The sequence below is a fragment of the Terriglobales bacterium genome (assembly GCA_035651995.1).
In the GTDB taxonomy this organism is placed as follows: Bacteria; Acidobacteriota; Terriglobia; order Terriglobales; family Acidobacteriaceae; genus DASRER01.
In genome coordinates this window covers 1-57671 of record DASRER010000028.1, presented here as the reverse complement: position 1 = coordinate 57671, position 57671 = coordinate 1, and the positions used below count along the sequence as shown (strand labels likewise).

Sequence of the window (57671 nt, the reverse complement as noted above, 5' to 3'; positions counted from 1 at the left end):
TCCAGGCGGTAGATTGATATGCGTCGTCGGCGACGTTTGCTTGTCCCGCCGTCGAAATGGGGGCCGTCATACCGTCGTTCCGCTGCACGCGTCAATTCAAGAGCGGTGCCGACGGATCGGCTTTGATAACTTGGCCCCGATCATTTGGCACAAAATCGCCAATGCGGCATTCGAGGTCGAGAATGGCGGAGCAGGGTTTCTGGGCAAGCCGTACGAGCCAAATGCCGTGATCAAGAACGACATCGAGTACATCATCATGGAGCGCAAACCCGGCGGCTATCGCAGTCCTTCAATCGAGACGCGACTCCTGAGCCTGATCCCCGCGGAACGACACCAGGTGTGGTTTCAGCAGATTTGGTCCGACCTGCCGGGCGCGTCCACGAAGGACCATCCTGCCCCGTTCCCGTTAGAACTTGCGGAACGGTTGATAAGGATGTTCAGCTTCGTTGGAGATACCGTGCTGGATCCCTTTATGGGCACAGCGACCACCAACCTGGCGGCGTCCAATTGGGGCAGAAACAGCATCGGTATTGAAGTTGATCCCGAGTATTTTTCCCGCGCATGCGTTCGGGTGGTGCCCCGCCAGGAAGGACTCTTCAAAATCTCGTCCGTTACGACCCACCGATGAACCTGGAAAGAGGACTATCGAAGGCCGTCGCCCACTACGGGAAAACCAGGTCGTTTCAGGCGGCGAACCAGGGCAAGGGAGGGAACCAGGATTATAAGGAGCGGGCCTCCGTCACCGGCGGCAAGCAGATGGACGGGTTTACTCACGTGCTTTGCGACGTCATCGAACAGGCCGGCCTTCACCGAACCGAGATTTTTCGAGGCAAGTCGATCGGAGAGATTCCAGGCTTTTACCGCCCGACAAAGAACTGGGACACCATCATCGTGGCTGATGGCAAACTCGTGGCGCTGATCGAGTTGAAGTCGCAGATGGGTCCATCGTTCGGAAACAATTTCAACAATCGTGTTGAAGAAGCACTTGGGAATGCGACGGACGTGTGGAAGGCGTATGCGGAGAAGACGTTCGCTAGCTCACCGCGTCCATGGCTTGGATATCTCATGCTGTTGGAGGACTGTCCAGAGTCCCGTGGTGTCAAGAAGGTTTGCGAGCCTCACTTTCCGGTACGCCCTGAATTCCGGGATGAACGATACGCGCCCGGCAATCATCTTGCGGTCTCGTACGCGAAACGTTACGAGCTCTTCTGCCGCAAGATGATGCTCGATCGCTTGTACGACTCAGCATGCCTGATTCTGAGCCCACGCTCGCAGGGTATGCGAGGCAGATTTTCCGAGCCTGCAACAGACCTGACATTCAAGGCATTTGCAGCGTCGTTGGCTGGCAAGGCGGCCGAGCACGTTGCAAAGCGCGAATTCAAATAGCGTCCTTTCAGCGCGCCTTGGGGGTTCCTACCGCATCCAATTCAGTGTGTTACGCTAAATCGAGGCGGAGGTGTGCTCCGCTCTCCCCGCAGTGAGGACCCCCTGAGTTGAACCTTCTAGCCAAAGTTTTTGGCACCAAGAACGAGCGCGAGGTAAAGCGGCTGATGCCGCTGGTGGAGCGCATCAATGCGCTCGAGCCGCGGATGGCCGCGCTCTCCGATGCCGACCTGCGCGCCAAAACCGACGAGTTCCGCGCGCGCATTGCCGGGAAAACCAAGCCCTTCGACGAGCAACTGGCGCGGCTGGCGGCCGATCCTGAGACCGACGCCGATGCCGCCAAGCCGGTGGAAGACGAGCGCGAGGCGGCGCTGAAGGAGGCGCTCGAAGAGCTGCTGCCGGAGGCGTTCGCCGTGGTCCGCGAGGCGGGCAAGCGCGTCCTCAATATGCGGCACTTCGACGTGCAGTTGATCGGCGGCATGGTGCTGCACTCGGGCAAGATTGCTGAAATGAAGACCGGCGAAGGCAAAACGCTGGTCGCCACCCTGCCGGTGTATCTGAATGCGCTGAGCGGGCGCGGCGTGCACGTGGTCACCGTCAACGATTACCTGGCCAAGCGCGATGCCGAGTGGATGGGCCGGCTGTATCGCTTCCTTGGGCTGACGGTGGGCGTGATCGTGCACGAACTGGACGACGCCGAGCGCCGCGAAGCCTACGCCGCCGACGTCACCTACGGAACCAATAACGAGTTCGGTTTCGACTACCTGCGCGACAACATGAAGTTCGACCTGAATGACTGTGTGCAGCGCGGGCACAACTTCGCCATCGTGGACGAAGTGGACTCGATCCTCATCGACGAGGCCAGGACGCCGCTCATCATCAGCGGCGCGAGCGAGGAATCCACCGACAAGTACTACCGCGTCGACCGCATCATCCCCAAGCTGGAAAAGGGCGAGGAGCGGGACACCGCGCCCGGCGAGCCGAAAATCCTGACCGGCGACTTCGTGGTCGATGAGAAGCACCGCACCATCACCGTCACCGACGAGGGCTGGGAAAAAGTTGAGCAGCTCCTCGGCATCGGGAACATCGCCGATCCGGAAAACTGGGACCTGAAGCACCACGTGGAAACCGCGGTGAAGGCGCACGCGCTTTACCGGCGTGATGTGGAGTACGTGGTGAAGGACGGCGAAGTCATCATTGTGGATGAGTTCACCGGGCGCCTGATGCCGGGGCGTCGCTGGTCCGACGGGTTGCACCAGGCGATTGAAGCCAAGGAAGGCGTGAAGATCGAGCGCGAGAACCAGACGCTGGCCACGATTACCTTCCAGAATTACTTCCGCATGTACAGGAAGCTGGCCGGCATGACCGGTACGGCGGAGACGGAAGCGCCTGAGTTCGAGAAGATCTACAAGCTGGAAGTTATCGTTATCCCCACGAACAAGCCGCTGCTGCGGAAAGAGAATCCCGACATCGTCTATCGCACCGAAAAAGAAAAATTCGGCGCGGTGGCCGACGAGATCCAGCGTCTGAACGAGACCGGCCAGCCGGTGCTGGTGGGCACCACGTCCATCGAAAAGTCCGAGAGGCTGTCAGAACTGCTGAAGCGCAAGGGCATCAAGCACGTGGTGCTGAACGCCAAGTATCACGAGCGCGAAGCCGAGATCGTGGCCCAGGCAGGGCGCAAGGGCATGGTGACCATCGCCACCAACATGGCCGGCCGCGGCACGGATATTTTGCTCGGCGGGAACGCCGAGTTCATGGCCAAGCAGGAGTGCTTCAAGAAGGGCGTGCTGCGTCCGGTGCAGACGGCGGCGGGCAAGCTGGCGGGCAGGAAGTCGGGCGAGGAGACCACTCTTCTTTATTACCAGGGCACCGAGTATGAAGCGCCGGCGGCGCAGTGGCAGGAAATTTATGCGCGCTACGAACGCGAGACGCGGCGCGAGCACGACGAAGTAGTCAGCGTGGGCGGGCTGCACATCCTGGGCACCGAGCGGCACGAGGCCCGGCGCATCGACAACCAGCTCCGCGGACGCGCGGGCCGCCAGGGCGATCCCGGATCGTCGCGCTTCTATCTCTCGCTGGAAGACGACCTGATGCGCATCTTCGCCAGGGAGTGGGTGTCAAACCTGCTCCAGCGGCTGGGGATGGAAGAGGGCGTGCCCATCGAGTCGCGCATGATTACGCGGCGCATCGAGGCGGCGCAGAAGGCGGTCGAGGCGCAGAACTTCGAGGCCCGCAAACACCTGCTCGAGTATGACGACGTGATGAACAAGCAGCGCGAGGCGGTTTACGGCCTGCGCCGCCAGTTGCTCGAGGGAGTGGACCAGAAGGAATTGATCGTCGAGGACTACGTCGCCGGCATCCTGGGCGAGCTGATGGATGAGTACGCGCCGGCCAACGTTCACGCCGAGCAGTGGGACCTGGACGGCCTGAAGAACCAGGTGTTCACGCGGTTCGGCGTGGACCTGGGCGCCGAGGGCGTGCTCTCGCAGCGCCTCAACCGGCAGGAGCTGGGCGACGCGGCCTTTGCCAAGCTGAAGGAGCGTTACGACGCCAAGGAAAAGCTGATCGGCGCCGACGCCATGCGCTATCACGAGCGCATGATCATGCTGAGCGTGCTCGACGCGCAGTGGAAGGACCACCTGCTCTCCATGGACCACCTGAAGGAGGGCATCGGGCTGCGCGGCTACGGGCAGCACGATCCGCTGGTGGAGTACAAGCGTGAGTCGTTCGAGATGTTCGAGGCGATGCTGCAGCGCTTCCAGGAAGACACGGTGCGCTATCTCTACCTGATGCAGGTGGTGGAGAGCGGCCGTCCGGCGCCGGCGCCGGCATCGGCGGGCGGGCCGCAAGGCGCAGCGCGGGCGCAGGCGGCCCCGGGCGCCGACGGCCACGGCCGCATGCCGGCAACCTCGATGGACGACGTGCTCGAAGAATTCCAGCGCAAGAAGCGCCGCGAACTGGAGCAGGCGCGCATGGCCGGCGCCGGCGACATGCAGCCCGTCCAGCAGGTGCGCCGCGCAGGCGACAAGGTGGGGCGGAACGATCCTTGTCCTTGCGGGTCGGGGAAGAAATATAAGAAGTGCTGCGGAGCGTAACCGCAGTTTCCAGTTTCAAGTTTTCAGTTTCAAGTTCGCGTGCGCACGGCGGCGGCTGAGAAGCCTTGGGCTGCGTCGGTGCGCGAACCGGTGCGGGGTCCTTCGAGTGCTTCGCTCAGGATGACTCATTGAGGCCGTGCCCAGGCGCCGCACCGCGAGGCGCGCCGCAACGTTCATCGATTTTCTTTGGCGCCAGTGGCCGCGAATGTCATTTCGGTCGCGCCGCTGCCGGAGCGGCGTTTCCAGTCTGCGAAAAGCTCGGCGTAGGACGAGGTGAGGTAGCCGTCCTGGCTGATGCCCAGCCGCGACGCGGTGCGGTCGAGCCAGTCGGGCGGGCCCTCGATCTCGGCGAAGTCGCCGATGGGCGTGTGGTCGAGGACGACGTGGCCGGTCGAATCGGCCCACTCGCTGCGGAACTTCTCGTAGCGGAACACGGGCTCAAGTCCCAGCGCCAGCAGGATTCGCTCGGTGGCTTGGCCATCGGCCACGCGGGTTTCCGTTTCCACGCGCGATTTGTGGCGGGCGCCGGGATTGCCCGGGCCCTTGTGGGTGAGCGTCCACTGGTCGCCGTAGCGGCGCAGGCGCAGCAGTTCGCCGCGACCGCGCAGCGGGTGTCCGGGAAAATCGTAGAGCGTGTTCACCTCGTGCGTGCGCGGGGTCTTGAGCTGGAAACCGGCGGAGGCGAGCCGCTGCTCGAAAGCGGCGAGGTCGGCGAGGCGGACCTTGATTTCGTTTTCCGCGGGCACGTGGCGAGTATAGCGGGACGGTAGGACCCCACGTTAGCGGCGCAAAAAGCGCGCCGGAAAGGATGGGGCGCCCGAGTCCGTGGTGAGATGCCGGCGGGCGAGGGCGCCCGCCGTTACATCGCGAGAAGCCCTATTTCTTTGTCGCGAGCACCAGCAGCGAATTGCCGAATGGAATCGGCAGGGCGCGGCTGAGGGGCTGCTCCATGCGGCTGACGGCATAGAGCAGCTGATTGATGGGCGCTGGCGGAACGCGCGGGACGGCGGGTCCGGCGCGCGTGATCGCTTCCACGGCGCGCGTGACGAGCTTGGCGGGGAACATCCAGTGGTAGTAGTAGCGCGCCAGCTTTACGTCGAAGCCGGCATCGGTCACCAGCGGCAGCAGGGTTGAGCGGCGATAGCGGGTGACGTGGTGATTGAGCACGTCGTGCTGCGTCCAGAGCAGGCGGAAGGCCGGAACGGTGATCAGCAGAACGCCGCCGGGCGCGAGTAACGTGGCGGCGTGGCGCAGCGCTGCGGCGGGCTCGGGCAGGTGCTCCAGCACGTCGAGCATGAGCAGCGCGGAATACGGTTGTGCTGGGCGGAAGGCGGAATCGAGTCCGCCGACGTGGATGCGGGCGCGATGAGGCCCGGTCGGATCGAGAAGCGCGGCTTCGGGCTCGAGGCCCTCGACGTCGCCGAACTTGAGCAGCTCGTCGAAGAGCAGCCCATCGCCGCAGCCGACGTCGAGGATGCGTTGCCGGCCGTTGGGCGCCAGATTTTCCGCGAGCACGCCCAGCACGGCTTTTTCGCGGGCGCGCCACCACCAGTGCCGCTGGTAGAGATCGCGGTAGCGTTCGCCGTAGCGCGGGTCCACGGCTAGTGGCGCGAGCGCTCAGGGAGCGCCGCGGCGGCACGGGCATCAGCAGTGCGCGGCGCGCCGATGACCTGTTGCACGATATAAAGCGGGCGCGCTTTCGTTTCCTCGTAAATCCTTCCGACGTACTCACCGATCACGCCGAGGAAAAGCAGGTTGACGCCGGAGAGAAACGTGATGAGCAGCGTGAGAGCGGTGAACCCGAGCGGCGAGCGGTTCAACAGGTACTTGGCGAGCACGCTGTAGAGCGCGAAGGCGAACGACGCCACCATGGCGAGCAGGCCGAGCATGGCGGCGGCGCGCAGCGGAACGATGGAGAAGGCCAGGATGCCGTCGGAGGCGAGCTTCATGAGGCGGCGCCAGCTGTACTTGCTGCGTCCGGCGCCGCGGCGGTCGCGCTCGATGGGCACGCCAATCTGGCGGAAGCCGACCCAGGCGCGCAATCCGCGCAGGTAGCGATGGTGCTCGCGCATGGCGCGCAACTCTTCGACCACCCGCTTCGACATCAGGCCGAAGTCGCCGGCGTCGAGCGGCAGCCGGACTTCGGAGAGCTGCGCCAGCAGCCGATAGAAGATGAAGTAGCAGAGCCGCACCGGCCAGGCTTCCTTGCGGCGGATGCGCTGCGCGTAGACCACGTCGAATCCCTCTTGAAACTTGGCGACGAACTGCGGGATGGCTTCGGGCACGTCCTGCAGGTCGGCGTCCATGACGACGACGGCGTCGCCGAAGGCGTGGTCGAGGGCGGCGGTGATGGCCGCCTGGTGTCCGAAGTTGCGCGAGAGCGCGACCACGGTGATGCGCGCGTCTTGCGCGGCGGCGCGGCGCAGCAGGTCGAGCGTGGCGTCGGTGCTGCCATCGTCTACCAGCACGATCTGGTGGCGCGAGCCGCCGATCTGGTCGAGCACCGCGCCCACGCGCCGCAGCAGCTCGGGAACCACCTCTTCCTCGTTGTGCAGCGGGATGGCGATCGAGATGGACGGCGTGGTCATGATTGCGGGTTCATGATTTGGCCTGGCCCTTGAAGTAAACCATGTTCCACAGGGTAGCGCCTAGACCGCGCAGCGGATACGGCTCGAACAGCACGGTGGCGAAATCGCGCTCGAACAGCGCGCGCCACTCAGCCTCGGGGCGCGCATAGTGGCCGCGGTCCATGCGCGCGAGCAGGCGCGCGACCGACGGCCCGGCCGGCATGATCAGCTCCAGGATGTGGATGTGTCCGCCGGGCGTGAGCAGCGTGGAGAGATTCCGCAGGATGCCTTCCACCGCCGGCGTCGGCAGGTGGTGAAGGAAGCTGTTGATCAGGATGAAGTCGTAGGGATCGCCTTCGGGCGTGAATTGCGTGGCGTCGGCGGCGATGAAGTTGCGCCCGTAGCGGCGGCGCGCGTCGTTGATGTATCCCTCGTTGAGATCAATGCCGGTGTAGTCGCAGTGGGCGAAGTGCTGCGTGTTGGTGCCGGGGCCGCAGCCGACGTCGAGCACGCGGCGCACCCGGCGCAGGTCGTTGTGGCGGCGGATGGGCGCGAACTTGTCTTCGGCGAAGGGCGCCTGCCACAGGCGGTAGACCAGCCGGTTCTCCATCAGGTTCGCGAGCCTCATTCGCGCCACCTCACCTCGAACCGGCCGCAGGGGGCCGAGTGCGGGAAGCGGGTGTCGAGATACTCGCGGAACTCGGGCGTGAAGCGCGAGAACTGCGGGTCGTTGCGGATGACGGCGACGCGCACGTCGTGCGATTCGATTTTCGCGGCGGTGGATGCGGGCGTCTCGCGGCTGAGGAAGTCGAAGAGCGTGCGTGTGGGGTTCTTCAGCCCGCTGAGGAAGTAGACCTCGGGCGCGTCGGGGCCGGCGTAGATGTAGGCGCTGGGGCCGGCGTGCGCGCGCACCAGCGGCAGCAGCTCGCGGTACTGCGCCGCTTCTTCGTAGCGGACGCGCAGGCCGCCGGCGCGCGGTTCGTCGAGGCGGAACGAAACCTGGTCAGGGTAGCGCTGCGGGCGCCGCAACTGCATGTAGAGCGAGCTTTCGTACGTGACCATGAAGACGAGATAGAAAGCGCCGAGGGCCCACGCCAGTTCGCGCCGCGGGCGGTAGAAGCTGCCGATGGCGAAGACGCTGAGGAACGTCAGCGGGCTGATGTAATGGAAGTAGGTGGGCGCGGCAAAGGGAAAAATAATCAGGCTGCAAACGGCGGTGGTGGCGAGCAGCAGGAAAGCCGCGTCACGTTTGGCGTGCCCGGCGGCGGCGCGGCCGAGCAGCGCGAGCGACAGCGGAATGGCGAGCGGCAGTGCCGCGCCGACCGAAAGCCAGATTTTCCAGCACATCACGGCGTCGCCCAGCGGCAGCACCAGCAGGAGCGCGAAAATGACGCCGACAAGCGCGATCGTCGGCGCCCCGATCCGTTTGTGCCACACGCACGCCGCGATGAGGAGCGCGAGTGCGGGCAGAACGAAAACCGATGTCCAGATTCCTGGAGGCGGGAAGTAAGCGAACTGCGTGCGGCGGAAGGGCGCGACGAAAATTCCCTCCACCAGCGCGCCGACTGACCCGGTGAGCGCGTACGGCGCAAGAAAGGCGAGCAGCGGCAGCGCGACGCCGGCGAGGAACGGGGCGAGCATCCGGAAGAAGGTCTTGAAGCGAAGGGCTGGAAAGGCGCTCCGGGTGCGGATTTCGGCCAAGCCCACGGCAAGCGCAATCGTTGCCGAAGGAACAATGTAGTGGCCCATGTACGTCGGATTGAGCGCCTGCGGGCCGATCATGCGGAACAGGCCGGCGACGAACGTTGCCAAACCCGCCGCGACGAACAGGCTGTACACGGTCAGCTTTCCGCCGGGGCCTTGCCAGCGCTCGCGATCGATGGACTGCTCGCGGGTCAGCAGGTACAGCACGGCGGCGGCGACAAAGTAGAGCCCGCTGATCTTGATGGTGACCGACAGGCCGCCGCAGAGGCCGGCGACGAACAGCCAGCGCGCGCGCCCGGTCTCGAGATGCCGGAGAAGCGCGGCGACCCCGAAGAGCGCGAAGAACAGGTTGTACCAGGAGGGCATGGCCGCGTTGTAGTTGGGCACGCCCCAGGCGGCGGTGAGCAGCGTGATCCCGGCGGCGGCGAGTGCGGTGGCGAAGCGCGACGCAATGTAGAACGTCGCGGCAAGTCCGGACAGGCAGAAGAGGAGCAGAACGTACCGGGGCGCGGCGAGGGTCGTGCCGAAAACGCGGAAGGCGATCGCGTTCAGGAAACTCAGGCCGCCGGTGTAAACGTCATCGAAGTCGCGGTGAGGGAGCTCGCCTGAGAGGACGCGCTCGGCGGTCTGGCCCAGGAGGCCTTCGTCGTGCGGAACCCATCCGCGCTTGAGTCCAAAGAGCGTGTACGAACCGCCGAGGATGATGGTGAGCGCGAAAATCAGCCAGAAGCCGCGCGAATGGCGCGTTTGCGGCAGCGGCGGCACGGCCGCGCAGCGCAACGGGAGTTCGAGATCGGCCTGCGCTTGGACCATGAGTGAAGGCCCATCCCTACTATGACACGGGTGCGTGGGGGCAGTGTGTAGGTAATTACCTGGGAGTCAGTCAGTCAGTTCTCCGCTCGGCAGCCGTTCTTGGCTGACGGACTGAACGACTGAAAGACTGACCGGCTCTACTCGCGCCAGCGGACCTCGAAGCGGCCGGTGGAGGTGCTGTTGGGGAAGGCGTGCACGAGGAAGTCGCGCAGTTCGGGCGTAAGGCGGGAGAACTCCGGGTCGTTGCGGATGACGGCGACTCGAACGTCGTGATGCTCGATGGCCGAGACCACGGTAGCGGGCGGCTCGTCGCTGAGGAAATCGAAGGTGAGGCGAGTTGGGTTGCGCTTGCCTGCGAGGAAGTAGACCTCGGGTGCGTCGGGGCCGGCGTAGATGCAGTCGCCCGCGCCGGCGTGGGCCTGGATGAGCGGCAGAAGCTGTTCGTACTGGCGGGCTTCTTCGGCCCGGACGCGGGTCCCCCCGGCGCGCGGCCCGGGAAGCGGTGCGGAGAGCCGGTCGGGGTAGCGCAGCGGATGCTTCAGGTCGATGAACATCTGGCTGTCGTAGGCCACGGCAAACAGGAAGTAGAACGCGCCGAGCGCCCAGGCGAGGGCAGGACGCGGCGCGCAGAAGCTGGCCACCGCAAAGGCGGCAAGCAAGACCAGCGGCGCCGCGTAGTGGAAGTACACCGGCGCGGCGTAGGGAAACTGGATGAGGCTGCAAAGCGCGGCGGCAGCAACAAGCAGGAAGGCGGCGTGCCGGTTGCGGTCAGAGACGGATGCTCTGCCGAGAGGAAGGAGCGCGAGCGGCACGGCGATGGGCAGCGAGGCGCCGAACGACATCCAGATACGAGGCCACATGGCGGGAACGGCAAGCGGTGAGGCAAGGACGAGAGCGAGTGCGATGCCAACGGCGGCGAGCAGCGGTGCGCGCAGTCTATTTCGCCAGCGCGCCGCGGCGATGAGCAGCAGGATCGGCGGCAATGAATAGAGGATGACGCGAGGCGGCAGCGGCGACCACAGCGCTGCCTGCGTTCGCCGCAGGGGTGAAACGAAAACGCCATGCACGAGCGCAGCCGTTGATCCGGTGACCAGGTACGGCACGAGCAGCACGAGCAGCGGCAAGGCGACGCCGGCGAAAAACGGAGCGAGGTCACGCAAAAGCGCGGCGAAGCGATCGGCCGAATGGCCGGCGCCGCCGCGAACCTCGGCGCGCGCCAGGGCAATCGCCACCGTCGCCGCCGGCGCGAAAACGAGGAGCAGATATGCGGCACGTCCGCTTGCGATCCAGAGCCGCAGGAGCAGCGCAAGGAAGAGCACGAGTCCCGAGGCGACGAAGAGGCTGTAGGCGCGCGAGCGCGCGGCACGTCCCGCACTGTCTCGGCGGCCTTGTTCGCGGGCGATGAAGAAGAGCAGGGCGGCGGCCACGAAGTAGAGCCCGCTGATCTTGATGGCGATGGAGCATCCGGCGCACAGGCCGGCGAGGAAGGTCCAGCGGGGGTGATCGGTCTCGAAAAAGCGCAGCAGCGCGGCGACACCGAACAGGGCAAAAAACAAGTTGTACCAGGAGGGCATCGCGGCCGGGTACGCGGGCACACTCCAGGCGGCGGCGAGCAGCGTGATGCCGGCGGCGGCGGCCGGCGAACCGAATTGCGAGGCGATGTAGAAGGTCGCTGCCGAGCTGAACAGGAAAAAGATGAGCAGCAGGTAGCGCGGCGCGGCGAGCGTCTCGCCGAAGGCGCGGAAGGCGAGGGCATTGAGGAAGCTGAGGCCGCCGGTGTAGGCGTCGTCGAAGTCGCGGTGGGGAAGCTCGCCCTGAAGGACGCGCTCGGCGGACTGGGCAAGCAGGCCGTCATCGTGCGGGCGCCATCCGCGTTTGAGGCCCGGGACGCTGAGGGCAGCGGTGAGCAGCAGAGTGACAGCGAGAGTGATGCGCAAGCGCGAGGGCGCGGCTTTCTCCGCGAGCGTCGGTCGGGGCGTGGAGGACAGAGTGCTGTAACTATGACATGGGGGTGCGGGAAAATCTCCATTCAAGCCAAAGGAAACTTGCGTGGGACGCCTTCGCACATTCCTGGCGCGGCTCGCGGTCATGAGGAATCCGCGGGCGGGGCCGGCCCGCGTCCGCACCGTCCGTGCCCTCGCCGAAATTTTGCTGAGCGCGCCGGCCGAAGGGCCGGTTGTCGCATGTGGGCAGCCGGTAATCGGAAACGTTACTTTGGTGCTGCCGGTTCCTTGCAATCGAAAAACAGAGATGTCAGGATGAGCAGTTCCACGCCGGAGTCCCTGAAAAGGCCCGGTTCAAGGCTGGAAAGCCGGCAATTGGTCCGGGCGGGCGCGGGCCGGAAAGCAGACCGAGAAGGCGGCGAATCCATGGCAACTCCCCAGGGTGTTTTCGTGCACCCGCATGCGTTGTGCGAGTCGGAGCAGGTGGGCGAGGGCACGCGGGTGTGGGCGTTCGCGCACGTGATGAAGGGCGCGAAGGTCGGCAAGGGCTGCAACCTTTGCGACCACAGCTTTGTGGAATCGGGCGCCGTGCTGGGTGACAACGTCACGGTGAAGAACAGCGTTTCCGTGTGGGATTGCGTGGAGGTCGGGAACAACGTTTTTATCGGCCCGAACGCGGTGTTCACTAACGACCTGAACCCGCGCGCCGAAGTGAAGAAGCCGCGCGAGCAGTGGGTGCCGACCAGGATCAAAGATGGCGCCAGCATCGGAGCCAACGCCACCATCGTGTGCGGCATTACGCTGGGACGCTACGCGTTCGTGGCGGCGGGCGCAGTGGTGGCGTCCGACGTTCCCGATTTTGCGCTGGTGATGGGCGTGCCCGCGCGTCCCAGGGGCTGGATGTGCAAGTGCGGCGAGCGCCTGAAGCTGAAGGGGACCAGGGGCCGCTGCGGCAAGTGCGGCAGCTCTTTTGTCAAGACGAAGCAGGGGTTGCGCGAGAAGTAAGAAGCGGTTTCCCGTTTCCCGTTTCACGAAAGCGCAAAAGCAGCAGCGAAGCGCAAAGAGCCAGTTGCACGTTTCACAAAAAAAGCATCAGGAGCACGGCAGATGAGCACTGCGATTGCAGCGACCCGCAAGATTTCATTTCTTGATCTGAAGAAGCAGCTGGCCCCGCTGCGTCCGGAAATTGACGACGCCATCCGGCAGGTGCTCGACAACACTTCGTTCATCAACGGGCCGTTCGTGAGCAAGTTCGAGGCGGAGTTCGCCAAGTACTGCCACACCAGGTTCTGCGTCGGGATGAACAGCGGCACCGACGCGCTGCGCTTCGCGCTGATGGCCGCGGGCATCGGGCCGGGCGACGAGGTAATCACGGCGGCCAACACGTTCATCGCCACCACCGAAGCGATTTCGCAGTGCGGCGCCACGCCGGTGCTGGTGGATGTGCGTCCGGACACGTTCCTGATCGATCCGGCGCAGGTCGAGCGCAAGATCACGCCGAAGACGCGCGCCCTGCTGCCGGTGCATCTCTACGGGCAGCCGGCCGACATGGATGAACTGGCCGAGATTGCCAAGCGGCGCAACCTGCTGCTGTTCGAAGACGCCTGCCAGGCGCACGGATCGGAGTACAAGGGCAAGCGCGCGGGCTCGATCGGGCTGGCGTCCGGCTTCAGCTTTTATCCCGGCAAGAACCTGGGCGCGTTCGGCGACGCCGGATCGGCGAACACGAACGATCCCGAGATCGAACGCAAGATGCGCCTGCTGAAGGACCACGGTCAGAGCCAGAAATATGTCCACGACATCGAGGGCTACAACGGGCGCCTGGACGCGCTGCAGGCGGCGGTGCTCAGCGTCAAGCTGAAGCATCTGGATTCGTGGAACGCGGCGCGGCGGCGCAACGCGGCGATGTACGCCGAGCGGCTGAAGAATTCACCGCAGATCCAGCTTCCCGTTGCCCTGCCCGACCGCACGCACGCGTTTCATCTGTTCGTGGTCCACGTGAAGAACCGCGACGCGGTGAGGACCGGCCTGGCCGAGATGGGCATCGATACCGGGCTGCACTATCCCATCCCGCTGCACCAGCAGAAAGCGTATGCCGCGATGCCGTTCGCGAAAGAGAAGTTCCCGGTGACGGAGAAGTCGGCTGCCGAGATGCTGAGCCTGCCGATGTTCGCCGAGCTGAGCGAGAGCGACATTGATTACGTCTGCGATGGGCTGAAGCGGATGACGGCGAAGAACTAGACCGCGCGCAGCACCAGCGCGGAATTCTTCGATCCGAAAGCGATGCAGTTGCACACGGCGTGCTCGATTTGGGCGCGCCGCTTTGTTTGCGGGACGTAATCCAGGTCGCATTCCGGGTCGGGCTGGTCGAGGTTGATGGTGGGCGGGATCTCGCCGTGCCGCATGGCGACCAGCGTGGCAGCGACGCCGGCGGCGCCGCAGGCGCCCTGCGGGTGTCCGATCTGCGACTTCAGCGCCGACATCGGGACCTGGCGGGCACGCGCGTCGCCGAGCGCGAGCTTGAGCGCGCGCGTCTCGATGCGGTCATTGAGTTCCGTAGATGTCCCGTGCAGGTTGACGTAATTCACGTCCGCCCGCGCGATGCCCGCTTCCTTCATGGCGAGATGGATGGCGCGTGCCGGCTCCTCGCCGCACTCGGCCAGGCGCACGCGGTGGAAGGCCTCGCAGGTCGATCCGTAGCCGGCGACCTCGGCGTACATGCGCGCGCCGCGCGCTTTCGCATGCTCGCGGTCTTCCAGCACGAACATCCATGCGCCTTCGGCGAGCACGAAGCCGTCGCGATCGGCGGAGAATGGACGCGACGCGCGCTCCGGCTCGTGGTTCCAGCGCGTGGTGAGGATCTTCATCAGGGTGAAGCCCTTTACGATGCCGGGCGCCAGCGGCGAGTCCACGCCGCCCACCAGCATCATCGGTCCGACGCCGGCCTGGATGTGGCGGAGCGCGTAGCCGAGCGCGTCGGTGGACGAAGTGCAGCCGGTGGTGACCACGTGGCTCGGCCCGCGAAAGCCGAAGCGCATGCTGACTTCGCTCGATAGCGTGCCCATGGTCCCACTGGGAATGCTGAACAGCGAGACGCGCTTAATGTGTCCGGTAAGCCAGAGGCGGTATTGCTCTTCGCTGAAGTCCTGCGCGCCGCCGCCGGTGCCGAGCATCACGCCGATGTCGCGCTTGTCGTCGAGCGACATCTTGTCCACATCAAGGCCTGCGTCACGCACGGCTTCATGCGACGCCGCCAGCGCCAGCGGAACGGCGCGCGAGACGTGCTTGCGCTCGCCCGGTTCGATCCAGGCGAGTTCATCGAAATCGGCGACCTCGCCGGCGATGTGCACCGGCAGGTCCGAAGGATCGAAGCGGGTGATGCGGCGCACGCCGCTGTGGCCGGCGAGCACGGCGCGGCAGAAAGCTTCGTTGCCCGTGCCGTTGGGGCTTACTACTCCCATTCCGGTAATGACCACGCGACGCATCCTGGCGTTAGTATGATGACGGAAGCGTTCCATCCGTTACAACACGGACCCCGGAATTGTCACTCGGCCTCTACATCTCGGTGCCGTTCTGCCGCTCGAAGTGCAGCTACTGCAACTTCGCGTCCGGCGTCTTTTCTCCGAAAACCTACCAGCACTATGCCGACCGCGTGTGCGCCGACATCCGCCGCGCGCCCGAGCTGGCCGAAGCGGTGGACGGCAAGATACAACTCGACGCCGACTCGATTTATTTCGGGGGAGGCACGCCTACGGTGCTCCAGCCCTCGCAGCTGGAGGCGATCTTCGCGGCGGCGCGCGGGCGCTTCAGCCTGCCGCTGGGCAGCGAGATCACGGTGGAGTGCGCGCCGGGCACTCTGAGCGCGGCGATGATCGAGCAGCTTGTCCGGCTGGGCGTGAACCGCGTGAGCCTCGGCGTGCAGTCGTTTGTGGACCAGGAAGCGGCGGCGGTCGGCCGGCTGCACACGCGCGCGATCGTGCTGGAGGAGATTGCGCGGCTGCGCGGCGCGGGGATCACCAACATCAACGTTGACCTCATCGCCGGGCTGCCGCACCAGACGGAAGAGAGCTGGCAGGCATCGCTCGACAATGCCATTGCGGCCGAGGCGCCGCACGTCAGCGTGTACATGCTCGAGGTGGACGATGAGTCGCGGCTGGGACGCGAGCTGATCGCGGGCGGCACGCGCTACCACGCGCACTTCGTCCCCGACGATGACCAGGTGGCCGGCTTCTACGAGATGGCCTGCGAGCGGCTGGCCCGCGCCGGGATCGCGCAGTATGAGATTTCAAACTTCGCGCGCGAAGGCTTTGAGTCGCGCCACAACCTGAAGTACTGGACGCGCCAGCCGTATCTGGGCTTCGGCGTGGACGCCCACTCCATGATCGAGCCCAGCACGTGGCTGCTCACCGCCGGCGTGAACGCGTTGCGCTTCGCCATGCCGGCGGAGCTGGAGGAATTCCTGGCGCGTCCGGCAGACGACGAGCCGGCGACGGACATCATCTCCCGCAGTTCGGCGCTGGAAGAGCGCTTCTTCCTCGGCCTGCGGCTGACCCGCGGCGTGCGGCTGGACGAAGTGGAAGCCGAGTTCGGCGTGGAGGCAGTGAACGACCTGGAGCCGAGCATCGCGCAGGTAATCCAGCAGGGACTGGTGGTCCGGCACGGCGCCACCCTCAAGCTGACGCCGCGCGGGCGGTTGCTCTCGAACGAGGTGTTCGACGCTTTCGTGGCCATCGGTACAGCGGACGATCTGCCGGAGCTGCTGGAGTACCTGGAGCGCACGAAGAGAGACGGGCCGGAAGGACCTGACGAGCCAAGGCCGCTGACGAAGAAAGTGCAGTGACGGCGCTGCTGGCTGCTGGTCACCGGCTGCTGGCCGGGATCGAGGTCCGGGCCAGAAGCCAGCAGCGAGCAGCGGTGTTGTAAACTTTCCTGCTCCAAATCCAGTCCGGAGAAAGAAGCGCTCATGAGATCGAATTCTGCGCCGCAGGCGCTGGCCGAGCTTGAACCGAAGCGCGCTGCGGCGGTTGATTTGCGGAGCGACACGGTCACGCGCCCCACGCCGGAGATGCGGCAGGCGATGGCCGAGGCCGAGGTCGGCGACGATGTTTACGGCGAGGATCCCACGGTCAACAAGCTGGAGCAGCGCGCGGCGGAAATTTTCGGGCGCGCGGCGGCGATCTTCGTCCCCAGCGGCACGATGGGCAACCAGATCGCCATCAAGATCCACACCCGCCACGGCCAGGAAGTGATCTGCGAGGAGCGCGCGCACATTTACCAGTACGAGATGGCCACGCTGGCGGCGTTCTCCGGGTGCGTGCCGCGGCTGGTGCCGGCGCAGGACGGCATTCTCACCTGGCCGGAGGTGAAGCGGCGGATCGCGCCCGCGATCTATTACCGCGCGCAAACGGGGCTCGTTTCGCTCGAGAACACCAACAACATGGCCGGCGGTTCGGTGTATCCGGTGGAAGTTGCCGACGAGATCTGCGATGGCGCGCACGCCGCCGGCTTGCCGGTGCATCTGGACGGCGCGCGCATTTTCAACGCCGCCACGGCGCTGGGGCGCGGCGTGGCCGAGATCACGCGCAAGTTCGATTCGGTGATGTTCTGCCTCTCCAAAGGACTGGGCGCGCCGGTGGGATCGATGCTGGTGGGAAGCCGTGAGTTCATCGACAAGGCGCGCGCCTATCGCAAGGCGCTGGGCGGCGGGATGCGGCAGGCGGGGGTTCTCGCTGCCGCGGGGCTGATCGCGCTGGAGAAGATGCCGGCGCGCCTGCAGCAGGACCACGACAACGCCCGTTACCTGGCCCGCGGCCTCGCACAGATTCGCGGCGTGCGCGTGGACGCTGCCAAGGTGGTGACCAACATCCTCGTCTTCGACGTGAGCGGCACGGGCATGACCGCGCACGAGCTTTGCGCGAAGCTGAAGGAGCGCGGCGTGCTCGCGAACGCGGTGAATCCTGAATTGGTCCGCTTCGTGACGCACATGGACGTGGACCGCGAAGGCTGCGCGCAGGCGCTGGAGGCGATGCAGTCCATCTGCGCGAATGCGGCGAGGGCGTGAGCAACCCCGCTCTCCGCGTTCCGCTGCCCGCTTTCCGTCGCGCGGCGGTTTCCAGGCTGAAATGAAGGCGCAAGCGTGAGACGCGCGCGGTTTCGCACTCTGGCCGCTCTTGCCTTGCTGGGCGCGATCCTCTGGGGCGCGCTTGGCGGGCGTTTCCTGGTGGTGGATGCGCCGGAGAAATCGGACGCCATCCTGGTGCTCGAAGGCGAGGCCGGCGTGCGGCTGCGTCGCGCCCTGGAGCTGCTGCGGCAGGGCTGGGCGCCGCGCGTGCTGCTCGATGTTCGTGAGGCCGACTCGTTCTACGGCACGTCGAAAATCGATCTCGCGCAGAAGTGGATTGCTTCGCTCCCGCCGGAAGACGCGGCGAGGATGTCCATTTGTCCCTTCGATGCGCTCTCCACGCAAACCGAGGCACGCGAAGCCGAGCGCTGCCTGAAAGCGATGGGCGCGCGCTCGGTGCTGATCGTGACTTCCGACTACCACACCAGGCGCGCACGCGCCATCTTTCGCCACGAGCTGCCCGGGATGCATTTCTCCGCCGCCGCCGCCTGCGATCCGGAGAGTTTCACGCCGCGCTGGTGGCGGGCACGGCAGACGGCGAAAACATTTCTGGACGAGAGTTTGAAGCTGGGGTGGTTCGAAGTGGTGGACAGGTGGCGGTGACAGATCTGTCGCTCGGACGATCTGATCATCTGGCGACCGGTGGCCGTCAGCCACGGAGCGCCGCGCCAAGGGCGTTTGCTAGCGGGTCCGCGTCGTAGACCGGCGGCTGGCAGCTCGTACCGGTGCAGAGCAGCGCGAAGGGCTTCTCATCGTTCAGCGCGGGTTGCCGGGCGATGGTTTCGGCGAGCGCGGGCGGGAGATTAGGGGCGACGGCCTCATTCGCTGTGAGATGCAGCGCGGTTTTGTTGATCGCGAACGGGGCGATCGCGGCGCGGCAGAGCGCCTTTGCCGCCGGATCGTCGTGCGGGCCCACCACAATCGCCTGCACGTGCGGAAGCGTGGCGCGCAGGACCGCGATTCCGTAGGTCGCGGCGAAGATGCCGAACTGCTCGGCGACGCCGGCGAACAGTTCAAGTGTTTGTTCAGCTTTGTCGCGGTAACCCGCATCATTTGTGTACTCGTGCAGGCGCAGGAGCGCGAGCGCGGCGGCCGGATTGCCGGCCGGCGTGGGCGCGTCCTGGAAGGGCTTGCGGCGGGCGACGAGCGCCCCGAGCGGGTTGTCGCCCTTGCCGCCGAAGCCGGCAGGCGTGTCGAAGAAGCCGCCGCCGGCCGGGTCGTAGAAGCGCTCGATCATGGAGTCGGCGATGCGGCGCGCGAAGCTGAAGTAGCTCAGGTCGGCGGTGGCTTCGTAGGCATCGAGACAGGCGTTGGCGGTGAAGGCGTAATCGTCGAGCAGACCGCGCGTGTCGCGTGCGGCAGCGCTCGGATCGGAGTAGGCGATGACGTGGCGCAGCCCGAGGCGCTTGTTCTCGTCCGTGAAACAGCCTTCGCTCAGGATGCGGTCGAGCGAGCGCAGCGCGAAGTGGAGCGCGCCGTCGAGCTCGAGCGCGCGGCCGGCTTCCAGGTAGGCCGAGATGCAGAGCGCGTTCCAGCTGACGTAAACGGTCTTGTCCACGTAAGGCGTTGGGCGCTTCAACCGCGCCGCCAGCATCTTTCTTTTGGCTGACCCTAAGAGCTCTTCCACGCGCTCGCGGGGAAAGCCGGTGCGCGCGCTGATCTCATCGAGGCCGGCGCGGACGTAGAGCACGTTCTTGGCGGGATCGTGGTGCATCTCGCCGGCTTCGTTGATGTCGTAGTACAGGGCGGCAACCTTCAACTCGTTTTCTTCTGACGCCGTTCCGGCGTCTCCGTTCAGGGCTTCACGCGCTTCAGCGAGCGTCCAGGTGAAATAGTCGCCGTCGTCGTCGAGCGAGGAGTCGGCGTCCTGGCTGGCGTAGAAGCCGCCGTGCTGGCGATCGCTGAGCACTTCGTCCATCCAGCGCATGATGTCGCCGGCGACCTGCGCGAAGAACGGGTCGCCCGTGACCTGGAAGCCGTGGACGTAGTTCTTCAGCAGCTCGGAGTTGTCGTACGCCATTTTTTCGAAGTGGGGAACGATCCAGCGCTCGTCCACCGAGTAACGATGGAAGCCGCCGGCGAGCTGGTCGTAGACGCCGCCGCGCGCCATGCGGGTGAGCGTGGTGACGATGAGCGAGCGCAGGCGCTCGTCGCCAGTACGCGCGTAGCGGTCCATGGCCAGGTCGAGCGCGCTGGGATGGGGGAACTTGGGCGCGTGGCCGAAGCCGCCGTATTGCGCGTCGAAATTCTGGAGCGCCGATTCGACCATGCGCTCGGCGATGCGCGGCGAAATTTTTCCTTCGCGGCCGGCGAACGTTTCCGCCTGCGAGATTGCCGCCATCACCGCGCCGGCGGATTCCTGCACCTCGCCGTGCTTGTCGCGATAAGCGGCGGCGATGGCCTGGAGCACGCGCGGGAAGCCGGGGCGTCCCCACTGGTCAGCGGGAGGGAAGTAGGTGCCGCCGAAGAACGGCTTGCCCTCGGGCGTCAGGAAGACGGTCAGTGGCCAGCCGCCCTGTCCGCTGATGGCCTGCACGGCGGCCTGGTAGCGGCTGTCCACGTCAGGGCGTTCGTCGCGGTCTACCTTGACGGCGACGAAGTTATCGTTGATCACGCGCGCCGTTTCCGGGTTCTCGTAGGACTCGCGGTCCATCACGTGGCACCAGTGGCACCATACCGCGCCGATGTCGAGCAGGATGGGCTTGTTCTCGCGCTGCGCGGTGGCAAAGGCCTCCTCGCCCCACTCGTGCCAGTGGATGGGCTGGTGGGCCGCCGACCGCAAGTAGCTCGAGGCGGCCTGGGACAGCGTATTGGCCGGGGAGACGGGCATTCGATCTAGTCTAGTCTCTTGGTCGGCCAGTCTGTCAGCCGGTCAGCAAGATCGACAGCCGACGTGCTGACAGACTGACGGGCGGACCGACTGGGCGACCCACGGACAGGAATCGGACACGCAACTTTGGCCATCTTTGACCGTCCAACGGAAGGCCGCTTTTGCGGGAACTTTCCCCGTTTTCTGGCCGTATCTCACCATGTCGATGCGAATGATGCTGGACATCGTCCGCCAGGTGCTGCGCACGCTGTGGGCGCACAAGCTGCGTTCGTTCCTGACCATGTTCGGGATCGCGTGGGGCGTGGGTTCGCTGCTGCTGCTGGTCGGGCTGGGCGAGGGCTTTCGCAGCGGCAACGAGCGGGAGCTGAACACCATCGGCAAAGACATCATGTTCATCTTCCCGGGACGCACGCCAGCGGTTCCGGGACAGCCGAATTCCGCGCGGCAGTATTTCCTCACCTTCGACGACTACGAAGCCATCAAGGCCCAGGCCAAGACGCTGCGCGCCGTGGCGCCGGTGCTGAGCCGCACCGATGTGCGCTCGGTCAGCGAGTTCGCCAACAGCAACGGGCAGGTGTTCGGCGTGCCGCCCAGCTACAACCAGATCCGCTATCTGCCCACCGGCGAAGGCCGCTGGTTCAACGACGCCGACAACGCCGAGCGGCGCAACGTGGCCGTGCTGGCGTGGGAGATGCGCAACAACCTGTTTCCCGGGCGTCCGGCCCTGGGCTCCACGATTCTCATGAATGGTGTGCGCTTTGAGGTGATCGGCATCATCAAGTCCGTCGGCCGCGGCGACACCAACATGACCAACCAGCGCGTGTTCATCCCGCTGGACACCATGCGCCAGCTTTTTCCGCTGAAGAAAGAGCAGGAGAAGGACGCGGTTTCCTTCATCAACTACCAGCCGATCACCCGCGAGATGCACGACGCGGCCCGGCAGGAAGTGCGCAAGATCATCGCGCAGCGCCACGGCTTCGACGCCAGCGACCCCGACGCCTTCGAAGACTGGGACACGGTGAAGAGCGCCGAGACAGTGGGCCAGATCTTCACCGCCATGGACATGTTCCTGGGCGGCGTGGGCGTGGTGACGCTCACGCTGGGCGCCATCGGGATCATCAACATCATGCTGGTGTCGGTGACCGAGCGCACCCGCGAAATCGGACTGCTCAAGGCGCTCGGCGCCACCAACCGCAGCGTGCTGCTGCAATTTTTCTTCGAGGGCCTGTTCCTCACGCTGCTGAGCGGCGGGATCGGGATGGGCGTGGCCGCGGGATTCATGGGCTGGATGCACACGCTGCCTTCGCCTCCGGGGTTCGATCCGCCAACTCTGGTGCCGGCATCGGCGGCGCTGGCCATCGGCACTTTGACAGTGGCCGGCGTGGTGGCCGGCCTGTATCCGGCGCGGCGCGCGGCCATGCTCCAGCCGGTGGAAGCCCTGAGGAAGGAGTAACCGTGGTCCACGATCTGTTCCAACAGGCCTATGCCGCCATGCGGCACGATCGCCGGCGCACGGCGCTCACCATGCTCGGCATGGCGTGGGGTATCGCCACGGTGGTGCTGTTGCTGGCCTACGGCGCCGGATTCGGACGCGCGATCCAGGCCATCTTCGCCAACTTCGGCACCAACGTCATCATCGCGGTGCCCGGACGCACGGCCCAGCAGGCCGGCGGGCTGAAGGCCGGCACCGAAATCAAGTTCACGCTCGACGACGTGGAGAAGCTGCAGGCGGCCGTGCCGCTCATCCGGCACATCTCTCCGGAAGTCGGCAAGCAGGCGCAGGTGCAGCACGACGTGCGCTCCTACCAGATGCCGATTTCGGGCGATTACGCGAACATCGTCCGCATCCGCAAGCTGGACGTGGCCGACGGCCGCTTCTTCAACGAGCAGGACGAGCAGCAGCGCGCCCGCGTGGCCGTGCTCGGCTCGGAGGCGAAGACCAGGCTGTTCAGCGGCCAGTACGCGCTCGGCGAAAGCATCCGCGTGAACGGCATCGCGTTCACCGTGGTTGGCGTGCTCGCGCCCAAGATGCAGGAGGGCGACGACAACATCAACAGGCAGATTTACGTCCCGTTCGCCGTGATGGGCGACCTGAAGGACACGCACTACATCGAGTCCATCTGGATGAACTACGAGGGCGACCACAAGGCGGTCGCCAAGGGCGTGAAGAACGCGCTGGCCACCATGCACAACTTCAAGCCCGACGACAAGCGCGCCGTCATGATGTTCGACCTGATGGACCAGGTGAACCAGTTCGAGATCATCACCGCGGGTTTGCAGGTCCTGCTGGGCTTCATCGGCATGCTCACGCTGGGCATCGGCGGCGTGGGCCTGATGAACATCATGCTGGTGGCGGTCACGCAGCGCACGCGCGAAATCGGCGTGGAGAAAGCGCTGGGCGCGCGCAAGCGGCATATCCTCTTCCAGTTCCTCGCCGAGGCGCTGACCATCACGGCGGCCGGCGGCGCAGCCGGCATCGTGATCGCCTACCTGGTTTCGTGGAGCGTGGGACCGCTGACGCTCTACAGCGCCATCGCCAAGAACGCCGAGGCGGCCGACATACGGTTGATCATCAACCCCGGTAACCTCGTGGTCTCCACCATGATTCTCGGCTTCGTCGGGCTGATCAGCGGCATGCTGCCGGCCATCCGCGCGGCCAACATGGACCCGATCGAGGCGCTGCGGTACGAGTAAAGCAGCAGTCAGCAATCAGCACTCAGCATTCAGCCCCTGAGCTGATGCCGAGCTGCGGAATTGCCGAACTGAACACCCGCTCTTGACGGGTGATCAATTCGGCAGTTCCATTTTCGGCAGACCGTTCCAGAGGCTGAATGCTGAGTGCTGACTGCTGATTGCTTACCCCAGGAACGTGAGCTTCTGCGTCGCGAAGTTCGCCAGGTTGGGGAAGATTGTGGGCAGGTCCGCTGCCGCCACGCCGAACCAGGAAGCCAGCGTGGCGCCGTACTGGTCCACGGCGGTGGTTGGAATCCAGCGGCCGTTGGAGCCGGCGTCGTCGGGGCCGCCGAGCGCGAGCGTGGGGAACGTGCCGTAGATGTCGCCGCCGAGGACGGCGCCGCCCATGATCAGGTGGTGGCTGCCCCATCCGTGGTCGCTGCCGCCGCCCGAGCCCGGCTGGAGCGTGCGGCCGAAGTCGGAGAGCGTGAAGGTGGTCACGCTGGAGTCGACGTTGAGTTCGCGCGTGGCGTCGGAGAAGGCCAGCAGCGCGGGCGCCAGCTGCGAGAACAGATTGCCCTGCTGGTTGATCTGGTCGCTGTGCGTGTCGAAGCCGCCGAGCGAGCAGAAGAAGATCTGGCGCTTCAATCCGAGCGCGCCGCGCACCTGGATGATGCGCGCCACCTGCGCGAGCTGATTTCCAATCGAGGTGTTGGGAAACGTGGTCGCCAGCGGCGTGCCGCCGGCGAGCGCGGCGTTCAGCGTGGCGGCGTCGCGGAAGGCCTGCTGCGTGATGCCGCTGGCTGCCTGCACCAGTGAGAGTCCCGTGTCGAGCGTGAGCAGTTGCTGCACCGCGTTGAGGCGCGCGGTGGAGGCGGCGTCGCTGCCGAAGCCGCTGAGCGCGCTGGTGGAGCCGGGCGTCATGGTGGCGGGGCGCGTCTGCGCGCCGTTGCAGAACAGCGGCGATCCGGCGACGGAGAGCACCGTGGGGAAGCTGACGCCGGAGTTGAACGCGGGCGCGATCTTGTCGGCCACGCGGCCGGCCCAGCCCGTGGTGGCGTTGCTGCTGGCGAATGACGATTGCCACTCCGACTGCTGGTCCGAGTGCGAGAACAGGTTCGACGGGACGGCGACCTGGCGCGCCAGATATTGCGCGCGCGTCGTTGGCCGCACCAGCACGCCGACGTTGGCAAGGATTGCCAGCCGGCGGGCATTGAACAGGGTTTGCAATCCGCCAAGGTTGGCGTGGAAGCCGTAGTTGACGCCGCCTGTGGCAGGTGTGACGGAGAGCAGCGAACTCTGCGTGAGCGCCAGGCCGCCGTTGGCGGTGCTGCCGCGCGCGTTGGCGTAGTTCTGGTAGAGCGTGTTGTCGAGCGGCACGATGATGTTGTTGCCGTCGTTGCCGCCGAACAGAAAGATGCACACCAGCGCGCGATAGTCCGCGGTGGCCTGCGCGAAGGCGCTGATCAGGCCCAGCTTGCTGAATCCGGCGGCGCCCGCCACGGTCAGCAGCGAGCAGCACTTGATGAAGTCGCGGCGATTTGCCATGAGCATCTCCCTCAGTGCGAAACCTGGAACTGTGACGACGAGCCGATCACGTAGATCGCGGTGCGCGCGCGCTGCGTGGTATTGGAGGCGCCCACGGCCTGCACCGCGGCCAGCACCTGCTGGCGCATCTCGCTGGACATCTGGTTGTGCATCATGTCGGCGTCGAGCGCGTCGAGCATCAACTGCGGTGTGCCCGCCAGGCTGGCGTAGCGGCTGACGTCAATGGTTGTGCCCGCCAGCGTGCCGAAGGCGATGGTGTTCACGAAATTGATGCGCGTGACCGCGTTCGTCGTGGTTTGAATGTTGAACTCAGGACCGAGCAGCGCCGTGCCGGGAATGATCCACGTGGGCGGAAAATAATTGAACACGCTGCCGGAGAAGAACAGCCGCTGGCCCATGTTCTGCGCCTGCGTCGCCAGGTTGGAGCCGTCGCTGGTGGCATTGATCGCGCGCAGCAGACCGGTCACGAACAGCACCGGCTCGCGCAGGTGCCCATCGCTGGCGGCGGGCGTGTTGTCGCCGCGGCGCGCCTCGGGATCGAGCAGGATGGCGGTGATCACCGCCTTCATGTCGCCGCGCACGCCGCTGCCGTTGTTTTCAAACGCCGCCACCACGCGCTGCACGTACGCCGGGCTGGGATTGCTCGAGGTGAAGTGCTGGATCAGGTTCTTGCACACGAACGGCGCCGTGCTGGAGTAGTTGAAGATGTTCGCCATCGCCGCGTCCAGGTCCTGCGCGGCAGTCTGGTTGGGCGGCACGATAAAGCCATCGAGCAGCGTTTTCGTGCCAACATCGTGGAGCGGCTCCCACGCCACCATCGGGCCGCTGTAGTTCTCCGGATTGTGCGCCTGCGCGGTGGCGCCGGACCGCGGCGGGTACGTCCAGCCGGTAAAGACGCGCGCGAACTCCTGCACCGTCGCCTGGTCGTAGGTGTTGAGCGGCGCGCCCTGCGCGTCGGTCTTCACCGTGCCGTCGCGATTCAGCTGGAACGTGCCCGTGGTGAACAGCTGCAGCAGTTCGCGCGCGTAGTTCTCGTTGGCGTGCGTGCCGGCCGCCGGGTTCGGCTTGTCGTTGTTCACCATGTCGAGATAGCGGCCCATGGCCGGGTTCAGGGTCACGTCGCGCATGATGGTGGAGTAGTTGCCCAGCGCGTTGGCCTGCATCTGGCGAAGGAACTGCGCGTAACCCTGCGCGTTGGTGATGGTGATGCCCGAGATTACCCAGATCTGCTCGAGCGCGAACGCCATGCGCTGCCGCACCTGGTCGTTGCCGTTCATGGCGTTGTTGAACCACTGCTGCTGGAGGTTGGTGAAGTCTGTGGCGCTGGCGGGATCGGTGAGCGTGGATGCGGGCGCTGCAAACTGCTCGTTCAGATAAGCCTGCATGCCCACCTGGGCCACGTGCGCGACCAGCGCGGGCGTGGGTCCGAACGTTGCCTGCTCCAGGAAGCGAGCAGCGGCGCGCGCGCTGATGAGCGTCACCGGCAGGTTCACACTTCCCGACGTCGCGCTGCCGGGATTCGGATTGGTGACCGTGACGCTCAGCGTGCCGACCGCGGCGGCGTTGCCGGAGGCGCGCAGCTGGGTGGACGAGACGAACGTCGTCGCGATATTCGTGCCATTCACGGCGACCGTGGCCCCATTCACGAACTTGCTGCCGACGATGGTGATGTTGTTGAACGGGCCCACCTCCACCGTGGCCGGTACGATCGCCGTGATCACGGGAATCGGGTTCTGGAGCGTGACCGCGGCGCCGCCGGACTTGGTCGTGTCCTGCACGCTGGTCGCGGTGACGCTGATGCCGGCGGCGGGCATCGTTGCCGGCGCAGTGTAGAGGCCGCTGGCGTTGATGGTGCCCGTGGTCGCGTTTCCGCCGGTGACGCCGTTCACCGCCCACGTCACGGCGGTGCTGGCGGCGCCGGTGACGGTGGCGGTGAATTGCTGCGTGTCGCCAAGGCGCACCGACGCCGTGCCCGGGCTGACGATGACGTTGACTCCAGCCACGACCGGATTCGTGTTGGTGGAAGTGGAACCGCCGCCGCCACCGCATCCGACCAGCGCGGCCATTAGCAGAACCGCCGTCCAGCGAGCGAAGTTGCGCATGCTCACCACCTGCATCCCGCAATCAACGATGTACTTTGGCGGACAGAAGGACCGGGGGCCGAACAGCGAGAAACCGCGTCCACCGTAGGGGAGGGGTGCATGATAGCACCGTCCGTCCCGGCAGCAGCACTGCTCAGGCAAGGAATTCAGGACATGGCCGGAAGGTAATCGGCGGGAGGTTACCGCAGCCGGAGAGCGACTTCGCAGTACAGGTCCACCGCCGCCAGAAGCTGCCGCTTTTCAATGTGTTCGCGCTCGGTGTGCGCCACCAGGATGGAGCCGGGGCCGACCAGCAGCGGCGTGCCCCAGGCGGAAAGCGCGGGAATGTCGGTGGTGAAGCTGGCGATCATGGTGGGCAGCCCATCGAGCGCGCGCAGGCGGACGAAGGGGATCTCGAGCACGAAATTGGCGGTGGCGAGCCCGGCGACGGCGGCTTCGATCTGCCGCTTGAGCTCCTGCGCCGGGCCGACCAGCCGATAAAGCAGCTGCGCGCGCGCCCGGTCGGCGATGACGTTGGGCGCGCGTCCGCCTTCGATCACGCCGATGTTCATGGTCGTGGACCCAATTTCCGGGTCGGCGGGCAGCGGCATCTCGAGCAGGCGGTTCAGGGCGCGAATGAGTTTTTCGATCGCCGACTCGCCCAGATCGGGATACGCCGAGTGCGCCATGCGGCCTTCAGCAACCAACTCCACCCGCAGCGCGCCCTTGGAAGCCAGCGCCAGGCGGTTCTCGGTGGGCTCGCCGTTCACCAGAAACTTGGCGCCGGTGGGCTGCCGGTTGGCGACCATGGCGCCCAGGCTGTCACGCTCTTCGCCCACGACGAACAGCAGGCCGACCGGGATATTGCGGGCGCGCAGGCGCTCGGCGGCGGCAATCTGCGCTGCGATGATGCCTTTTGCATCGCACGAGCCGCGTCCGTAGATGCGCTGGTCGTCTTCCGACGAGGGAATGAACGGCGGCACCGTGTCCATGTGGGTGGAGAAGTAGGTCACCGGCGCAGGGCCGGGCAGCGTGGCGTGCACGTTGAACCGCCCTTCTTCCACCGCCATGGCGCGCGCCTCCCAGCCAAGCGAGGCGAGCCGCGCCAGCAGGAAGTTGCCCACGTCGGCCTCGCGTCCGGTGGTGGATTCAATGTCCACCAGCTCGCGCGTGAGGCGCAGAGGATCCATGCCGGGCAGGATAGCAGAGCGCTGCCGGCTGCTGGCCAACGACGTCAGTGCGTGCGATGTTAACGGGACGCCGAAACCCGGCTGACGCATTCCCATCTTGGAAATCCACAATGTAACGGACTCAAGTCTCGTCGCCCCTGATAACGGTAGACGTCCTTCTGAGGGAAGGCCGCAAGGACCTGCAGTATGTGATGCTCAATGGCGCTCCGGTGATTGGACCCTAAAAGCGGGGACACGGTGCACGATCAGAAGGGCAGCCCGTTGGAATAGCTGGCTGTATGATCCAGGATCGTGCCCGGCGAAATCAGGTCCCTTTTCCTCGACGGACTGGCCGGCCGCCTGGAGGCGCTGCTCAATGCCGGCGATGCGCAGCCGCAGCGGGCGGCGGTGGTGTGCCATCCGCATCCGATGTTCGGCGGCACCATGCACAACAAGGTTGTGTATCACGCGGCGAAGGCGCTGAACCGGTTCGGATATCCCGTGCTGCGTTTCAATTTTCGCGGCGCGGGTCTCAGCGACGGCGAGCACGACGCGGGGCGCGGCGAGCAGGACGATGTCCGCACGGCGCTGGACTGGCTGAAGCGCGAATTCGGCGTGCCCATCATCTTTGCCGGGTTTTCCTTCGGCGCCGCCGTCGGGCTGCGGGTGGCGTGCGGCGACGCCGGCGTCACAGCGTGCGTCGCAATCGGGATGCCCGTCTCGGCCGAAGGACGCAACTACAGCTACGGATTCCTCAGCGGATGCTCGAAGCCGAAGCTGTTCGTCAGCGGCGCGCGCGACCAGTACGCGTCGAGCGCCGATTTGAAGCGCGTGGTTGAGGCGGCGCCCGGGCCGAAGAAACTTGTGCTGGTCGAGGGCGCGGACCACTTCTTCGCGGGAAAGCTCGACCAAATGCGGGCGGCGATTGAGGAATGGGTGGAAGGGTTGTAGGCAACGCAGAGTGTCCCGGGCGCGAAGATCAAAAGCTACAGCGAACCACAGAGGCACGAAGGCAGCACAAGGGACAACAACCTCAAAAACAAGTGAAACGCTGGTCCGCCTCGCTCGCGCGACCTTCGTGTCCTTTGTGGTTAGCTTTTGGGGCGGCGCAACGACCTGCAATCGTCTGGCGTGGCTATAATTCCCGCAATGCCAGCCGGCGTAAACTCTTTGCGCGAAATCGCGCGCCACATCTTCACGACTGCGCTGGCGGAAGCCTCGATTGCGCGCGCCTTCGAGCGCCACGTCCACTACGAGCGCGGCGTGCTGCGCGTGGTGGACGACCTCTACGACATTCCCTCGCCGGCCGACGCGCTGGTGGTCGCTTTCGGAAAGGCCGCCCACACCATGGCGGCCGAACTCGGAGCGCGCATGGGAAGCGGTTTGCGCGGCGTGATCAGCGCGCCGCCTGGTCCCGGCCCGCGCCTGGCCGGCTTCCAGTACTTCCGCGGCGGGCACCCGGCGCCAAATCGAGACTCGATGGAAGCGGCGCAGGCCATGCTGCGCGAGCTGCGCGCGCAGGCGCGGCGGCGCGGCCCGGTCATCTTTCTGATCAGCGGCGGCGGGTCTTCACTCGTCGAAAAACCGCTCGACAGTTCGATCTCGCTCGAAGACCTGAAGGCCTGCTATCAGGCGCTGGTGAATTGTGGGGCGCCGATCGCCGAGATCAACGCCGTGCGCAAGCACCTGTCGTCCGTCAAGGGCGGGCGCATGGCGCAGGCGGCGGCGGGGACGCAGCAGGTTTCGATCATGGTGTCCGATGTGCCCGACAATGCGCTCGATGCGCTCGCCTCGGGACCGACCATGCCCGACAGCAGCACGGTGGAACAGTGCTTCGAGATCGCCGCGCGATACGGCCTCGGGCCGCAGGTTCCTGCGTCGCTGCGCAGCGCCTTCGAGCAACGTTCACTGGTCGAGACGCCGAAAGCGGGCGACCCGGCCTTCGCCCGCTCGCGCTGGTGGCCCGTTCTCTCGAACAAGAACGCGCTGGAGGCGGCGGCCGCGGCAGCCGCGGCTGCCGGCTTCGCGGTGGAGGTGGACAACAGCTGCGACGACTGGGACTATGCTCGCGCGGCCGACTACCTGCTGGAGCGATTGCGCAAATTGCGCCAGGGAGTTTCGCGCGTCTGCCTGCTCTCCGGCGGCGAAGTCACGGTGCGCCTCCGCAACGGCGGCGCCGGCGGACGCAACCAGCAGTTCGCGCTCTATTGCGCGACAAGAATTGCGGGAGAAAAAATCGCCGTCCTCAGCGCGGGGACCGACGGCATTGACGGCAACAGCCCGGCGGCCGGCGCCATCGCCGACGGTACTACCCTGGAACGGGCGCGGGAAGCGGGTTTCGACGCATCCCGTTCACTGGCCAGCTTCGATGCATTTCCTTTGTTCCAGAAGACAGGCGACGCGATTGTCACCGGGCCGTCGGGAAACAACGTTCGCGATCTGAGGGTGTTGCTGGCTGAATGAACGGAAATCCACCGATCTAGTCTGATGAGCTGTGTCCGTTGCAGTGGAGCACGCCGAGGTACTTGATCCACGGGCCGACCGCTTCGCGGTACTGGTGCGCCATCACGCGCGAAATCTGATGCAGGTGTGTGAGGTCGTGCGCGGCCCAGGTGGCGAGCAGTTGTGAAAGCGTGACCGGGCCGAACGAGGGATGACGCCCGCGCTTGGCGAGGTCGGAATCGCGCAGGTTGAGGACGCGCAACGCGTCAAGACTCTCGCGGCGCACAACGGCGAATTCGTCGAGCAGCTGCGGCAGCGGCCTGGCCAGCCGCTCCCGCTCGTCTTCGTCGCGATCGAAGCGTTCGAAAACGCGCGACTCACCAAACTCCAACAGCGTCTTCACTCGCGGAATCCAGTTGGTGCGTTCGGCCTGGATAAGATGCGCGACCACGATCTTGGGCGAGTAGGTGTCCTCGCCTTCGTTCGTCTCCGTCCAAACCTCCGGCAGGTCGTGCAGCAGCGCGTCGAGCGCCGCCGGCGTGCGGGCGAGGAGTGCGATGGTGTCCTGCAGGCGATGTTCACTCATGACGTTCTCAACCGCGAGGTCTACCGGAAGAACTGCGTCACGCCCTCCTGGAGCACCAGCACGCGGTCGTCGACGCCGGCCTTCCGCGCCTCGTCCATGAGGAGCTGCGGCGGTTCTTCCACCGGCTCGTGCGAGAGCCGGAACGTGCCATAGTGCATGGGAATCATCCAGCGCGCGCCGAGGTCCACAAACGCCTGCACCGCGTCGCCGGGGCTGGTGTGGACGTTGCGGAACGATGCCGGCGAGTAGGCGCCGATGGGCAGCAGCGCGAGTTCGGGTGCCAGCCGCTTGCCGATTTCGTGGAAGCCGTTGAAGTAGGCGGTGTCGCCGGCGTGGTAAACGCTGTGGCGGCCGGCGCGAACCACGTATCCGCCGTATCCGCGGTGGTAATCGCGGATCATGCGCGCGCCCCAATGCCGTGAGGGCACGTGGGTCACGCTCAATCCGTCGCGCCGGTGCTCCTCCCACCACTCCAGCTCGATCACTTCGCGGAAACCGAGATCGAACACCAGGTCGCGCAGGTTCTTCGGCACGACGATGATGGGCGCGCGCCCCTGCTGGCGGCGCGTAAGGCGCGCGATCGTCCGCAGCGACCGGCGGTTCAGGTGGTCGAAGTGCGCGTGCGTGACCAGCACGTAGTCAATCGGCGGCAGGTCCTGCGGGCGCAGCCCGGGCCGGCGCAGCCGCTTCAGCACGAACAGCCAGCGGGCGAAATTCGGATCGACGACGACGTTGCGGCCCGCAACCTGGAGCAGGAAGCCGGAGTGCCCAATGAAGGTGACGCCCAGTTCGTCATGATGCCCGAGGACGGGCCGGTGGTTCTCCCCGGTGCGCGGTGTGAGCGCCGAGTGGCGCACCAGGCGTCCAAACTGCCGGGCCTTCTTGCGGAGCGTGATGTTCAGCATGTCCTTACAATTGGACGAGGCAGAGTGGATGAAGGATTCGCAAGCAGCATGCGCGCCTTCATTCTCACATAAATCAGCCCCCGAATTCCGGAGGAAGTTGGATTTGAGAAGATAATTTGCTATTGGTTATTGGCGGTTTGTTATTGCGAAACCGTCTTGGAGACTCCGGCCGACGGGCTTCACCCAATCCATCGCCAAATAACAAATAGCAAATATCTTGCCTCGCCCCGCCGCCCATCCCGAGAAGCTCTCCAAGTCGGCGCTGAAGCTGCGTCTGCTGAAGCGGCTGCGCTGCACCACCCGGTTCGAGCAGCAGGCGTGGGCGTCGGGCGCCAGGCTGGTGGCCGGCGTGGACGAAGTGGGGCGCGGGTCGCTGTTCGGTCCGGTGGTGGCCGGCGCGGTCATTCTGAATCCCGAGGACCGCATTCGCGGCCTGCGCGATTCCAAGCTCCTGCCGGCCGAGCGGCGCGAGGTGCTGGCCGAGCGCATCCGCGAACGCTGCGTGGCCTGGGCGGTGGCGGCGGTGGACGTGGCGCGCATCGACCAGATGAACATCTACCACGCCTCGCGCCTGGCCATGGCGGAAGCTGTCGCCAAGTTGACTCCCGCGCCCGATCATCTGCTGATCGACGCGCTGCTGATCGACTGGCCGTGCGGCCAGACGCGCATCATCCACGGCGACGCGCGTTCGGCCTCGATCGCCGCCGCCTCGATCATCGCCAAGGTGGAGCGCGACCGCATGATCGCTGCCTGGGACCCGGTGTTCCCCGAGTACGGGCTGGCCAGCAACAAGGGCTACAGCACGCCGCGGCACATACGCTCGCTGCGCGAGCACGGGCCCTCGCCGCTGCATCGGCAATCGTTCGCGCCGGTGTGGACCTCGTCGGCGCCGCAGGAAGTGCTCGAGTTCATGCTGGAGGAACAGGAGCAGTCAGCACTGAGCAATCAGTATTCAGCCGGGGAAGAGTTGTTGGGCGAGGAAGGCTGAGGACACGCGCTATTCCAGATGCGCTTTTGGCTCTGAGCTTTCGGCGAAGAGCCAACAGCTAAAAGCCAACAGCGCCTTTCCTACATCAATTCCAAATGAAATTTGCTCAGCCGCTCGCCGTCGGGTGAGAGCACTTCCAGGACTACGCGGTCTTCGGCCGCGACGTCGCGCAGGGTGAAGTCCACGCGGTAAATGCGCTCGTCGTAGGGCACATCGGCGGGGACACCAATCAGCTGCACGTCATTCGGTTGCAGGGTCCGCACGTTCAGGCCGCGGTAGACGCGCGCGCGGAAGACCAGGTGGAGCAGCAGGTCGTCGAGCGCATACCTGCTCTTCAGCGAAAACGGCGGCTCACCGGTTTCGGCGTACGGACGCCGCGCGGTGGCGGTCACACGAAACGAAACGTTGGCGGGGAAGTAGCGGACCGGCTCACCGTCGCGGTCCTTCACAAGCCTCGTGCTTCCCTGGACGTAGCGGCGCATGCCCTCGAAGCCGGGACTCTCGGCCGTGGCGAACAGCACGAACATGCGATCAGCCGGCGGCAACTGCAGCGCTTCGGCCCCCAACGGCACCACGGAGTGGAACTCCCAGTCCACAAGTGGGGCGATGGATGCCGCGCGCGCACCCTCCTCCCCGCGCGCCTGTGACCCTACGGTGAATGCTGCCAGCAGCAGCCCGGGAAGCAAAGCGCCGCGAATGATGCTAGTTGCGCGCAAATCTTCACCTGCCTGAATAGCGGCTGAAAGCCGCACCGGCCGCGCCTTTCAGTCACGTCGCTGCAACCGCCAAGCCAAAACCGCCGGGAAGCGAGAGGAAGCCGAAAGAAGAGGGCCACATCCGCCAAAGCAAGGCAGGCCAGATCAGGCCGGCGCAGTGCGGAAGTTCTCGGTTGCTGCTGCCGCCGTGGGGAACAGGGGGACGATGTTGTCCACCTGGGTGAGCTTGATGACCTTCTCGACCGCGCCGGTGGCGCCGGCCACGCGCAGTTCGCCGCCGGCAACGCGCATCTTCCCCGAGCAGGACACCAGGATGCCGATGCCCGTGCTGTCCATGTGGGTAACGTTCGTCAGGTCGAGCACCAGCTTGCGGGTGCCCTTCTGGATGAGTTCGTTGACCTGCCACTCCAGCTGCTGACAGTCGCGGCCGATGCAGATGCGGCCGGTGACTTCGACGACGGCGACGTCGGGCGCGACGTTACGGGTCTGAACGGTGAGCACGGCGCCTCCTCGGTCTGCGGCGGGCAATGGTAGCCGTGGGCCGCTGGGAATGCAATGAGTTCCAGCGTGCTTGCTGAGCAACAAACATCCGACCGCGCAGGCGACCAGCATTCCACCCACGCCGCGAATGTCCGGTTTGGATACGGCCCGGTGGCTTCGTTCACAGGGCCACGGCATCCAGAGCTGCACAATTCATGGTGCAATCCGGGCGCAAATTGGCGCTTGCGGCGCGGCAACTGGCTGGTACTCTGTGTGCAGTCCAGAAATTCCACAGGGCCAGGAGCAGGCATTCGCTATGCCAGCCGCGAAGCGAATCGTGTCGGTGTCCTCGGATCCAATCCTGTTGCAAACGCGGAACGCCGTATTGCGTTCTGCCGGCTACGACGTTAGCGACGCCACAGGCGCGGACGACACGAAAAAACTGCTCGACGGGTCGCGCTTTGACGTGCTCGTCATCGGCCACACCATGCCGGAGAGCGTGCGCAGGACGCTGTCGGAAATGGGACAAAGGCATGCCACGCCGGTCGTGTTGCTCTGCCTCGGGCGCGGCCAGAGTTCCGACATCGCGGCTGACGTGCGCGTGGATTCCAGCGAAGGTCCGGCCGCCCTGCTGAAGGCGGTTGCCGGTCTTCTCGGGCCGCGGCGCCGCGCGGCCAGCGGCTCGCGCTAGTTCAATGCTTCTTTTTCTTCTTGCCTGATTCAGGCGCACTGCCGAAGGCAGGCTGCAGACCCATCACGCTGGCCAGTACGCGGTCGAACGCTTCCTTGTTCGACATCTCTTTTTTTCCGCCGCGGTTCTTGCGATACGTGTGTTCGTAGGTGCAGGTGCGGCAGCGGACCTTCTGCGCTTCGTCGCCCGTCAGCGAGACGACCGAGTGGTCGGTGGTGCGCTTGCAGCGCGAGCAGTAGTCGTCAATGTCATCGCCGAGGCGCATGGCAGTGAAGATCGGGACATCGGGCCAGTGGTCCCTGGGCCCCAAGGGCCAGAGATGATTCGGCCCGGCTACAAAACTGCTCCGCGGCGGGGCAGGTTGTCAATGGCCCGATGGCCCGATGCTATGATGCAGCCGTGAGCGCGCGGCGCGGCAAATTCATCACCTTCGAGGGCCTCGACGGCTGCGGCAAGAGCACGCAGCTGGAGAAGCTGGCCGAAGTTCTGCGCGGCGACGGCCTCGACGTGGTGACCACGCGCCAGCCCGGCGGGACCGAAATCGGCGAGCGCGTGCGCGCCATCGTGCTCAACTCCGGCACCGCGAATCTCTCTCCCACGGCTGAGCTGGCGCTGATGTTCGCCGCGCGGGCGCAGTTGATCGCCGAAGTCATCGATCCCGCCCTCGCCGCCGGCAAGTACGTTCTCTGCGACCGCTTCACCGATTCCTCCGAAGCCTACCAGGGCGCCGGACGCGGGCTGGGCAGCGCCGCTGTGCTCGACGTTCATCGCGTGATCTGCGGCAACCTTCAGCCTGACTTCACCGTGGTGATGGACTCTGACCCGGCGGCCAGCGTGGAGCGCGCGCGCCGCAGGAATACATCGCGGCACGGCCTGGCGAAAGGCGACGAAAACCGCTTCGAGCAGGAAAGCCGCGCTTTCTTCGAGCGCGTGCGCAATCAATACCTGGAGATCGCGCGCCGCGACGCGCATCGCGTTTTCCTGGTGAACGCCCGGCGGCCCCTGGAGCTGGTGCACGGCGAAATCGTGGCCGCGGTGCGCGAACGTCTGCTCGCGCCGGTCACCCGCGGCGCATGAACGGTCGCGCGGCGCTGGCGTGGCTCTGGATCGTGGCGCTCGGCGCCGGTGCGGCCATGGCCTACGGCATCATTCAGGACCAGGTCGCCGTGCGCGTTTCCGGGGAGTACTTCACCATCGGGCACGTTCCCCTGTTCGATACCACGTCGCCCACCCTGCTGGCGCTGGGTTGGGGTGTGGCCGACACGTGGTGGCTGGCGCTGCCGTTCGGCGTGCTGCTGGCGGCAGCGGCGCGCGCCGGAGCGCGGCGCGCCTTGGGCGCGGGAGAACTGCTGCGCCCCGTAGGCCTCCTGTTTGCCATGATTGCGCTTGCGGCGGCGCTGGCGGGCGCCCTGGGATACGTGCTGGCGCGCAACGGAGTGCTCGACGTGCCGCAGGACTTCGTCGATCTGCTGCCCGCCGAACGGCAGCAGCTCTTCATGGCCGACTGGTGGGCGCACAATGCGTCGTGCGCCGTCGGCGTGCTGGGCGGGATCGTGCTGTGCCTGCGCCTGTACCGCGAGCGGGCGCGAAAAGCGGTCCTCTCGGCGCGCCGCGCCGCCGGAAAATAGCGATTCATGTTCTCCGATTTCCACGGCAACGTCGAAGTAGTCACCCGGCTGCGGCAAATGCTCGGCCGCGGACGGCTGCCGCACGGCCTGGTCCTGGCCGGGCCCGAAGGCGCGGGGAAGTACACCCTCGCCCAGATGCTCACCAAGGCGATGAACTGCCTGGGTCCCCCCAGGAACGATCCGCCAGTTTCCAGGGACGGGCTGCCGGATTTCTGCGGACGTTGCGCCAACTGCGTGCGCATCGCCCAGGCCGACGACTTGCGCGCGCGGTTCGAGGAAGCAGTGGAGGCGCGCGAGGCATTGCGCGACGCCGATAAGCGCGAGACGCGCATCTTCGTGCAGACGCATCCCGACGTGACCATCATCCCGCCCGACCCGCCGCAGATGATGATCAAGGTGGACCAGGTGCGTCGCGTGATCGCCAGCATCTACCTGCGCCCCGCCGAGGCGCGCGAGCGCGTGTACATCTTCACCGGCTCCGCCTTCATGAAAGAGGCGGCCAACGCGCTGCTGAAGGTGCTGGAAGAGCCGCCCGGGTACGCCACCCTCTTTCTGCTCGCGGAAAACGCGGGAGCGCTGCTGCCCACCATCCGCTCGCGCTGCGTGACCTTCACTCTCACGCCGTTGCCGGTGGCGGAGCTGGAGAAGTACCTGGAAAAGTCGCGGCCCGAGCTGAACGCCAGGCAGCGCGCCTTGGTGGCGCGGCTAGCCGGCGGCGCCGTTGGCCGCGCGCGCACCTTCGACCTGGCGGCGTACATCGCCGCGCGCCTGGATGCGCTCACGCTGCTGGCCGCGGCCGCGGGAGACGCCGACCACAGCGCGCTCTTCCAGGTGACCGAGCGCTATCGCGCCGGCGCCGAAGGCAAAGAGAAGACCGACCAGTTGGTCCGCACCACGTATTCGCTGCTGCAGGATGTGATGATGCTCAAGTCCGGCGCGCCGGACCTGGTGCGCAACCACGACGCCGTTCCGCAATTGCGCGCGATCAGCGAGCGCGTGGACTTCGATTGGCTGGCGCGCGCCGCGCAGCGACTGGGAGAGCTCGAGGCCGGCATGCGACGCAACCTGCTGCGGTCGTTGTCGCTGGACGCCTGGGCGGTGGGCGCCGGCGAACGTTGAGTTTTCGGGTCATCCGGCCTTGAACATTGGGCCGCGCCTGGCCGCGCGCAGCACGCGCCGGAACCCTCAATGGCCCGATGGCCCGATGACCCGGTATTCAATGTAGAATCGTGCGTTCGTAAGTACTCTCCATCCCGCCTGGGAGGTCCTGTGAAGCGCCTTTCCACTGCTGGTGTCCTGCTCGTCATCTTCGTTCCGCTCAGCGCGTTGTTTGCCGACCAGACGGTGAAGAAGCGCATGTCGGTGAGCGGCAACTCGTTCGACTCCACCTCGTACATCAAGGGCGAGCGCTCGCGCGACGAGATGAACTTCGGCCCGATGCGGATGATCACCATCCACCAGTGCGACACCGGCAAGGTGATCACGCTGAACGACAGCACGAAGACGTACATGGTCACCACCGAGTCGCAGCCGGGAGCGGGCGCCGCGCCGGCCACCGCGCCGCGTGCGGGTGCGCCCCGCCAATCTGCGCCGCCGCCGGACGAAGACGCAGGGCCGCAGGGTGGCGCGCGCAAGGGCGGCACCATCACCTTCAACACCAGCGTGACCGACACCGGCGAGCGCAAGCAGATGTTCGGCTACACCGCGCGGCACGTGAAGACCAGCATCACGGCCGAGTCGAGCCCGGACGCCTGCAACCCGGGATCGTTCCAGATGTCGAGCGACGGCTGGTACATCGACTTCACCGAGAGCCACCTCTCGTGCATTCGGCCCGAGCGCCAGATGATGGAAGGCCCGATGGCTCCGGGCGGGCGCCAACGCCGTCCCGACTGCGAGGACAAAATCAAGTACACCGGCCCCGGGATCATGGCGCTGACCAGGCTCGGCTACCCGGTTGACGTGACCACCACGTTCAGCGGCAAAGACGGGCAGTCCGGCGCCATGCGCCAGCAGGCGCTCGATATCTCCAGGTCGTCGCTCGATCCGGGATTGTTCGAGCCGCCCGCCGGCTATCGCCAGGTGAGCAGCTACTCCGAGATGATGGGCTTCGGCGGCATGATGGGCGCGATGATGGGCAACTCTGCCCGAAACCGCGCCGGCGCCACCACGCAGCGGGCGCCCGCTCCGACCCCGGAAGTGCGCTTTGGCGCAGGGCGCCTGCCGGCGCCCACGCCGGAAGTGCGCGGCCGCATGGGCAAGTCGGGCTTCGGGGTCGCCCGCGCGCAAGCGCCCACACCGGAAGTCCATGGCGGCGTTGTCGGACAGAAGATTCCGGGCAAGCTCCGCGTGGGCGTGGTCACGATCGGCGACCGCAGCAGCCGCGGGCTGAACGGCAACGGCCTGCGCGACCAGCTCATCACCCAACTGGCGCGCTTCGGCTATGACGTGGTGCAGGTGGAAGGCCCGGACCAGGCGCCGGCCATGGCGGACGCCAAGTCGAAGGACTGCGACTACGTGGTCTTCACCGACGTCACCGCCAAGGACAACACCAAGAAGAAAATTGGCGGCTTCCTCAGCCGGGCCACCGGCATGAGCAGCGCCTCGGGCAGCAACGACTTTCAGGGCACGGTTCAGTACCGGCTGTTCCGCATGGGCGTGACCTCGCCCTCCCTCGACAAGGCGGCGGAAACGTCGTCGGGCTCTGCTGACGAGGTGATCGGCGCAACCTTCGACCGCGAGTCGCGCGATGTGGCCACGCAGATCCAGAAGGAGCAGGCGGCGCGGTAGGCCCTTGGGGTCATCCTGAGCAAGGCCAGCGCCCGCGCAAGCGGGCGTTGCCGCGTCGAAGGATCCTTACTTTCACCACGGATGTGCCGCGTGAGCGCTTCTGCACGGTTCGGCCTTGCGCGGGCCGCCATCAACCCTGACTCGGAATTCCAGGCGCTCACGTGCTCGGCGTCCGAAAAGGCGATAGGGGTCCTTCGACCGCACAAAACAGCCGGCTCTTGCCGGCTGTTTTGCTTCGCTCAGGATGACAATCGTCAGGGTCTAACGCCGGACCTATCCCAGGTAGTTCAGGAACTTCTTCGGCGAGTTGTCGAAATTCGGGAACACCGTATCCAGCGCGGTGTTGCCCACGTGGCGCGCCACGGCTTCGCCGACCACGCGGCGGAAGTCGGTGGTGAGGGCCAGGTCGCGGCCCTCATAGAGCTGTTCCATCTCCAGGCCGGGCCACTGGCCATAGACGCGGCCGCCTCGCACCGGGCCGCCGAGCACGAACATCACGTTGGCGTGGCCGTGGTCGGTGCCGCGGTTGCCGTTCTCGCGCGCCGTGCGCCCGAATTCCGACATGGTGATGACCACCGTGTCTTCGCCGAGCGGGCCCAGGTCGGTCCAGAACGCGGCGATCGACTGCGCGAAGTCGCGCAGGATGTTGGTGAGCTGCGGCGGCTCGTTCACGTGGTGGTCCCAGCCGCCGATGTCGGTGAACGCGACTTCCACGCCCAGGTTGGCTTTCAGCAGTTGCGCCGTCTGGCGCAGCGCGTCGCCAAAGCGTCCGCGCGGATAGTTGGCGCCGGGCGCGGGCTGGTAGCGGGCCGGGTCGGCCGACTTGAGCATCTTCACCGCGTCGAAGGTCTCCGCGCCGGTGCCGTGCAGCACCGTGTCCACCGATTGCGCGTACATGGCTTCGAAGGTGTTGGCCAGCGGCTGCGCGGCCGGACTGCGCCCGCCCACCCCGAAGTCGGCGATGCTGTTGATGGCCACCGCCGGCTGCGAACCGAGCAGGATGCGCGGCAGCGACGCGCCCAGCGAAATGGCGCGGAACGGCGTCGCATCAGCTTCCTCTTTGGATAATGCCCGGTTGAGCCATCCGTCTTCCGTGCCCTTGTACCCGGGCGTGCCCGATTCCATGTAGTCCTGCGCATCGAAGTGCGACCGCGTATTGTCGGGCGAGCCGGCCGCGTGCACGATCGCCAGGTGCTTCTGGTCCCACAGCGGCTTGAAGGCGGCCAGCGAGGGATGCAGGCCGAAGAATCCGTCAAGGTCGATCACGCCGTTTTCGCCCGAGCGCGGGATGGCGAGCGACGGACGCATCTGGTAGTAGGCCGCTTCGCCATGCGGCGCCACGATGTTCAGGCCGTCGGCCGCCCCGCGCTGGAAGATGATGACCAGGCGCTTGCGTCCGCCGGTGGTCTGCGCGCCGTAAACCGCGCGCGTAAGGAATGCGGGCAATGCCGCGGTGCCGACCGCGGCAAGGGCCCCGGACTTCAGGAATACGCGGCGTGTAATCATGACAACCTCAATTCGCTGCTGGCCCCTGGCTGCCGGCTGCTGGCATCGGCGAGCAGCCAGCAGCGGTTTCCTAGCGCCGTTGAAATTCAGGTGATCCCAATATCAATCCCGCGATCACTCCCGCATTCGGCGCCCGCCGCGGATCGTCGAGCCGGCGGCCGGTGACCTGGGGATCATTCAGTTGCTTCACGATGGTGTCGTGCGTCTGCGCCGAGACGTCGCCGGCCAGCAGCGCCGACTCCAGCATGGCCAGCGTCGCCTGCGCGTCGTCGCCGCTTGCCGGCATGGCCGCCGATGCCGACGTGGGCGGCGGCGAATTCAGCAGCGCTTCCGGATCGAAGCGCAGGCCTGGCATGCGTCCCGAGCCGAGCGCCAGCGCAAAGTTCATGCGCGCCAGCAGCGCCGACGAGTTCACCCAGGCCTCCGCTTTCATCGAGTAGCCGGTGGGCGGCTGCATCTGGTAGAGCGGCATGCCCATGCGGTTGAGCTGCCCGACCAGCGGCATCGCGTTGGCCACGTCCACACCGGTGGCGCGGATCGCCGACGCGACGAACTCCAGCGGCGTCTTTACCTTCGCGCGATAGGCGTCCTGCGACCAGAATTCCTCAGACCTGAACATGGTGCGCAGCACTTCGCGGATGTCGCCGTGCGTCTTCAGATACGTCTTCGACATGCGATCGACCAGCGACGCCGGCGGCGTGTCGGAGACGAAGCGCATGGCCAGCTTCGTCGAGATGAACTTCGCCGTGCTCGGATGCTCGGCCAGGATCTTCAGCACTTCTTCGCCTTCCTTCTGGCCGTGCTCTTTGATCGTGTGTCCCAGGACGTGCTTGTCCCCGGGCTCGTGGCGGCGCTCATCGAACTCGAACGACCCGCCCTGCTGCGGCTGGCGGATGGTCCATCCGGTGAAGACGCGCGCGACCTCGGTCACGTCAGCCTGCGTGTATCCGCCGTTCACGCCGAGCGTGTGCAGCTCCATCAGCTCGCGGCCGTAGTTCTCGTTCAGGCCGGCGGAGCGCTTCTTCGCCTGCTGCGGTTGCGGACGCGGCAGACCGCCTTCGTTGCCCGGGAACGGGCGCGCGAACGGCCCGCGGCGATTGCGGCGGAAGCCGCCGCCGTTGTTGTTGCGGCGCGCGCGGCCCTCGGCCGCGTCGGAGTGCGGCCCGATGCTCTGCCAGTTGTCCAGATAGAACAGCATGGCCGGACTCTTCGCCGTCGCTTCCAGCAAGTCCTGGAACTTGCCCAGCGCGTGCGGGCGGATCACCTCGCGCTCGTACTCGCCCACCAGCAGGCGGTCGGCGCCCTTGTTCAGATAAACGTTGAAGTGGTTGAACCAGAAGTCGGTCATCACTTCTTCGAGCTGGCGCTCGCTATAGGCGGCGCGCAGGATCTTGGCCTGCTGCAGCTCGCTGACCGGCACGGCGATCGGGTTCTGCATCGCCTGCAGCCGCTCCCGCTGCTCCGGCGTGAAGCTGTTCATGAGCTGCTGGCGCTGGTCGGGCGGCAGGGAAGCGATGAGCGCGCGCCGGTCCTCGGGCGGCATCTTGACCACCGCGTCCATGCGGCGCTCGGGCGGCAGCGCCATGATGTCGTCGGCGTTGGCCTCGGCATTCATCCGCGCTTCGCGGCGGCGCGCGCGCAGTTCGGGATCGTCGTTTTTCCGATTGCGCCGCCCGTTGCCGGCGTCGGCCGTGTTGGTTGCTGGCTGCCCGCCGCCATTCGCGCCGGCACGCATGTCAGGCTCGCTGGGATCGGCCGGTGCGCCGGTGGCGGTGTCATTGCTGTTGCCGTTGTCGTTCCCATTGCCATTGGGACTGTTCTTGTCGGTGGCGTTGAGCTTCTTCTCTCTCCTCTGCTCGTAGCGATCGATGGCGCTTTCGTACACGGCGCGTTTTTCCGGATCGTTGGGCAGCGGACGGCGTCCTTGCGCGACCGCCTTGATCACTTGCGGCGGCGGAAAGTTCTGCGCCAGCGTGCGTGAATCCATCTTCAGCGTGCGGAAGCCGGAGAGGCGCGCTTCGAGCTGGCCATCGTCAATGCTTTCCGGATGCAGTTGCTGTTCGATCCACTTGTCCACGCCCATGCGCGCCACGCGGTCCACCTCGCCCGGGCGCGGGCCGAAGGTCAGCCGATTCAGGGCATGCAGCGCGCGCTTGCTCTCGTCGAGCTGCGGCGTCTTGGCGCGCTTTTCCGCGAACCCGGCGGCCGCCAGCAGACCCACCACCACCACTCCGGCCGCGACCAGGGATGTAAGCCCGTTCCGCGTCATCCTCATGTTGTGCTCCGTGTGCGTTCGTTACCGCGGGCCCATGACATTGTATGAGGAGGACCCCACCAGGCTGGAGTAACCAGCCCGGTGAGGCTTTGCACGCGGCCCTTGCGTGCTAGGGGGAACAAGGTGCACGTTCTCTGGTTCCGTTAAACCCGGAGGCCGGAAAAAGTTGCGGAGGGCGAAAACTCCGATGATTGAAGCTGATCAAATCAGCTACATGCAATGGAACACTCGAGACTTGACCACGTTTGTGGTTGTTGGAGCATTGGGCTCACCATTTCTGGCACCTATCGCGACCGGCGAAGAGCCGCCTGGAACAGCCGCACAGCGAATGGCAAGCGGTCGCTCCGAATGTGACCGTAACCTTCGGCGCTAGCGGAACCGCCACCAATGTTTCGGCACACGTATTGAGCCTTGCGTGGCATCCCGCTGCCCCCGATCTCGAGTCTTTGATACCGCGCGATCACATCGCAACTCAGCCACACGAGCTAGCACCGACTGGGCCGGTTCGCGTGACCCTCATGAATGTTGTCAAGCGCTACAGCACGAGATTTCTCCGCAAACTGCTGTCAACATTCGCAATAAATCTCAGCTGCTCCTTCCCATTCTCCCCACGGAATCCGCTACACTGGAAGCAGGCCTGCGCACACGCGCGGGCCTTGCTCTTTGATAGCTAAATCCTTGCGGCGCCTGTATTTACCTCTAACCTCTGTAGATCGCCTGTATTGGCGGGAATTTCCCGCCAAAGTCTTGATTCTGCTGGACCGAGGGGAAGGGGGAGGGGGGAGGGGAGGGGCTTTGCCCCAAAGGGGCTTGATGGGTAAATCCGGTAGGGAGAAGGAGAGGTGGAGGCCCGGATTGCGCGCGATAACGCGCCGGTGGAAGCGCCGGGCTTCAGCCCGGCGAATCCTGGCGCATGGAAAATGGGCTTCAGCCCCGGCCCGCGGCCAAGGCCGAAGAATCTTCGGGGGCGTCGTTTTCACCGGCCTGAAGGCCGATGCTTCCACCGAAATGCTGCCTTCTGGCCGACGCGGAGATCGGGGAGCGGGCAGCGGAGGGCGGTCTTAGGTCAGATACACCCGCCCGTTCGTCGCCTTGTGGTTGAGCGACGAGGCCAGGTGGTCCACATCGGTCGGCGCGATGTTGCACACCACGCTCTCGTCGAGGAATGACGTGCGGTTGCTGCCGGCGGCGTCGCGGCGGACCTGGATGAGCAGCGCCTGCACCGCCTGCGGGTCGAACTTCTGCGGAGCGATGCGCACCAGTTCGCTCAGCGCTTCACCCACGCTCATGCCGGCGCGATACGGGCGCTCGGTGACCATGGCGTCAAACGTATCGGCCACGGCGGTGATGCGCGCGGGCATGGCGATCTCGGGCAGGTGAAGCTTGTCGGGATAGCCGGTTCCGTCGGCGCGCTCGTGGTGCGAGCGCACCACCTCGGGCACGATCGGCCAGGGGAACTCGACGCCGCTTACGATGCGGTGGCCCACGGTGGTGTGGTCGGCCATCTCGCGGAATTCTTCCGGATCGAGCGCCGCCGGCTTGGCGAACAGGCGCTTGTCCACCGCCACCTTGCCGATATCGTGCAGCAGCCCTGCGGCGCGCATGCCCGCCACCTGCGCCGGCTCCAGGCCCATGGCCTCGGCGATGCCGGCCGAGTAGCGGCCCACGCGAAGCGAGTGTCCGCGGACGTTGACGTGCTTGATGTCGATGGCGGCGGCGAAGGCCTCCAGGGCGTTGTCGTAGAAGGTGTGCAGCGAGGCCATCAGCCGCAGGTTTTCGGTGATGCGGTGCTCCAGCGACTGCGCCAGCGCCCAGTTGTGCACCGCCAGCGCCACATAGTGCGAGAGCAGGGTGAGCGCGTCGACTTCGTCGGGGCCGTAGAGCGCTTCGCCGTGGCGACGTCCCAGCGCGATCACGCCCACCAGCTTGCTGCCGATGCGCAGCGGGGCGATGCACTTGAACAGCTCCGGCGCCACGTTGCCGTTGGAGCTGAGGAAGTTGTCAATCGTTGTGCCGCCGGGTCCGATGATCTGCGGCAGCTTGGCCGTGTTCAGCGCGTGCACGTTGCGCGGCAGCAGCGGAATGAGCGCCGGGTCGGGGAACGCGAGGAATCCCTGCGCGGCCAGCGAACGCAGCACGGCGGGCTTGTCGGTGAAGGAAAGGAGGGCGCCTTCGCGCGCGCCCACCGCTTCCAGCAGCGAAGCGAGCAGCGTGCGCGAAGTCTGCGAGAAGTCGCCTTCGCCGGTGACGATGGGGCCAAGGTCCGCGAGGGCCTCGAACGTCATCAGGAGGCGACGGAAATTGTCTTTTCTCACCGCCACGCAGGCGTGGGAGAAAAATACGCCGAGCAGTGCGAGCCTACCACGCGCCGCGGCAACGGCTTAATTGGTTAGCTTGGTTCGGAGGGTCACGGGAGTAACCGGGGCGGTGCGCGGGGTAACCGCCGACCGCAGCACTCAGCACTCGGCATTTCAGCATTCAGCCCTCACACGATTGAGCCCGGCAAAGGGTGGTTGCCAGGCGAGGGCGTGCAGGGGCTGAGTGCTGAATGCTGAGTGCTAGAAGTGGACCTGCAGATCGGCGAAACGCTGCACCTGGAGCAGCTTTCCGGCGGCGCTGGGCACGCCCACTTCTTCGTGCTCCAGCACCCAGGTCTGGTCGTGGGGCACGAAGACGGCGTTCAGGCCGGCGCTGAGCGCAGGATTGATGTCGGAACGCGGGCTGTTGCCCACCATCCAGGTCACGCCGGGGGCAAGGGCGTACTTGCTGACCAGGGAGCGGTAGGCGTCGGGATTCTTTTCCGCCACGATCTCCACGGCGGTGAAGTATTCCTTCAGGCCCGAGCGCTCGACTTTGCCCGATTGCTCGGTGATCACGCCCTTGGTCACCAGCAGCAGCCGATGCCGTCCGGCGAGGTACTGGAGCGTCTCCGGCACGCCCTCGATGATCTCGATGGGATGCTCGGCGATGGCATGGGCGAAGCCGTGAATGGTCTCGTGCAGCGCCGGCGTGAGCGGTTCGACCGAAAGGCGCTCAAACGTCTGCACGAGCGAGTGGGCAAAGCTGTGCAGGCCGTATCCGTGGGTGACGATCGAATCGCGCTCGGCCTGGTTCAGCACCTCGCGGACCTCGGGCGGCGAAAGCTCGCGGTGGTTCAGGAACGAGATGAACTCGGCGATGGCGCGCTCGAAGTAGATGTTGTTCTCCCAGAGCGTGTCGTCGGCGTCGATCAGGAGGATTTGCGGGTCGGGCACCTCACCATCATAAATCGGTTGAGCGGGTGATCGGACGCACTGGCGAACAGGGTCAAGATCTAAAGCGGAAACACAAAGACACGAAGGGACACGCAGGCCACCAGACCATCGGGTGATCGAGTGAGGGGCCGGTCGGGCGATCCGGAGTGATAAGATTTTTCGGCCTACATGCGAACCCTTCTGAGTGCCTGCCTGGTTTTCTCCCTTTGTCTTACCGCCGCCAACCGAGCATCGGCGCAAGCTGTCAAAAAAAAGACGCAACCGGCGCCGGCCGCGCGAATGGCGCGTACGGGCACGGCGCGCGGCGCGCAGAGTCTGAAGCCCGCGGCGGACCTGGACCAGCAGCTTGCCAAGTGGCAGCCCTACCGGATGCCGTTCAACGGCGCTGGCCTGAGCGCGCGCGAGCGGCAACTGGTGGACAAGCTGGTGGAGGCGAACCACTACATTGATTACATCTACTGGCGGCAGTCGGATTCTGAAGCGCTGGCGCTGCTCAGGCGCCTGATGAACAGCAGGAACCCGCGGGACCAGAAGATCGCGCGCATGCTGCGCATCAACGGAAGCCGCTTCGATCTGCTGGAAGAGGAGCGGCCGTTCGTGGGCACGGAATCGCTCTCGCCGGGCCGCGGATTCTATCCCGAGGGCATCACGCGCGAAGAGATCGAGAAGTACGTGGCCGCTCATCCGGAGAAGAAGAAGGCCATCTACGATGAACGCACGGTGGTGCGTCGCAACGGCGGCGAACTCGACGCGATCCCGTACCGCGTGGCCTACCGCGAGTTCCTTCTTCCCGCCGCCAGGCTGCTGAAGGAGGCCGCGGCGCTGAGCGACGATCCGGCGTTCGCGCGCTTCCTCACGCTGCGCGCCGACGCGCTGCTCACCGACGACTACTACCCGAGCGATATCGCCTGGCTGGAGCTGAACGATCCGAAGTTCGACATTATTTATGCGCCCTACGAGACCTATCTCGACGGCCTGCTTGGCGTGAAGACCAGCTACGGCGGCGCGGTGATGATCCGCAACCGCGAGGAGAGCCAGAAGCTGGCGCTTTACCAGAAGTACGTGCCTGACATCCAGGAGGCGCTGCCGCTTCCGCCCGAGGACCGTCCGAGCAAGCAGAAACACCTCACGCCCATGGAGGTGATGGACACGCCGTTCCGCTCCGGCGACTTGCGCCATGGATACCAGCCGGTGGCCGACAATCTGCCCAACGATCCGCGCATCCACCAGGAAAAGGGATCGAAAAAGCTGTTCTTCAAGAACTTCATGGATGCGCGCGTGAACGTGGTGATCCTGCCGATCGCGCGCAAGCTGATGGAACCGGAGCAGGCGGCGCAGGCCTCGGGCGAAGGCTACATGGCATCGACCGTGATGCACGAGATCTGCCACGGCCTGGGACCGGCGTTTGCCCGCCGCAACGGCCAGCAGGTGGACATCCGCGAGGCGGTTGGGCCGGCCTACAGCGGGCTGGAAGAGGCCAAGGCTGACACCGTGGGCATGTTCGGTTTGAAGTGGCTCGTGGACAAGGGTGCGCTGCCGAAAGAGCGCCTGCCGGAGTACTACGCGTCGTATGTCGCGGGCATGTTTCGCACCATGCGCTTCGGCGTGGCTGAGGCGCATGGCCGCGCCGAGATGATGGAGTTCAATTTCCTCGCGGAGCAGAAGGCGATCACACGCAGCGTCTCGGGCCGCTACCGGGTTGATTATCAGCGGATGCCGGCAGCCATCGCGGCGCTCGCCAAAGAGCTGCTGGAGATCGAGGCGACTGGCGACCGGCAACGCGGAGAAGCGCTGTTGGCTCGTTACGACAAGATGCCGGATGAACTGAAGAAGTCGCTGGCCGGCGTCACCGGAGTGCCGGTGGATATTGACCCGATATTCTCGTTTCCCGAACCGATACAGTAGAAGTCCCGGGGGCGACGCGATTTGGCGTATTTTGGCCTTGTGAAGGTGGTACCTTTTTGCTGGTAGTAGTGCCGTGGATTCTGCATAGTTCCCGCAAGTCAGCTCGACGGGGAGGGCTGCGTGCACGAGCGCCGGAAGTTTGAACGGGTGGCGCTGCCACCCTCGGCCAAAGTAGTCGCAACTACCGCGGAGAAGGAAGTGCTCGGGCCTGTGGCGGTGATTGGGCGAGGCGGTCTCCTGGTAGACACGCAGAAAGACTTTCGCCTCGGGCAGCTCTACGATCTGGTCGTCGTGGATGAACGCGAGGGCATTCAGCGGCCCCTGCGCGTGGTGGCGCGCTATCGCGTGGCCGAGGGTGTAGGGTTCGAGTTTGACGGGCTCGATGCCGATGCGGCGGTGGAGATCGGCGTGATCATCGGAAAGCACTACTCGGCGGGAGCGGGGCGATAACACTTACCACAGAGACGCAGAGAAAGACGGCAGAACGTTCATCACGTGCTCTCCCGTCCCTTTCTCGGAAAAGAATGAGTGACTTTTTCTCTGTGACTCTGTGTCTGTGTGGTGGAAGTTCTCTTACCCCACAAACTCCAGCTTGATCTCGTGCGGGATGATGCCGGCGGCGTGTCCCATCTCGAGCAGGCGGCGGACGGCTTCGCGGCCGTCAGGGCCGTAATCCAGCGTGCGCTCGTTGACATACATGCCCACGAACTTATCGGCGAGCTGCGGATCGAGGTCGCGGGCGAACTGCATGGCGTAGGCGAGCGCTGGCTCGCGGTGCGACAGCCCGTACTCGATGCTCTCGCGCAGCGCCGAAGCGATGTTTGCGATCAGCTCCGCCCCCAGCTCGCGGCGGATGGCGTTGCCGCCCAGTGGCAGCGGCAGGCCGGTTTCGCGGCGCCACCAGTCACCCAGGTCAAGCACCCGGTGCAGCCCGCTCTTGGCGAAGGTGAGCTGGCCTTCGTGGATGATGAGTCCGGCTTCGTATTTGCCGGCCAGCACCCGCGGAATGATCTGGTCGAAGGGAACGACTTCGGTCTGCACCTCGGGCGCGAACAGCTTCAGCGCCAGGTAGGCCGTAGTGAGCGTGCCGGGGACAGCGATGGTTTTGCGCCTGATCTCGCTTTGGGTGAGGGCGCGCGGCGAAACCACCATGGGCCCGTAGCCTTCGCCCACGCTGGCGCCCACGGTGAGCAGCGCGTACTTCTCCTGCACATACGGATAGGCATGGAAGGAGATGGCGGTGAGGTCGTAGGGAGCGTCGCCCATGGCGCGCTGGTTGAGCGTCTGGATGTCGCAAAGGACGTGGGTGAAGCGCAGGCCGGCGCGGCGGACCTTGTTGGTCGCCAGCCCGTAGAACATGAACGCGTCGTCGGAATCGGGGCTGTGCGCGACGGTGATGTCGCGCACGTCGGCGGCCGAGGTGAGGACGGCGGAGTCGGAATTGGCAGCCACGATCAGCTCCGTAGCAGGCGCGCCACGCCCGGACGCGACACCAACCCTGCGGCGGCCATGATCTTGATGACTTCAGCGAAGAGGAACGGGTAGAGGGCCAAGCGCGCCACGTTGAGCAGCGGCTGGCGAGAAATCAGCACCAGCCAGCCCACGCCTGCGGCGAAGAGCAAGGCTTCCGCAAGCACGGCGCCCAGGCAGAGCTCGGCGAAAAATGCCGGGGCGAGCGATGGCGTGAGCCACTTGCGTCCGCGGTCAGCGAAAAATCCTGCAATGGCAGCGACCAGCGGATAGGCGATCAGATATCCGCCGGTGGGGCCGAGAAGTTGTGCGAGGCCGCCCGGTCCGGTGGGATTGAATACGGGCATTCCGAGCGTGCCTTCGGCGAGGTAGAGAACCAGGGCCGCGAATCCGCGACGGGCGCCCAGCATCATGCCCACCAGCAGCACGCCGAAGTTCTGCAGCGTGAGCGGCACGGGCGTGAAGGGCAGCGGAAGGGTGAGGCGCGCACAAAGCGCGACAAAAAGACTGGCGCTGACAATCAGCGTGATTTCGCGCACGAACGCCGGAACAAGCGGGCGGGCGAGCGGCTGGACTTGTGAAGTGGCTTTGCTCATGGCTGTTCGTCTCGGCTGCCGGTCTTGGTGCGGTTCCGCGAAGCCCCGTTGCCGGCGGACTCACTCATGTGCCGGCGCACCCTGAGGAAGATCGCGATTCCTGCCCACACCAGCGCCAGCACTGACACCACCAGCGCGATATAGAAGACCAGCATGCAGCCTCACAGGATAACAGAGCCAATGAACACCGGGTCATCGGTCTATTGTTCATTGGGCCGGGTCACGAGAGTCGAGCTGTCAGGACCCAATGACCCGCCCCGATGGCGCGGTGTTCAACGCTTCTTCATCTCGCGCTCCACGTCTTCGGCCGTTCTGGGGAGCTTGGCGCTGAGCGAAACGAGCGAGCCGTCGGCAGCGACCATGAACGTGTCTTCGATGCGCACGCCGAGCTTTTCCTCGGGAATGTAGATGCCGGGCTCGAGCGTGAAGACCATGCCGGCGGTGAGCGGAACGTTCTCGCCGGGATCGTGAACTTCGAGTCCGACGAAGTGGCCGAGGCCATGGATGAAGTACTTGCCCAGCGGCTCGCCGTGCAAGTCCTTGCCGTGAGTGTTGATGTAGTCCCTGGCGACTTTGTTGAGCGAGTCGGGGCCGTCGCCGCGCAGCATCGACTTGCCGGCGACGAAGGCGTGGATGGCGGCCTGCTGCGCCCCAAGCACGATGTTGTAGATCTCGCGCTGGCGGTCGGTGAAGCGGCCGTTGGCGGGCAGGGTGCGCGTGATGTCGGTGGCGTACATGCCATATTCGCCGCCCACGTCGAGCACGGCCACGTCGCCGTCGGCCACGGTCTTGTCGTCGGCGGAGTAGTGCAGCACGGTGGAGTAGAAGCCGGAGCCCACAATGGGCGCGTAGGCGGAGCGCTCGCAGCCGCGGCGTAAGAACTCGTACTGCATGAGCGCGGAGATTTCGCGCTCGTTGATGCCAGGCTTCATGGCGTGCATGGCGGCCAGGTGCGCGGCAACGGAAGCGTCGGTCGCTTTGCGGATAAGCGCGAGCTCGCCTGCATCTTTCACCATGCGTAACTGCGCCAGCAGCGGCTTGGCGTCGGCGACCTGGCCGGAAATGGCGTTCAGGCGCGCGAGGCCCTCGATGCCCTGCGCGTCAGGCGACGTGCCGTTCCAGCGAGGCACGTCAGCGTAGATCCTGGTCGGGCCGAGTTCGGCGAGGACGCGCGGCAATGTCTCCAGGGAGGCCACGCGGTCGAAGCCGGTGACCTGCCTGGCCTCGGGGCTGTCGGGCCCGAGCTTGGGGCCGGTCCATTTCTCCTGCACCATGTTGCGCGCCGGGAGAAACAAAACTTCGGAGTACTCGCGCGCGGGCTTGTCGTCGGCCGCTTCACGCGCGCCCACCACCAGCACCGCGCCGCCAGGCTCGGGATTGCCGGTGAGGTAGTAGAAATTATTGTTCTGGCGGAAGCCGCTGATGGCGTCGCCCGCCGAAGCCTCGGTGGAGGCGAACAGCAGCACGGCGCCGCCTTTGGCGAGCGCGCCGAGTTTCTGGCGACGCGCGCGGTAGTCGTCATTCGATTGACGCTCGAGGGCGGCGGCGGAAACGGAGCAGACAAGCAACAGGGCAGCGATGATTTTGCGCAAGGTCATACCTCGTGGGAAAAAGCGAGATTCTAGCATTCGGGGCGGGGTTGCTGAGGACTGGACGGCGCGGTAGCCATCGCGCCGCGGCCGACGACCACTTCCCGGACACTTGGACGCGCGTGATCGAGGAAGCGCACCAGTACGACGGCAAGACGGCCTTCAGCTCGTGGCTGTTCACCATCGCGCGCAACCTGGTGACACTCTCAAGAGAGAACAGCGTCGTGGGGCTTCGTTCGTGTCAGTCCCAGCCCCTTCGCCGACGACCGAAGGCCGGCGACTTTTAGACCCCGACGGCGTAGGGTTTGCTGTGCGGCTCGGTGGCGGTGAGCGAGAGGCGCTCGAAGCGGCCCTGGAGCAGCGACATCAGGCCGGTGTACCAGTAGCCCAGCACGAACAGTCCGAGGAAGGGCACGGTGAAGTAGTTCTCGTTGACCACTGCGTAGTAGACGGTCGTGGCGAAGTAGGCGCCGATGGCGATCTCGATCCAGGGAACCCAGCCGAGGCGGCGGCGGTACTTGCGGGCGCGGGCGGCGCTGTCCTTGCGCGACTCGACGCGATACTTGGGCGTGCGCGCGAACGGCGAGCGGATGCCGAGCAGCGCCTCGATCACCGCCTTCGAATTCGTGATGGTGAGCCCGATGCCGAGCGCCATCAGGAACGGCAGGTAGAGGAACGTGCGCTTCCACGTCTTCGGGTAGAGCTCTTTCTGTGAGACCAGATAGAAGCTGGAAATCGAGCAGGTCGAGGCCAGGAACAGGGGCAGATCGATGTAGAGCATCTGGAACCAGCCCTGGTAAAAGCGAATGATCATGGCGGGCAACAGCAGCACGCTCAGCGCGATCATGAGCGGATAGCTGATGTTGGCCGTGAGGTGGTACCAGGCTTCGACCTTCACCTTGCGCGGCACGTTGCTGCGCAGGACCGACGGCAGAATCTTCAGCGACGTCTGGATCAGGCCCTTGGCCCAGCGCGCCTGCTGCGTCTTGAAGGCAGTCATCTCGACCGGAACCTCGGCCGGGCACTCCACGTCCTGCAGGTAGCGGAAGCGCCAGCCGCGAAGCTGCGCACGGTAGGAGAGGTCGGTGTCTTCGGTGAGCGTGTCGTGCTGCCAGCCGCCGGCGTCTTCGATGGCGGCGCGGCGCCAGATGCCGGCCGTGCCGTTGAAGTTGAAAAAGACGCCGCGGCGCGAGCGCGCTCCGTGCTCGAGGACGAAGTGGCCGTCGAGCAGGATGGACTCGACTTCCGTCAGGAACGAGTAGTGGCGATTGATGTGCGTCCAGCGGGTTTGCACCATGCCGACCGTTGGGTCGGTGAAGTAGTGCACGGTGCGCAGCAGGAAGTCTTCCGGAGGCGTGAAGTCGGCGTCGAAGATGGCGATCAGCCCGCCCTTGGCCGACTGCATGCCTTCCTGGAGCGCGCCCGCCTTGAAGCCGCCGCGATTGTCGCGGTGGTGGTAGCTGATGTCAAAGCCAAGCGCCGCCCAGCGCTCCACGGCGCCGCGGGCGACGGTGACGGTCTCGTCGGTGGAGTCGTCGAGCACCTGGATGTCGAGCTTTTCGCGGGGATAATTCAGCCGGCACACCGACTCGATGAGCCGGTCAACCACGAACTGCTCATTGAAAACGGGCAGCTGCACCGTGATCCGCGGCAGGTCAGCGAATTGCCCGAGCGGCTGCGGCGAGCGATTGCGCCGATACTTGTAGTACTGATAGACGAGGACGTAGCGGTGCAGCCCGTAGAACGCCAGAATGATGAGGACGACGAAGTAGGGAACCAGCAGCGCCAGGTCGAAGCCATTTGGCTGGTAGAGGCCCTTGAAGGTCGTGTCGAGGAAGTGCGTGCGGAAGTAATGGCCCACGCCGCGCGGAGAGCCCGCCGCCATCAGGGCCATGGCTGGGATCACCGTCATCATGTTCAACGACAAGCTCTCTCTATTGCCGCCGGCGGCGGCGGAGTCAGAAAAAATGATTGTACCTGATGTGACGGCGTTGCCTCGGGCGTCGCAATTTGTCGATGTGTCCCTTCGACGCCACGACATCGGCTGTGACGCTCTTTGACGCTTGCATGTCGTATTACCAAGGGGGGACAATGCCGCGAATTCTGAGCTGCAAAGGACGAAACGCTTCGGAAGGTCTTTGTGCTTCTGGGATTGCTGCTGGTTGGAACCTTTGCTTTTCCATGTGGCGGTCGCAGGGTCACCACGCAAACTCTTTGCTCCTGCACAGGGCAGATGGTCTCGGCGACTGCCTGTGAGGGTGAAATTGGAAATTGCGACTACGACTTTCCCGGCACATATTGCGGCAGCGACCCTCCCTTGTCGTGTTACGTTTCGATGGCTGCCGACCGTTGCCTACCGCAGGGTCGTCGAATTGAGAAGGAACGGCGTATCGAGAATGCTTCGTTTCGACCAGATTATGACGACAGAATCGCCTGGGCAAGCTGCGGATCGACCGACGGAATTCCTCAAGACAAAGCGGGAGTCAGCCTACAGTAATGCGAACCAACAGTTTTCCTCGCATTGGTTACGCTGTACTTGCCGCGGCGATTGCCACGGCGGGGGCTGCGCAAGAACCATCAGCGCCGCCCCCTATAACACTAGCAATTACGGACGTGCGTAATGCAGGGGTTCCGGGGTTCGGAGGCTTCGGAAATGCTCAATGCGATGAGGCCGGAAATCTTTATTTCCACGCTACCCGTGTTTACAACGATCCTCTTATTCTTCGGCTGAATCGAAAGGGCGGCACAAGCGTCTACTCGCTGCCCCAACAGGAGGCCAGTGCATGGTTTGTAGCATTCCGGGTAAGCAGGCGAGGAAAGTTGTGGTTGCTGGTGAACGCGCATGAGGGTAAACCGCTCCTGTTTGAGTTCGGCAGCGACGCGAGCATGCCAACAAGGATCCGCCTGGATGTCCCGCAGGGGCTGGAAGCCAGAAATTTTGCAATGCTCCAAAATGGCCACGTCCTGCTGCAAGGTTATTTTCGCGAGGCGCCGAGTGCGGTTGAAGCAGGAAAAAGTGGGTTGTTCGAGTTCGACGCTTCCGGGCAGCTTCTCCGGCGATCGTTGGACCAAGGCCCAGTAAGCGCACTGAAGGAGGTCCTTGGACGATCACCCGATGCTGCTGCGGCCGAGAGCGAGGTGGGGGATATTTACCTGTTGCAAGATACCCAGGTAACGGTGGTCTCGCAGACGGGACGGGTCATCCGTCGAATCCAGGTGAAGGCGCCGGAGCCGGGGTTTCGCGCCTCCAACATCGCGGTGAACGGCGGGCAATTGCTGGTGTCTTTTTCCAGGTCTCCCGATCGTGGTTTGATTCAGTACCGTTATTCGCTGCTCGACGCCCTGAGCGGGGCGGTGCTCCGCACTTACCAGCCAAGTGTTGAAACCGGCAACAATGCCGTTTGCTTTTCAAACGATGGGCTAGAGTTCTTGAAGGTGCAGCACGGAACTCTCCAGATCATGACGGCTTCGCTGAAGTAGCGAGCGCTCAAGCCAGTACCTTCGATTCAGGAACATTGTCCGGTACAGGGTGTCGCGCTGGGCGGGGCGGAAGCCGTCCGAGACGAGGTCTCAGAGCGCCTAAGCTGATCTGCAAATGACGCATTCTGCCGCTTGCGGGATCGCTGGAAAAGTGGGTAGCTTTTCGGTGCTGGATTTTCGATAGGAGGTCGTCCATGCCAAAAGGGGCGTTCGCGCTGATATTTGCTGTGTTCGCCGCCACATCAGCAGCTGCGGTGTGTTCATCAGGACAAGTCGTTTCGAGACAGACCACGTGCACTTGTGATCAAACGCGATGGAACACGCTCGCGTGCTCGGGATTCTCGGGACAATGCAGGGATTTGTTTCCCGGTACCCAGTGCTAGGTTGGTGAGAATCAGAGCTGTTACGTTGGCAGCGCCGAAAATGGATGCGGGCCCGAAGGCAAACTGCCGAAGGCGACGCCCCTACGCTACGCCAAGGCGTCTCGACAGACTCGCACCGGTCGCGGCATGGAACTGGTTGCTTTTATTCCGACATGCGGCGATCTGTCCGGTGCCGCCGACCGGATGACCCCTCCCAATATTTCGCTGCGCGAACCCGCGTTGCGGCTGCCATAACAGAAACGGGGCTGTTGATGGCGCGCATTTTGACGTTGCTCCTGGTGTGCACTACAGTCGCCCTCGGACAAGACCCGATACCGTTACGTGCGTCGACCACGCGTGACATAGGCATCCCTGCCTTCGGATTTACCGACAACGCGCAGTGTGATGCTGACGGCAACCTTTTCTTTCATACTGGCCGTCCGAGGGCTGCCGTAATTCTCAAGCTCGAACCCAACGGCGTGTTCAGTTTTTACGAGCCGGCGGAGGAAAACGACGACCGCGAGTTCACGGCATTTCGGGTGAGTCGAGATGGAAGCCTCAGACTTATGGTTGCACTCCGCCGTGGTGGCTACGACGTTTACACCTACGGCAAGGGCTCCAGTACTCCGTCGCGATTGCATCTGAATACCGCCACGGGCTTTCGGGCTCGGAACTTTGTAGCCTTGGGAAACGAACACATCCTTGTGCATGGATACTTTGACGATCGGGCAGCGGAACAAATGCGAGGAAAGACTGATTTGGTGGAGTTCGGCCCCGCCGGAAACGTCGTACGCAACTCATTGGAGCAGATTGCGGAAGATGCACTCCGCGACATTGAGAGCCGCTCGCCCGAGGCCGCCGCCGCGGAAGGCGAAGACGGAGCGATCTACATGTTGCAGTCCGACCACGTGCTCGTTTTTCCACCAGGAGGTGCACCGCGCCGGATTCTGTTCGCGGCTCCGGAACCTGGATTTCACGCTTCCGATGTCGCGGCGGTGGAAGGTAAGGTTGTCGTCTTCTTCTCCAAGCCAGATTCAAAGAACATGCTAATGTACAGGTATTCAGTATTTGACCGGGTGACCGGTCAATTGACCGCAGTATTTCAACCCACCGACGAAACGGGCAACAACGCCATCTGCCTTTCGAAGGACGGCCTCACGTTTTTCAAGGTGCAAAAAGGAAGGGTAAAGCTGGTGACGGCTGCTCTTCGCTAGCTGCCCGATTCTCAATTCAGGAACATCGTCCGGTACAGCGTATCCCGCTGGGCTGGTCGGAAGCCCGCGCCCCGGATGATTCGGCGCAGTTCCTCTTCGGTAGTGCAGTTCGAGGTGCCTGCCGCCTTGACGACGTTCTCTTCCAGCATCACCGAGCCCACGTCGTTGCCGCCGAAACGCAGTCCGAGCTGGCAGACCTTCAGACCCTGCGTGACCCAGCTCGACTGAATGTTCTCGATGTTGGAGAGGAACAGGCGCGAGATGGCGAGCGTCTTGAGATATTCGACGCTGGTGGCTTCGTCCCAGTGGCGGCCGCCGAGCGCGGTATTGTGCGGCTGGAACGTCCAGGGGATGAAGGCGGTGAAGCCGCCGGTCTCTTCCTGGAGGTCGTACACGACCTTGAAGTGGTTGACGCGGTGCTCCAGCTTTTCGCCCACGCCAAACATCATGGTCGCCGTGGTGCGCATGCCGAGCTGGTGGGCGGTGCGGTGCACGTTGACCCAATCCTGAGTGAGGCACTTGAGGCGCGCGATCTTGTAGCGGACTTCGTCGTCGAGGATCTCGGCGCCGCCGCCGGGGATGGAGTCGAGGCCGGCGTCGCGGAGACGGGCGATGGTGGTGCGCAGATCGAGCTCGGAGTACTCGGCGATGGCCAGGACCTCAGACGCCGACAGGCAGTGCAGCCAGATCTGCGGGAAGCGCTGCTTAATGCCGGTGAAGAGGCTCTCGAACCAATCGATTTTCAAGTCGGGGTGGATGCCGCCCTGCATGAGCACGCCAGTGCCGCCCATCTCCAGGGTTTCGGCAATCTTCTCGTAGATCTTCTCAAAGTCGAGGATGTAGCCCTCGCTGGCCCTGGGCCCTTTC

Annotated in this window: 50 protein-coding genes (1 of these 50 running past the window's edge); 24 read left to right on the top strand and 26 right to left on the bottom strand. The window is 65.1% G+C overall.

Annotated features, from left to right (window positions below; genetic code table 11):
• From VFA60_10360 to secA, 3 genes are all read left to right on the top strand, one after another.
• A protein-coding gene (locus VFA60_10360) for a site-specific DNA-methyltransferase (protein ID HZQ92183.1) crosses the window boundary here: on the top strand, window positions 1-628 show its 3' portion. 143 nt of this gene lie to the left of the window's left edge; 628 of the gene's 771 nt are visible here — the last part of the coding sequence; its start codon lies beyond the left edge, outside the window; the stop codon is at window positions 626-628.
• The gene (locus VFA60_10355) at window positions 625-1386 is read left to right on the top strand and encodes a PaeR7I family type II restriction endonuclease (protein HZQ92182.1); all 762 of its coding nucleotides are present in this window, start codon (window positions 625-627) and stop codon (window positions 1384-1386) included. Before VFA60_10360 ends, VFA60_10355 begins: the two co-directional genes overlap by 4 nt.
• A 107-nt stretch (window positions 1387-1493) precedes the next feature.
• A complete protein-coding gene (gene secA / locus VFA60_10350; protein ID HZQ92181.1) occupies window positions 1494-4481 on the top strand; it encodes a preprotein translocase subunit SecA in 2988 nt (995 codons plus the stop codon).
• A 173-nt stretch (window positions 4482-4654) separates the two neighbouring features.
• On the opposite strand, the gene VFA60_10345 is transcribed toward secA, so the two are convergent.
• The 6 genes from VFA60_10345 to VFA60_10320 form a co-directional block, all read right to left on the bottom strand.
• Entirely contained in the window at window positions 4655-5227 is a 573-nt protein-coding gene (locus tag VFA60_10345; GenBank protein ID HZQ92180.1) for a class IV adenylate cyclase, read from the bottom strand.
• Window positions 5228-5357: 130 nt separating this feature from the next.
• Entirely contained in the window at window positions 5358-6080 is a 723-nt protein-coding gene (locus VFA60_10340; GenBank protein HZQ92179.1) for a class I SAM-dependent methyltransferase, read from the bottom strand.
• A gap of 2 nt (window positions 6081-6082) precedes the next feature.
• On the bottom strand, window positions 6083-7069 hold the full coding sequence (locus tag VFA60_10335) for a glycosyltransferase family 2 protein (GenBank protein ID HZQ92178.1): 987 nt from the start codon (window positions 7067-7069) through the stop codon (window positions 6083-6085).
• A gap of 10 nt (window positions 7070-7079) precedes the next feature.
• A complete protein-coding gene (locus tag VFA60_10330; GenBank protein HZQ92177.1) occupies window positions 7080-7676 on the bottom strand; it encodes a class I SAM-dependent methyltransferase in 597 nt (198 codons plus the stop codon).
• Window positions 7673-9565, bottom strand: a complete 1893-nt coding sequence (locus tag VFA60_10325) for a glycosyltransferase family 39 protein (protein ID HZQ92176.1) — start codon at window positions 9563-9565, stop codon at window positions 7673-7675. Before VFA60_10325 ends, VFA60_10330 begins: the two co-directional genes overlap by 4 nt.
• A 137-nt stretch (window positions 9566-9702) precedes the next feature.
• Complete coding sequence (locus tag VFA60_10320; GenBank protein ID HZQ92175.1) at window positions 9703-11502, bottom strand: hypothetical protein; 1800 nt, start codon at window positions 11500-11502, stop codon at window positions 9703-9705.
• A 432-nt stretch (window positions 11503-11934) separates the two neighbouring features.
• Here VFA60_10320 and VFA60_10315 point away from each other — a divergent pair, with 432 nt between their 5' ends.
• Together VFA60_10315 and VFA60_10310 are read left to right on the top strand one after the other, a co-directional pair.
• Window positions 11935-12513 carry an acyltransferase gene (locus VFA60_10315; protein ID HZQ92174.1) on the top strand — a complete coding sequence of 193 codons (579 nt, stop codon included), beginning with the start codon at window positions 11935-11937 and terminating at the stop codon, window positions 12511-12513.
• A 102-nt stretch (window positions 12514-12615) separates the two neighbouring features.
• On the top strand, window positions 12616-13749 hold the full coding sequence (locus VFA60_10310; protein ID HZQ92173.1) for a DegT/DnrJ/EryC1/StrS family aminotransferase: 1134 nt from the start codon (window positions 12616-12618) through the stop codon (window positions 13747-13749).
• Here VFA60_10310 and VFA60_10305 read toward each other — a convergent pair.
• Entirely contained in the window at window positions 13746-14993 is a 1248-nt protein-coding gene (locus tag VFA60_10305; protein ID HZQ92172.1) for a beta-ketoacyl-[acyl-carrier-protein] synthase family protein, read from the bottom strand. The two genes, VFA60_10310 and VFA60_10305, sit on opposite strands and share 4 nt — an antisense overlap.
• Window positions 14994-15049: 56 nt before the next feature.
• Here VFA60_10305 and hemW point away from each other — a divergent pair, with 56 nt between their 5' ends.
• The 3 genes from hemW (at window position 15050) to VFA60_10290 (ending at window position 18232) form a co-directional block, all read left to right on the top strand.
• Window positions 15050-16348, top strand: coding sequence for a radical SAM family heme chaperone HemW (gene hemW / locus VFA60_10300; GenBank protein HZQ92171.1), 1299 nt, complete (start codon window positions 15050-15052; stop codon window positions 16346-16348).
• 123 nt (window positions 16349-16471) lie between these two features.
• A complete protein-coding gene (gene ltaE, locus VFA60_10295) occupies window positions 16472-17569 on the top strand; it encodes a low-specificity L-threonine aldolase (protein ID HZQ92170.1) in 1098 nt (365 codons plus the stop codon).
• 75 nt (window positions 17570-17644) lie between these two features.
• Window positions 17645-18232 (top strand): YdcF family protein, encoded by a 588-nt coding sequence (locus tag VFA60_10290; protein ID HZQ92169.1) that lies wholly within the window; start codon window positions 17645-17647, stop codon window positions 18230-18232.
• A gap of 46 nt (window positions 18233-18278) precedes the next feature.
• Here the strand turns inward: VFA60_10290 and VFA60_10285 are convergent, their stop codons facing one another.
• The gene (locus VFA60_10285; protein ID HZQ92168.1) at window positions 18279-20459 is read right to left on the bottom strand and encodes a thioredoxin domain-containing protein; all 2181 of its coding nucleotides are present in this window, start codon (window positions 20457-20459) and stop codon (window positions 18279-18281) included.
• A gap of 211 nt (window positions 20460-20670) precedes the next feature.
• On the opposite strand from VFA60_10285, the gene VFA60_10280 reads away from it, so the two are divergent.
• Both VFA60_10280 and VFA60_10275 read left to right on the top strand, forming a co-directional pair.
• A complete protein-coding gene (locus VFA60_10280) occupies window positions 20671-21912 on the top strand; it encodes an ABC transporter permease (GenBank protein HZQ92167.1) in 1242 nt (413 codons plus the stop codon).
• Between the two features lie 2 nt (window positions 21913-21914).
• Window positions 21915-23153 carry an ABC transporter permease gene (locus VFA60_10275; GenBank protein ID HZQ92166.1) on the top strand — a complete coding sequence of 413 codons (1239 nt, stop codon included), beginning with the start codon at window positions 21915-21917 and terminating at the stop codon, window positions 23151-23153.
• Window positions 23154-23315: 162 nt separating this feature from the next.
• Here the strand turns inward: VFA60_10275 and VFA60_10270 are convergent, their stop codons facing one another.
• From VFA60_10270 to VFA60_10260, 3 genes are all read right to left on the bottom strand, one after another.
• Window positions 23316-24680: a DUF1501 domain-containing protein gene (locus tag VFA60_10270; GenBank protein ID HZQ92165.1), complete on the bottom strand. Its 1365-nt coding sequence runs from the start codon at window positions 24678-24680 to the stop codon at window positions 23316-23318.
• 11 nt (window positions 24681-24691) lie between these two features.
• A complete protein-coding gene (locus VFA60_10265) occupies window positions 24692-26782 on the bottom strand; it encodes a DUF1800 family protein (protein HZQ92164.1) in 2091 nt (696 codons plus the stop codon).
• A 179-nt stretch (window positions 26783-26961) separates the two neighbouring features.
• Complete coding sequence (locus tag VFA60_10260) at window positions 26962-27951, bottom strand: M20/M25/M40 family metallo-hydrolase (GenBank protein ID HZQ92163.1); 990 nt, start codon at window positions 27949-27951, stop codon at window positions 26962-26964.
• Between the two features lie 291 nt (window positions 27952-28242).
• Between VFA60_10260 and VFA60_10255 the strand changes: the two genes are divergently transcribed.
• Window positions 28243-28881, top strand: a complete 639-nt coding sequence (locus tag VFA60_10255) for an alpha/beta fold hydrolase (protein HZQ92162.1) — start codon at window positions 28243-28245, stop codon at window positions 28879-28881.
• Window positions 28882-29079: 198 nt separating this feature from the next.
• Complete coding sequence (locus VFA60_10250; GenBank protein ID HZQ92161.1) at window positions 29080-30393, top strand: DUF4147 domain-containing protein; 1314 nt, start codon at window positions 29080-29082, stop codon at window positions 30391-30393.
• Window positions 30394-30409: 16 nt separating this feature from the next.
• Here VFA60_10250 and VFA60_10245 read toward each other — a convergent pair whose 3' ends face one another.
• Entirely contained in the window at window positions 30410-30958 is a 549-nt protein-coding gene (locus VFA60_10245; protein ID HZQ92160.1) for a DinB family protein, read from the bottom strand.
• A gap of 20 nt (window positions 30959-30978) precedes the next feature.
• Window positions 30979-31863, bottom strand: a complete 885-nt coding sequence (locus VFA60_10240; GenBank protein ID HZQ92159.1) for an MBL fold metallo-hydrolase — start codon at window positions 31861-31863, stop codon at window positions 30979-30981.
• 217 nt (window positions 31864-32080) lie between these two features.
• Between VFA60_10240 and VFA60_10235 the strand changes: the two genes are divergently transcribed.
• Complete coding sequence (locus tag VFA60_10235) at window positions 32081-32851, top strand: ribonuclease HII (protein HZQ92158.1); 771 nt, start codon at window positions 32081-32083, stop codon at window positions 32849-32851.
• Between the two features lie 80 nt (window positions 32852-32931).
• Here the strand turns inward: VFA60_10235 and VFA60_10230 are convergent, their stop codons facing one another.
• Window positions 32932-33567 carry a hypothetical protein gene (locus VFA60_10230; GenBank protein ID HZQ92157.1) on the bottom strand — a complete coding sequence of 212 codons (636 nt, stop codon included), beginning with the start codon at window positions 33565-33567 and terminating at the stop codon, window positions 32932-32934.
• Between the two features lie 144 nt (window positions 33568-33711).
• Complete coding sequence (locus VFA60_10225; protein HZQ92156.1) at window positions 33712-34068, bottom strand: STAS domain-containing protein; 357 nt, start codon at window positions 34066-34068, stop codon at window positions 33712-33714.
• A gap of 364 nt (window positions 34069-34432) precedes the next feature.
• Here VFA60_10225 and VFA60_10220 point away from each other — a divergent pair, with 364 nt between their 5' ends.
• Window positions 34433-34738, top strand: a complete 306-nt coding sequence (locus tag VFA60_10220) for a hypothetical protein (protein ID HZQ92155.1) — start codon at window positions 34433-34435, stop codon at window positions 34736-34738.
• Between the two features lies 1 nt (window position 34739).
• Here the strand turns inward: VFA60_10220 and VFA60_10215 are convergent, their stop codons facing one another.
• The gene (locus tag VFA60_10215) at window positions 34740-35003 is read right to left on the bottom strand and encodes a hypothetical protein (protein ID HZQ92154.1); all 264 of its coding nucleotides are present in this window, start codon (window positions 35001-35003) and stop codon (window positions 34740-34742) included.
• A gap of 110 nt (window positions 35004-35113) precedes the next feature.
• On the opposite strand from VFA60_10215, the gene tmk reads away from it, so the two are divergent.
• From tmk to VFA60_10195, 4 genes are all read left to right on the top strand, one after another.
• Window positions 35114-35815 (top strand): dTMP kinase, encoded by a 702-nt coding sequence (gene tmk, locus VFA60_10210; protein HZQ92153.1) that lies wholly within the window; start codon window positions 35114-35116, stop codon window positions 35813-35815.
• Window positions 35812-36366, top strand: coding sequence for a hypothetical protein (locus VFA60_10205; GenBank protein HZQ92152.1), 555 nt, complete (start codon window positions 35812-35814; stop codon window positions 36364-36366). Before tmk ends, VFA60_10205 begins: the two co-directional genes overlap by 4 nt.
• Before the next feature lie 6 nt (window positions 36367-36372).
• A complete protein-coding gene (locus tag VFA60_10200; protein ID HZQ92151.1) occupies window positions 36373-37485 on the top strand; it encodes a DNA polymerase III subunit delta' in 1113 nt (370 codons plus the stop codon).
• Window positions 37486-37635: 150 nt separating this feature from the next.
• Window positions 37636-39153, top strand: coding sequence for a hypothetical protein (locus tag VFA60_10195; protein ID HZQ92150.1), 1518 nt, complete (start codon window positions 37636-37638; stop codon window positions 39151-39153).
• A gap of 273 nt (window positions 39154-39426) precedes the next feature.
• On the opposite strand, the gene VFA60_10190 is transcribed toward VFA60_10195, so the two are convergent.
• From VFA60_10190 to VFA60_10175, 4 genes are all read right to left on the bottom strand, one after another.
• A complete protein-coding gene (locus VFA60_10190; GenBank protein HZQ92149.1) occupies window positions 39427-40659 on the bottom strand; it encodes a DUF1501 domain-containing protein in 1233 nt (410 codons plus the stop codon).
• Between the two features lie 70 nt (window positions 40660-40729).
• Entirely contained in the window at window positions 40730-42934 is a 2205-nt protein-coding gene (locus VFA60_10185) for a DUF1800 domain-containing protein (protein ID HZQ92148.1), read from the bottom strand.
• A gap of 1061 nt (window positions 42935-43995) precedes the next feature.
• A complete protein-coding gene (locus VFA60_10180; GenBank protein ID HZQ92147.1) occupies window positions 43996-45219 on the bottom strand; it encodes an HD domain-containing phosphohydrolase in 1224 nt (407 codons plus the stop codon).
• Window positions 45220-45492: 273 nt separating this feature from the next.
• Entirely contained in the window at window positions 45493-46188 is a 696-nt protein-coding gene (locus VFA60_10175) for an HAD family hydrolase (protein ID HZQ92146.1), read from the bottom strand.
• Between the two features lie 279 nt (window positions 46189-46467).
• Here VFA60_10175 and VFA60_10170 point away from each other — a divergent pair, with 279 nt between their 5' ends.
• The gene (locus VFA60_10170; protein HZQ92145.1) at window positions 46468-48093 is read left to right on the top strand and encodes a Zn-dependent hydrolase; all 1626 of its coding nucleotides are present in this window, start codon (window positions 46468-46470) and stop codon (window positions 48091-48093) included.
• Between the two features lie 120 nt (window positions 48094-48213).
• The gene (locus VFA60_10165; GenBank protein ID HZQ92144.1) at window positions 48214-48543 is read left to right on the top strand and encodes a PilZ domain-containing protein; all 330 of its coding nucleotides are present in this window, start codon (window positions 48214-48216) and stop codon (window positions 48541-48543) included.
• Window positions 48544-48666: 123 nt separating this feature from the next.
• Here VFA60_10165 and VFA60_10160 read toward each other — a convergent pair whose 3' ends face one another.
• From VFA60_10160 to VFA60_10145, 4 genes are all read right to left on the bottom strand, one after another.
• The gene (locus VFA60_10160; protein HZQ92143.1) at window positions 48667-49545 is read right to left on the bottom strand and encodes an MqnA/MqnD/SBP family protein; all 879 of its coding nucleotides are present in this window, start codon (window positions 49543-49545) and stop codon (window positions 48667-48669) included.
• A 2-nt stretch (window positions 49546-49547) separates the two neighbouring features.
• Window positions 49548-50159 (bottom strand): biotin transporter BioY, encoded by a 612-nt coding sequence (locus VFA60_10155; protein ID HZQ92142.1) that lies wholly within the window; start codon window positions 50157-50159, stop codon window positions 49548-49550.
• Complete coding sequence (locus VFA60_10150) at window positions 50156-50314, bottom strand: hypothetical protein (GenBank protein ID HZQ92141.1); 159 nt, start codon at window positions 50312-50314, stop codon at window positions 50156-50158. Before VFA60_10150 ends, VFA60_10155 begins: the two co-directional genes overlap by 4 nt.
• Before the next feature lie 117 nt (window positions 50315-50431).
• Window positions 50432-51757 carry a Xaa-Pro peptidase family protein gene (locus VFA60_10145; GenBank protein ID HZQ92140.1) on the bottom strand — a complete coding sequence of 442 codons (1326 nt, stop codon included), beginning with the start codon at window positions 51755-51757 and terminating at the stop codon, window positions 50432-50434.
• A gap of 41 nt (window positions 51758-51798) precedes the next feature.
• On the opposite strand from VFA60_10145, the gene VFA60_10140 reads away from it, so the two are divergent.
• Window positions 51799-52035 carry a sigma factor gene (locus tag VFA60_10140; GenBank protein ID HZQ92139.1) on the top strand — a complete coding sequence of 79 codons (237 nt, stop codon included), beginning with the start codon at window positions 51799-51801 and terminating at the stop codon, window positions 52033-52035.
• Here VFA60_10140 and VFA60_10135 read toward each other — a convergent pair.
• Complete coding sequence (locus VFA60_10135; GenBank protein ID HZQ92138.1) at window positions 52032-53642, bottom strand: cellulose synthase family protein; 1611 nt, start codon at window positions 53640-53642, stop codon at window positions 52032-52034. The genes VFA60_10140 and VFA60_10135 overlap by 4 nt on opposite strands.
• Here VFA60_10135 and VFA60_10130 point away from each other — a divergent pair.
• The 3 genes from VFA60_10130 (at window position 53641) to VFA60_10120 (ending at window position 56804) form a co-directional block, all read left to right on the top strand.
• On the top strand, window positions 53641-53808 hold the full coding sequence (locus tag VFA60_10130; protein ID HZQ92137.1) for a hypothetical protein: 168 nt from the start codon (window positions 53641-53643) through the stop codon (window positions 53806-53808). The genes VFA60_10135 and VFA60_10130 overlap by 2 nt on opposite strands.
• A gap of 436 nt (window positions 53809-54244) precedes the next feature.
• Complete coding sequence (locus VFA60_10125) at window positions 54245-55228, top strand: hypothetical protein (GenBank protein ID HZQ92136.1); 984 nt, start codon at window positions 54245-54247, stop codon at window positions 55226-55228.
• A gap of 634 nt (window positions 55229-55862) precedes the next feature.
• Window positions 55863-56804: a hypothetical protein gene (locus VFA60_10120; protein HZQ92135.1), complete on the top strand. Its 942-nt coding sequence runs from the start codon at window positions 55863-55865 to the stop codon at window positions 56802-56804.
• Between the two features lie 11 nt (window positions 56805-56815).
• Here VFA60_10120 and VFA60_10115 read toward each other — a convergent pair.
• The coding region (locus VFA60_10115; GenBank protein HZQ92134.1) for a CofH family radical SAM protein at window positions 56816-57671 on the bottom strand (856 nt) is incomplete at its 5' end.

Excerpts from the sequence above, each read along its gene's own strand:
- VFA60_10355 (HZQ92182.1), top strand. The coding sequence starts at position 625 with ATGAACCTGGAAAGAGGACTATCGAAGGCCGTCGCCCACTACGGGAAA.
- VFA60_10335 (HZQ92178.1), bottom strand. The coding sequence starts at position 7,069 with ATGACCACGCCGTCCATCTCGATCGCCATCCCGCTGCACAACGAGGAA.
- VFA60_10330 (HZQ92177.1), bottom strand. The coding sequence starts at position 7,676 with ATGAGGCTCGCGAACCTGATGGAGAACCGGCTGGTCTACCGCCTGTGG.
- VFA60_10325 (HZQ92176.1), bottom strand. The coding sequence starts at position 9,565 with ATGGTCCAAGCGCAGGCCGATCTCGAACTCCCGTTGCGCTGCGCGGCC.
- VFA60_10315 (HZQ92174.1), top strand. The coding sequence starts at position 11,935 with ATGGCAACTCCCCAGGGTGTTTTCGTGCACCCGCATGCGTTGTGCGAG.
- VFA60_10310 (HZQ92173.1), top strand. The coding sequence starts at position 12,616 with ATGAGCACTGCGATTGCAGCGACCCGCAAGATTTCATTTCTTGATCTG.
- VFA60_10305 (HZQ92172.1), bottom strand. The coding sequence starts at position 14,993 with ATGCGTCGCGTGGTCATTACCGGAATGGGAGTAGTAAGCCCCAACGGC.
- ltaE (HZQ92170.1), top strand. The coding sequence starts at position 16,472 with ATGAGATCGAATTCTGCGCCGCAGGCGCTGGCCGAGCTTGAACCGAAG.
- VFA60_10285 (HZQ92168.1), bottom strand. The coding sequence starts at position 20,459 with ATGCCCGTCTCCCCGGCCAATACGCTGTCCCAGGCCGCCTCGAGCTAC.
- VFA60_10280 (HZQ92167.1), top strand. The coding sequence starts at position 20,671 with ATGATGCTGGACATCGTCCGCCAGGTGCTGCGCACGCTGTGGGCGCAC.
- VFA60_10270 (HZQ92165.1), bottom strand. The coding sequence starts at position 24,680 with ATGGCAAATCGCCGCGACTTCATCAAGTGCTGCTCGCTGCTGACCGTG.
- VFA60_10265 (HZQ92164.1), bottom strand. The coding sequence starts at position 26,782 with ATGCGCAACTTCGCTCGCTGGACGGCGGTTCTGCTAATGGCCGCGCTG.
- VFA60_10260 (HZQ92163.1), bottom strand. The coding sequence starts at position 27,951 with ATGGATCCTCTGCGCCTCACGCGCGAGCTGGTGGACATTGAATCCACC.
- VFA60_10250 (HZQ92161.1), top strand. The coding sequence starts at position 29,080 with ATGCCAGCCGGCGTAAACTCTTTGCGCGAAATCGCGCGCCACATCTTC.
- VFA60_10245 (HZQ92160.1), bottom strand. The coding sequence starts at position 30,958 with ATGAGTGAACATCGCCTGCAGGACACCATCGCACTCCTCGCCCGCACG.
- VFA60_10240 (HZQ92159.1), bottom strand. The coding sequence starts at position 31,863 with ATGCTGAACATCACGCTCCGCAAGAAGGCCCGGCAGTTTGGACGCCTG.
- VFA60_10215 (HZQ92154.1), bottom strand. The coding sequence starts at position 35,003 with ATGCGCCTCGGCGATGACATTGACGACTACTGCTCGCGCTGCAAGCGC.
- tmk (HZQ92153.1), top strand. The coding sequence starts at position 35,114 with ATGGCCCGATGCTATGATGCAGCCGTGAGCGCGCGGCGCGGCAAATTC.
- VFA60_10205 (HZQ92152.1), top strand. The coding sequence starts at position 35,812 with ATGAACGGTCGCGCGGCGCTGGCGTGGCTCTGGATCGTGGCGCTCGGC.
- VFA60_10200 (HZQ92151.1), top strand. The coding sequence starts at position 36,373 with ATGTTCTCCGATTTCCACGGCAACGTCGAAGTAGTCACCCGGCTGCGG.
- VFA60_10190 (HZQ92149.1), bottom strand. The coding sequence starts at position 40,659 with ATGATTACACGCCGCGTATTCCTGAAGTCCGGGGCCCTTGCCGCGGTC.
- VFA60_10185 (HZQ92148.1), bottom strand. The coding sequence starts at position 42,934 with ATGAGGATGACGCGGAACGGGCTTACATCCCTGGTCGCGGCCGGAGTG.
- VFA60_10180 (HZQ92147.1), bottom strand. The coding sequence starts at position 45,219 with ATGACGTTCGAGGCCCTCGCGGACCTTGGCCCCATCGTCACCGGCGAA.
- VFA60_10170 (HZQ92145.1), top strand. The coding sequence starts at position 46,468 with ATGGCGCGTACGGGCACGGCGCGCGGCGCGCAGAGTCTGAAGCCCGCG.
- VFA60_10155 (HZQ92142.1), bottom strand. The coding sequence starts at position 50,159 with ATGAGCAAAGCCACTTCACAAGTCCAGCCGCTCGCCCGCCCGCTTGTT.
- VFA60_10150 (HZQ92141.1), bottom strand. The coding sequence starts at position 50,314 with ATGCTGGTCTTCTATATCGCGCTGGTGGTGTCAGTGCTGGCGCTGGTG.
- VFA60_10145 (HZQ92140.1), bottom strand. The coding sequence starts at position 51,757 with ATGACCTTGCGCAAAATCATCGCTGCCCTGTTGCTTGTCTGCTCCGTT.
- VFA60_10130 (HZQ92137.1), top strand. The coding sequence starts at position 53,641 with ATGGCTGGGATCACCGTCATCATGTTCAACGACAAGCTCTCTCTATTG.
- VFA60_10135 (HZQ92138.1), bottom strand. The coding sequence starts at position 53,642 with ATGGCCCTGATGGCGGCGGGCTCTCCGCGCGGCGTGGGCCATTACTTC.
- VFA60_10125 (HZQ92136.1), top strand. The coding sequence starts at position 54,245 with ATGCGAACCAACAGTTTTCCTCGCATTGGTTACGCTGTACTTGCCGCG.
- VFA60_10120 (HZQ92135.1), top strand. The coding sequence starts at position 55,863 with ATGGCGCGCATTTTGACGTTGCTCCTGGTGTGCACTACAGTCGCCCTC.